Annotated in this window: 53 protein-coding genes; 29 read left to right on the forward strand and 24 right to left on the reverse strand. The window is 50.7% G+C overall.

Annotated elements, in window-relative coordinates:
• Positions 1-6: 6 nt before the first annotated feature.
• Entirely contained in the window at positions 7-633 is a 627-nt protein-coding gene (gene ycaC / locus FDX03_RS17235; protein ID WP_119922261.1) for an isochorismate family cysteine hydrolase YcaC, read from the reverse strand.
• Between the two features lie 247 nt (positions 634-880).
• Here ycaC and leuE point away from each other — a divergent pair, with 247 nt between their 5' ends.
• The 4 genes from leuE to FDX03_RS17255 all read left to right on the forward strand — a co-directional run bounded on the left by leuE (position 881) and on the right by FDX03_RS17255 (position 3,103).
• The gene (leuE, locus tag FDX03_RS17240; protein WP_048212597.1) at positions 881-1,519 is read left to right on the forward strand and encodes a leucine efflux protein LeuE; all 639 of its coding nucleotides are present in this window, start codon (positions 881-883) and stop codon (positions 1,517-1,519) included.
• 174 nt (positions 1,520-1,693) lie between these two features.
• Positions 1,694-2,056, forward strand: coding sequence for a DUF1971 domain-containing protein YeaR (gene yeaR / locus FDX03_RS17245; RefSeq protein WP_045441926.1), 363 nt, complete (start codon positions 1,694-1,696; stop codon positions 2,054-2,056).
• A gap of 3 nt (positions 2,057-2,059) precedes the next feature.
• Positions 2,060-2,242 carry a DUF1869 domain-containing protein gene (locus tag FDX03_RS17250; protein WP_048211936.1) on the forward strand — a complete coding sequence of 61 codons (183 nt, stop codon included), beginning with the start codon at positions 2,060-2,062 and terminating at the stop codon, positions 2,240-2,242.
• 216 nt (positions 2,243-2,458) lie between these two features.
• Positions 2,459-3,103, forward strand: a complete 645-nt coding sequence (locus FDX03_RS17255; protein WP_137346307.1) for a hypothetical protein — start codon at positions 2,459-2,461, stop codon at positions 3,101-3,103.
• Positions 3,104-3,155: 52 nt separating this feature from the next.
• Here the strand turns inward: FDX03_RS17255 and fdhF are convergent, their stop codons facing one another.
• Entirely contained in the window at positions 3,156-5,303 is a 2,148-nt protein-coding gene (gene fdhF / locus FDX03_RS17260) for a formate dehydrogenase subunit alpha (RefSeq protein ID WP_048212596.1), read from the reverse strand.
• 360 nt (positions 5,304-5,663) lie between these two features.
• On the opposite strand from fdhF, the gene FDX03_RS17265 reads away from it, so the two are divergent.
• Positions 5,664-5,912 carry a GlsB/YeaQ/YmgE family stress response membrane protein gene (locus FDX03_RS17265; protein WP_005120370.1) on the forward strand — a complete coding sequence of 83 codons (249 nt, stop codon included), beginning with the start codon at positions 5,664-5,666 and terminating at the stop codon, positions 5,910-5,912.
• Between the two features lie 49 nt (positions 5,913-5,961).
• Here the strand turns inward: FDX03_RS17265 and yoaJ are convergent, their stop codons facing one another.
• Genes yoaJ through FDX03_RS17280 form a run of 3 tightly spaced genes read right to left on the reverse strand, consistent with a single transcriptional unit; the run spans position 5,962 to position 7,210 of the window.
• Positions 5,962-6,036 (reverse strand): protein YoaJ, encoded by a 75-nt coding sequence (gene yoaJ, locus FDX03_RS17270; RefSeq protein WP_099530266.1) that lies wholly within the window; start codon positions 6,034-6,036, stop codon positions 5,962-5,964.
• Positions 6,037-6,038: 2 nt separating this feature from the next.
• On the reverse strand, positions 6,039-6,137 hold the full coding sequence (locus FDX03_RS17275; protein WP_086523648.1) for a YoaK family small membrane protein: 99 nt from the start codon (positions 6,135-6,137) through the stop codon (positions 6,039-6,041).
• A gap of 47 nt (positions 6,138-6,184) precedes the next feature.
• Positions 6,185-7,210, reverse strand: a complete 1,026-nt coding sequence (locus tag FDX03_RS17280) for a sensor domain-containing diguanylate cyclase (protein ID WP_121584525.1) — start codon at positions 7,208-7,210, stop codon at positions 6,185-6,187.
• Positions 7,211-7,396: 186 nt separating this feature from the next.
• Here FDX03_RS17280 and FDX03_RS17285 point away from each other — a divergent pair, with 186 nt between their 5' ends.
• Positions 7,397-7,645 (forward strand): DUF333 domain-containing protein, encoded by a 249-nt coding sequence (locus FDX03_RS17285; RefSeq protein ID WP_005120367.1) that lies wholly within the window; start codon positions 7,397-7,399, stop codon positions 7,643-7,645.
• A gap of 7 nt (positions 7,646-7,652) precedes the next feature.
• Here FDX03_RS17285 and FDX03_RS17290 read toward each other — a convergent pair whose 3' ends face one another.
• On the reverse strand, positions 7,653-8,000 hold the full coding sequence (locus tag FDX03_RS17290; protein ID WP_061067749.1) for a DUF488 domain-containing protein: 348 nt from the start codon (positions 7,998-8,000) through the stop codon (positions 7,653-7,655).
• A 185-nt stretch (positions 8,001-8,185) separates the two neighbouring features.
• On the opposite strand from FDX03_RS17290, the gene FDX03_RS17295 reads away from it, so the two are divergent.
• Complete coding sequence (locus FDX03_RS17295; protein ID WP_137346308.1) at positions 8,186-8,893, forward strand: CTP synthase; 708 nt, start codon at positions 8,186-8,188, stop codon at positions 8,891-8,893.
• Between the two features lie 36 nt (positions 8,894-8,929).
• Here the strand turns inward: FDX03_RS17295 and FDX03_RS17300 are convergent, their stop codons facing one another.
• Entirely contained in the window at positions 8,930-10,117 is a 1,188-nt protein-coding gene (locus FDX03_RS17300; protein WP_137346309.1) for a CynX/NimT family MFS transporter, read from the reverse strand.
• Positions 10,118-10,216: 99 nt separating this feature from the next.
• On the opposite strand from FDX03_RS17300, the gene FDX03_RS17305 reads away from it, so the two are divergent.
• Positions 10,217-11,035 carry a helix-turn-helix transcriptional regulator gene (locus FDX03_RS17305; RefSeq protein WP_101741749.1) on the forward strand — a complete coding sequence of 273 codons (819 nt, stop codon included), beginning with the start codon at positions 10,217-10,219 and terminating at the stop codon, positions 11,033-11,035.
• On the opposite strand, the gene FDX03_RS17310 is transcribed toward FDX03_RS17305, so the two are convergent.
• From FDX03_RS17310 to dgcJ, 3 genes are all read right to left on the reverse strand, one after another.
• A complete protein-coding gene (locus FDX03_RS17310) occupies positions 10,992-11,438 on the reverse strand; it encodes a DUF441 domain-containing protein (protein ID WP_042308914.1) in 447 nt (148 codons plus the stop codon). The genes FDX03_RS17305 and FDX03_RS17310 overlap by 44 nt on opposite strands.
• 138 nt (positions 11,439-11,576) lie before the next feature.
• Positions 11,577-12,080, reverse strand: a complete 504-nt coding sequence (locus FDX03_RS17315) for a YbaK/prolyl-tRNA synthetase associated domain-containing protein (protein ID WP_048211929.1) — start codon at positions 12,078-12,080, stop codon at positions 11,577-11,579.
• A 43-nt stretch (positions 12,081-12,123) separates the two neighbouring features.
• Positions 12,124-13,614 carry a diguanylate cyclase DgcJ gene (gene dgcJ, locus FDX03_RS17320; protein ID WP_101741748.1) on the reverse strand — a complete coding sequence of 497 codons (1,491 nt, stop codon included), beginning with the start codon at positions 13,612-13,614 and terminating at the stop codon, positions 12,124-12,126.
• A gap of 165 nt (positions 13,615-13,779) precedes the next feature.
• On the opposite strand from dgcJ, the gene FDX03_RS17325 reads away from it, so the two are divergent.
• The gene (locus FDX03_RS17325; RefSeq protein WP_048211927.1) at positions 13,780-14,550 is read left to right on the forward strand and encodes a class I SAM-dependent methyltransferase; all 771 of its coding nucleotides are present in this window, start codon (positions 13,780-13,782) and stop codon (positions 14,548-14,550) included.
• A gap of 65 nt (positions 14,551-14,615) precedes the next feature.
• Here FDX03_RS17325 and FDX03_RS17330 read toward each other — a convergent pair whose 3' ends face one another.
• Both FDX03_RS17330 and yeaG read right to left on the reverse strand, forming a co-directional pair.
• Entirely contained in the window at positions 14,616-15,899 is a 1,284-nt protein-coding gene (locus FDX03_RS17330) for a YeaH/YhbH family protein (RefSeq protein ID WP_048211926.1), read from the reverse strand.
• Between the two features lie 121 nt (positions 15,900-16,020).
• On the reverse strand, positions 16,021-17,955 hold the full coding sequence (yeaG, locus tag FDX03_RS17335; RefSeq protein WP_005120355.1) for a protein kinase YeaG: 1,935 nt from the start codon (positions 17,953-17,955) through the stop codon (positions 16,021-16,023).
• Positions 17,956-18,388: 433 nt separating this feature from the next.
• Between yeaG and FDX03_RS17340 the strand changes: the two genes are divergently transcribed.
• From FDX03_RS17340 to FDX03_RS17355, 4 genes are all read left to right on the forward strand, one after another.
• Positions 18,389-19,135, forward strand: coding sequence for a MipA/OmpV family protein (locus FDX03_RS17340; protein ID WP_048212595.1), 747 nt, complete (start codon positions 18,389-18,391; stop codon positions 19,133-19,135).
• A 580-nt stretch (positions 19,136-19,715) separates the two neighbouring features.
• Positions 19,716-19,958: a membrane lipoprotein lipid attachment site-containing protein gene (locus tag FDX03_RS17345; protein WP_137346310.1), complete on the forward strand. Its 243-nt coding sequence runs from the start codon at positions 19,716-19,718 to the stop codon at positions 19,956-19,958.
• Positions 19,959-19,968: 10 nt separating this feature from the next.
• Entirely contained in the window at positions 19,969-20,319 is a 351-nt protein-coding gene (locus FDX03_RS17350; protein WP_137346311.1) for a hypothetical protein, read from the forward strand.
• A 177-nt stretch (positions 20,320-20,496) separates the two neighbouring features.
• A complete protein-coding gene (locus FDX03_RS17355) occupies positions 20,497-21,351 on the forward strand; it encodes an aldo/keto reductase (protein WP_048211922.1) in 855 nt (284 codons plus the stop codon).
• 98 nt (positions 21,352-21,449) lie between these two features.
• On the opposite strand, the gene FDX03_RS17365 is transcribed toward FDX03_RS17355, so the two are convergent.
• Positions 21,450-22,334, reverse strand: a complete 885-nt coding sequence (locus tag FDX03_RS17365; protein WP_137346312.1) for a D-hexose-6-phosphate mutarotase — start codon at positions 22,332-22,334, stop codon at positions 21,450-21,452.
• Positions 22,335-22,417: 83 nt separating this feature from the next.
• Positions 22,418-23,413, reverse strand: a complete 996-nt coding sequence (gene gapA, locus FDX03_RS17370) for a glyceraldehyde-3-phosphate dehydrogenase (RefSeq protein WP_003030697.1) — start codon at positions 23,411-23,413, stop codon at positions 22,418-22,420.
• Positions 23,414-23,754: 341 nt separating this feature from the next.
• Between gapA and msrB the strand changes: the two genes are divergently transcribed.
• Positions 23,755-24,168: a peptide-methionine (R)-S-oxide reductase MsrB gene (gene msrB, locus FDX03_RS17375; protein ID WP_061067757.1), complete on the forward strand. Its 414-nt coding sequence runs from the start codon at positions 23,755-23,757 to the stop codon at positions 24,166-24,168.
• A 42-nt stretch (positions 24,169-24,210) separates the two neighbouring features.
• On the forward strand, positions 24,211-24,486 hold the full coding sequence (locus FDX03_RS17380) for a YeaC family protein (protein ID WP_048211919.1): 276 nt from the start codon (positions 24,211-24,213) through the stop codon (positions 24,484-24,486).
• Between the two features lie 44 nt (positions 24,487-24,530).
• Here FDX03_RS17380 and yajD read toward each other — a convergent pair whose 3' ends face one another.
• On the reverse strand, positions 24,531-24,875 hold the full coding sequence (gene yajD, locus FDX03_RS17385) for an HNH nuclease YajD (RefSeq protein WP_003030690.1): 345 nt from the start codon (positions 24,873-24,875) through the stop codon (positions 24,531-24,533).
• Positions 24,876-24,969: 94 nt separating this feature from the next.
• On the reverse strand, positions 24,970-26,223 hold the full coding sequence (locus tag FDX03_RS17390; protein ID WP_137346313.1) for a glycoside hydrolase family 18 protein: 1,254 nt from the start codon (positions 26,221-26,223) through the stop codon (positions 24,970-24,972).
• Between the two features lie 296 nt (positions 26,224-26,519).
• On the opposite strand from FDX03_RS17390, the gene FDX03_RS17395 reads away from it, so the two are divergent.
• The 8 genes from FDX03_RS17395 (at position 26,520) to FDX03_RS17430 (ending at position 35,264) form a co-directional block, all read left to right on the forward strand.
• Positions 26,520-27,596, forward strand: coding sequence for a zinc-binding dehydrogenase (locus FDX03_RS17395; RefSeq protein WP_137346314.1), 1,077 nt, complete (start codon positions 26,520-26,522; stop codon positions 27,594-27,596).
• A 27-nt stretch (positions 27,597-27,623) separates the two neighbouring features.
• Positions 27,624-29,003 (forward strand): MFS transporter, encoded by a 1,380-nt coding sequence (locus FDX03_RS17400; protein ID WP_115602160.1) that lies wholly within the window; start codon positions 27,624-27,626, stop codon positions 29,001-29,003.
• Positions 29,004-29,020: 17 nt separating this feature from the next.
• Positions 29,021-30,064, forward strand: coding sequence for an NAD(P)-dependent alcohol dehydrogenase (locus FDX03_RS17405; RefSeq protein ID WP_137346315.1), 1,044 nt, complete (start codon positions 29,021-29,023; stop codon positions 30,062-30,064).
• A 24-nt stretch (positions 30,065-30,088) separates the two neighbouring features.
• Positions 30,089-30,925 carry a ketose-bisphosphate aldolase gene (locus FDX03_RS17410; RefSeq protein WP_137346316.1) on the forward strand — a complete coding sequence of 279 codons (837 nt, stop codon included), beginning with the start codon at positions 30,089-30,091 and terminating at the stop codon, positions 30,923-30,925.
• A gap of 4 nt (positions 30,926-30,929) precedes the next feature.
• Entirely contained in the window at positions 30,930-31,877 is a 948-nt protein-coding gene (locus FDX03_RS17415) for a sugar kinase (RefSeq protein ID WP_048211913.1), read from the forward strand.
• 9 nt (positions 31,878-31,886) lie between these two features.
• The gene (locus tag FDX03_RS17420) at positions 31,887-32,870 is read left to right on the forward strand and encodes an aldo/keto reductase (RefSeq protein ID WP_137346317.1); all 984 of its coding nucleotides are present in this window, start codon (positions 31,887-31,889) and stop codon (positions 32,868-32,870) included.
• 136 nt (positions 32,871-33,006) lie between these two features.
• Positions 33,007-33,765, forward strand: coding sequence for a DeoR/GlpR family DNA-binding transcription regulator (locus FDX03_RS17425; RefSeq protein WP_048211911.1), 759 nt, complete (start codon positions 33,007-33,009; stop codon positions 33,763-33,765).
• A gap of 140 nt (positions 33,766-33,905) precedes the next feature.
• A complete protein-coding gene (locus FDX03_RS17430; protein ID WP_048211910.1) occupies positions 33,906-35,264 on the forward strand; it encodes an MFS transporter in 1,359 nt (452 codons plus the stop codon).
• A 37-nt stretch (positions 35,265-35,301) separates the two neighbouring features.
• On the opposite strand, the gene pncA is transcribed toward FDX03_RS17430, so the two are convergent.
• The 3 genes from pncA to sppA are packed head-to-tail and all read right to left on the reverse strand — an operon-like array spanning position 35,302 to position 38,883.
• Positions 35,302-35,940, reverse strand: coding sequence for a bifunctional nicotinamidase/pyrazinamidase (pncA, locus tag FDX03_RS17435; protein ID WP_137346318.1), 639 nt, complete (start codon positions 35,938-35,940; stop codon positions 35,302-35,304).
• A 14-nt stretch (positions 35,941-35,954) separates the two neighbouring features.
• Positions 35,955-36,971, reverse strand: coding sequence for an asparaginase (gene ansA / locus FDX03_RS17440; RefSeq protein ID WP_105242168.1), 1,017 nt, complete (start codon positions 36,969-36,971; stop codon positions 35,955-35,957).
• Between the two features lie 55 nt (positions 36,972-37,026).
• Positions 37,027-38,883, reverse strand: coding sequence for a signal peptide peptidase SppA (sppA, locus tag FDX03_RS17445; protein ID WP_137346319.1), 1,857 nt, complete (start codon positions 38,881-38,883; stop codon positions 37,027-37,029).
• 174 nt (positions 38,884-39,057) lie between these two features.
• On the opposite strand from sppA, the gene FDX03_RS17450 reads away from it, so the two are divergent.
• The 3 genes from FDX03_RS17450 to topB all read left to right on the forward strand — a co-directional run bounded on the left by FDX03_RS17450 (position 39,058) and on the right by topB (position 42,720).
• Positions 39,058-39,609, forward strand: a complete 552-nt coding sequence (locus FDX03_RS17450) for an NAD(P)H nitroreductase (protein WP_061067766.1) — start codon at positions 39,058-39,060, stop codon at positions 39,607-39,609.
• 116 nt (positions 39,610-39,725) lie between these two features.
• On the forward strand, positions 39,726-40,769 hold the full coding sequence (gene selD, locus FDX03_RS17455) for a selenide, water dikinase SelD (RefSeq protein ID WP_137346320.1): 1,044 nt from the start codon (positions 39,726-39,728) through the stop codon (positions 40,767-40,769).
• A 4-nt stretch (positions 40,770-40,773) separates the two neighbouring features.
• Entirely contained in the window at positions 40,774-42,720 is a 1,947-nt protein-coding gene (gene topB / locus FDX03_RS17460) for a DNA topoisomerase III (protein ID WP_137346387.1), read from the forward strand.
• Between the two features lie 89 nt (positions 42,721-42,809).
• On the opposite strand, the gene gdhA is transcribed toward topB, so the two are convergent.
• Positions 42,810-44,153, reverse strand: a complete 1,344-nt coding sequence (gene gdhA / locus FDX03_RS17465) for an NADP-specific glutamate dehydrogenase (RefSeq protein WP_040233659.1) — start codon at positions 44,151-44,153, stop codon at positions 42,810-42,812.
• Positions 44,154-44,390: 237 nt separating this feature from the next.
• Between gdhA and FDX03_RS17470 the strand changes: the two genes are divergently transcribed.
• Positions 44,391-44,666, forward strand: a complete 276-nt coding sequence (locus FDX03_RS17470; protein WP_115602152.1) for a YnjH family protein — start codon at positions 44,391-44,393, stop codon at positions 44,664-44,666.
• On the opposite strand, the gene FDX03_RS17475 is transcribed toward FDX03_RS17470, so the two are convergent.
• Entirely contained in the window at positions 44,626-45,039 is a 414-nt protein-coding gene (locus FDX03_RS17475) for a pyrimidine (deoxy)nucleoside triphosphate diphosphatase (RefSeq protein WP_115602151.1), read from the reverse strand. The two genes, FDX03_RS17470 and FDX03_RS17475, sit on opposite strands and share 41 nt — an antisense overlap.
• 79 nt (positions 45,040-45,118) lie before the next feature.
• Here FDX03_RS17475 and FDX03_RS17480 point away from each other — a divergent pair, with 79 nt between their 5' ends.
• Positions 45,119-45,688: a carboxymuconolactone decarboxylase family protein gene (locus tag FDX03_RS17480; protein WP_137346321.1), complete on the forward strand. Its 570-nt coding sequence runs from the start codon at positions 45,119-45,121 to the stop codon at positions 45,686-45,688.
• Entirely contained in the window at positions 45,681-46,304 is a 624-nt protein-coding gene (locus FDX03_RS17485; protein WP_137346322.1) for a CDP-alcohol phosphatidyltransferase family protein, read from the forward strand. Before FDX03_RS17480 ends, FDX03_RS17485 begins: the two co-directional genes overlap by 8 nt.
• A gap of 7 nt (positions 46,305-46,311) precedes the next feature.
• Here FDX03_RS17485 and FDX03_RS17490 read toward each other — a convergent pair whose 3' ends face one another.
• The 3 genes from FDX03_RS17490 to FDX03_RS17500 all read right to left on the reverse strand — a co-directional run.
• Complete coding sequence (locus FDX03_RS17490; RefSeq protein WP_137346323.1) at positions 46,312-47,619, reverse strand: sulfurtransferase; 1,308 nt, start codon at positions 47,617-47,619, stop codon at positions 46,312-46,314.
• An 88-nt stretch (positions 47,620-47,707) separates the two neighbouring features.
• Entirely contained in the window at positions 47,708-48,340 is a 633-nt protein-coding gene (locus tag FDX03_RS17495; protein WP_137346324.1) for an ATP-binding cassette domain-containing protein, read from the reverse strand.
• Positions 48,340-49,825: thiamine ABC transporter permease (locus FDX03_RS17500; protein ID WP_137346388.1), on the reverse strand; the 1,486-nt coding region annotated here is incomplete at its 5' end. The genes FDX03_RS17495 and FDX03_RS17500, both read right to left, overlap by 1 nt.

Here is a 49,825-nt window from a genome sequence, read left to right on the forward strand (position 1 = left end):
GGAACATTATTTCCCGGATGTCAGCGTGTTGTAGCTGGTCATCAGGTTGCGATAGTCAGGAATATGGTTGGAGAACAACGTTCCCAGCCCTTCAATATCGTTGCGCCAGTCACGGTGTAATTCGCAGGCCAGACCGAACCACGTCATTAATTGTACGCCGGCAGACGACATACGATTCCATGCGGAATCACGGGTCAGCGGATTAAACGTACCGGATGCATCAGTGACCACAAACACGTCGAAACCGGCTTCAATGGCAGAAAGCGCAGGGAATGCGACGCAGACTTCGGTCACCACCCCGGCAATAATTAGCTGCTTTTTGCCTGTCGCTTTGATCGCGTTAACAAAATCTTCGTTATCCCAGGCATTAATCTGGCCAGGACGTGCGATGTAAGGGGCATCCGGGAACAGTTCTTTCAGCTCAGGAACCAATGGACCGTTAGGACCCGTTTCAAAGCTGGTGGTCAGAATCGTCGGGAGTTTGAAATATTTCGCCAGATCGCCTAATGCCAGAACGTTGTTTTTAAACTTGTCTGGATCGATGTCACGGACCAGCGAAAGTAAACCCGCTTGGTGATCGACCAGAAGTACGGCAGCCTGATCTTTATCAAGACGTTTATAAGCAATAGTCATTTTTCTTTCTCCATGTGATGAGAGGGGGCCTTGCGGGCTGAATCTACTGATAAACATTAGTGGCTAAACGGGGCATTGGGTAGGCGCAAAAGTGGGTTTCATCGTTGCAAATCTGGAACGAATAATGATGTTGCAATCGGACTGAAACAGAATGCTATATTCTAAAGCTTCTCTTTCCATCCCCTGGCGCATTCGTTAGCATATTGTCTCGCAGCAAGTGCATGTGTTTTTTCAGGAAGAGGTTAACGTGTTCGCAGAGTATGGAGTTCTGAATTACTGGACGTATCTGGTGGGTGCTATTTTTATCGTGCTGGTACCGGGGCCAAATACGATATTTGTGCTGAAGAACAGCGTCGGTCGTGGAGTGAAGGGTGGTTATTTGGCAGCAAGCGGTGTGTTTATCGGTGATGCCGTATTGATGTTTCTGGCCTATGCTGGCGTAGCTGCGCTAATCAAAACAACACCCGTATTGTTCAATATTGTTCGTTATCTCGGCGCGTTTTATCTGCTGTATCTCGGTGCGAAGATCCTGTATGCCACACTGAAATCGAAAGCCAGCGACGCTGCGCCAGAAGAAGTTCCGTTTGGTGCGATTTTCAAACGTGCATTAATTTTGAGTCTGACGAATCCTAAAGCCATTCTGTTTTATGTATCGTTCTTCGTACAGTTTATTGATGTCAACGCGACTCACTCAGGGTTGTCGTTCTTTATTTTGGCGATGACGCTTGAAATAGTGAGCTTTTTCTATCTGAGCTTCCTTATTTTCTCCGGTGCGTTTGTGACACAGTATATTCGTACGAAGAAAAAACTGGCTAAAGTTGGGAATTCCCTCATTGGCTTGATCTTTGTCGGTTTTGCCGCACGTCTGGCGACGCTTCAGTCGTAATGCTATTGGCCCGCTGTTGACGGCGGGCTTTCAGTATTAAGCTGTTCCCTTCATTGAAAAATGGGATTGTTATAACCAATAAATGGTATTTTAAATATATATTTTGAAGCGTACCCTGTTCACAGCAGCGATTCAATAAGACTCGCTGGTTGTCGACTGGAAAAGGGAAGAAAAATGCTTCAAATTCCACAGAATCATATTCATACACGCTCAACGCCGTTCTGGAACAAAGAAACTGCACCTGCCGGAATTTTCGAACGCCACCTTGATAAGGGTACCCGTGCCGGGGTTTATCCTCGACTTTCTGTGATGCAGGGGGCGGTCAAATATCTCGGATTTGCAGATGAACACAGCCCGGAGCCAGAAGAGGTGATGATTATTGAAGCCGGTCAGTTCGGCGTTTTTCCACCGGAGAAATGGCATAACATCGAAGTAATGACCGACGATACCTACTTTAATATCGACTTTTTCGTGGCGCCCGAAGTGTTGATGGAGAGCGCAAATCAACGAAAAGTTGTGCGTACCGGCAAGGAGTAAATCATGGGTAAAGCAACCTACACCGTTACAGTCACCAATAACAGCAATGGCGTGTCTGTCGATTATGAAACTGAAACGCCGATGTCGCTGTTGATTCCGGATGTCGCCGCTGAAGTGGTTAAAGACCTGGTCAATACGGTTCGTTCATACGATACCGAGAATGAGCACGAAGTCTGCGGCTGGTAGATGTTAGCCTCTGCCTCTGATTGAATATTTTCGTTTTTGATTTATAAACCGCACTGCGTTTTGATGGCGCAGTGCGGTTTTTTTGTCCGTGTTAAACCTGGAAATATCCGGAAAAAGATTTCTTAAGAATACCTTAAGAAATCCGCATTGATTGCTAATGTTGGATCATTCACAGGGGTTATGATCGTGAAACAGTCACAATACAGAACCTCGCTTATGAAACTGAATACCCGACTAACATTACCCATTTTCATTCTTGGGCTGGTCATCGTAGCGATCCCGTTCACTGCGAACTGGAATCTACCTTTGCTCAACGGTACTGTCGTCAGATGGATTGAGAATGGCCAGGCGTTATGGCTGCTGTTTGGTGCGCTTTTTACTCTCAGCTACATCCGGCCTTTATCACGTCCGGAAGGCGAGAAACAATTTTGGCTTTGGGCGGCTGTGTGGTGGTTGGTGTTGCTGGGTCGCAGTACCAGTTGGGGCCGTGATTATTTTCCGGAGCACCCTAAACTCCTGTTCAGAGCTATCTCAGTGGTATTGATTGCGATGATTATTTTGCCTGTCCTGATATCAAAACACTTACGCCAGGATATTGTCCGTCGCTTACGCAATGAACCGCTGCCGCTATGGCTGTTAGCGATCACCACCTGTGCATTTTTGATCTCCGATACGGTAGAGCATCATCGTCTGCTGGCCCCTATCTTTTTGCACAATGCGCAGTACGGCGATCTCATTGAAGAGCTGTATGAACTCCCGTTTATGGCGGGATTGTTTCTGATGAACCTCGGTTTTATGCAGCGGGATAAGCAGGTGGAATCAGCTGCCATTCGCTTTAGTGAACCACAGCTGGCGAAATAACGAGAAAAAGCCTGAGTCTGGGAAGTCAGACTCAGGCGGCCTGGGCGGTGACTTACTCAATGGCCTCGCACAGGCGTGATTTCATGTCGCTATACGTTTGTGCGGCATACTTCTCAGCCCATCCCTGATCGCTAATGTGCTCAATATTGACGGCACAATATTTGGTTTCCGGGGTTTTCGAGATGGGGTCCAGATTATCCTGGGTCAACTCATTACACGCGCCAATCCACCATTGATAGGTCATATACACCGTTCCGGTATTGATGCGCTCGGAGACATCAGCCCGACTGATAACTTTGCCACGACGCGAACTGACCCATACCAGGTCACGATGACGAATACCTAATTTTTCTGCATCATGGGTATTGATTTGCACATACCCAGGCTCATCGGCCAGGGCCTGCAATGCTGCGCAGTTGCCGGTCATCGAGCGGCACGAATAGTGGCCGACTTCGCGCACAGTGCATAATACCATTGGGTACTTTTCATCAGGTACTTCTGCAGGAGCACGCCACTGTGCGGCAAACAATTTACCTTTGCCATTGGCGGTATCAAACTGGCTGTGTGCATACAGATACGGCGTACCTGGGTGATCGAGTTCCGGGCATGGCCACTGTACATGACCCATATCACCCATTTTTTCGTAAGTCACGCCGTAGAAGAGCGGGCATAGCTCGCGCATCTCATCCCAGATTTGCTGGTTACTTTGATACTGCATCGGATAGCCCATTGCGGTGGCCAGCAGACTGATGATTTCCCAGTCGCGTTTGACATCCCCCGTAGGTTCAATCGCCTGTTCAAACCGCTGGAATCCGCGGTCGGCGCAGGTAAAGACTCCGCCATGTTCGCCCCAGGAGGTGGCCGGCAGGAGGACGTCGGCCATTTCCGCTGTCTTGGTCATGAAGATATCCTGCACGACAATAAAATCGAGCGCGTTAAACCCTTCGCGGACCAGACCTAAATCGGCCTCGGTTTGCAACGGATCTTCCCCCATGATGTAGTAGGCTTTAATTTTGCCTTCGATAGCCAGATGCGGAACTTCGGTGATGCGCGTCCCAACCTTGTCATCCATCTGATTAACGTCAATCCCCCAGGCGTTGGCGAATTTCTCCCTGACGGTGAAATCGGTCACGTCCTGATACCCTGGGAACTGGTTAGGCAGCACCCCCATATCGCACGCGCCCTGCACGTTATTTTGCCCACGCACCGGCCCAACGCCGACGTTAGGGCGTCCCAGGTTGCCGGTCAGCAACGCCAGGCTCGACAAGCCACGAACCACGTCAACGGCCTGACCAAATTGGGTGACGCCCATTCCCCACATCACAGTTGCCGAGGGCGCTGCGGCAAAAGTACGCATCGCCTGACGAACCTGCTGTGCGGGAACACCCGTTAAATGTTCAACGGCTTCAGGCGCATAGTCCTTGACGGTTTCCCAGTATGTTTCCAGGCCTTCGGCATGCTTTTGCACATACTCGCGATCGTAAAGTTGCTCTTCGATAAGCACATGGCCAAACGCGTTGACCAGCGCCATATTACAACCGTTTTTCAACTGCAAATGTTGGTCAGCGATACGAGCAGTTTCAATACGACGTGGGTCGCAGACAATGATTTTTGCGCCGTTCTGGCGAGCTTTAATGACCCGGCGAGCCACAATCGGGTGCGAGTCGGCACAGTTGTAACCAAAGATCAGCAGGCATTTTGAGTTTTCAATGTCGCTGATGGAATTGCTCATGGCGCCATTGCCTAACGTTTCCTGTAACCCGGCAACGGAAGGGCCATGGCAGACACGGGCGCAGCAATCGACATTATTGGTATGGAGAACACCACGCGCGAATTTTTGCATCACGTAGTTGGTCTCATTCCCTGTTCCACGTGAAGATCCGGTGGTCATGATGGCGCGAGGACCATAGGTATTTTTGATATCGGATAAGCGTTTTGCGGTGTAACGAATGGCTTCATCCCAGCTAACGGGAGTGAATTTCCCACCTTTTTCATAACGGATCATCGGACGAGTCAGACGGGGAGTAAGAAGGCGAGTGTCGTTAAGAAAGTCCCAGCCATAGTAGCCTTTCAGGCATAACTGGTTTTGGTTCGTTACACCCTCTGCGGCTTCGGCGCGGATGATTTTGTTATTTTCAACAACAAGCTTGAGCTTGCACCCGGCCCCACAGTAAGGGCATACACTGGTGATTTTTTTCATCAATAACAGACCTGTTAAATGCTGAAATAGCGCGAATTGTAAACGGAGCCACGCGATACGCATCGCGGACTACTATTTGTCATAGTGACAGGCTGTTTATGCATAAAGTGTGCCAGAAGTGGAAACCCAGCAATGGCAGGGGCTGAGGGCGAGTAAGTAGACCTGAATGACTGACGATTCGACATTAATGACGAGCTACGTCAGGGCAAATGCCGCCATCGAATGGTTTAACCTTATGAAAGATCAGAAAAAGATGAAAATAACAGGTGATATTGGTCACAAATTTTAATTTTTCAGCGCTATGCTATGCTTTTATACAACGAGTGAATCGTTAACTTAAAAACATAAGCGAGGGATATTATGGGCATTATTTCATGGGTGATTTTCGGTCTTATTGCGGGGATTTTGGCAAAATGGATTATGCCGGGTAAAGATGGCGGTGGATTCTTTATGACCATTATCTTAGGGGTGGTTGGTGCGGTAGTGGGCGGTTGGATAAGTACCTTCTTTGGTTTTGGTAAAGTCGATGGTTTCAACTTTGGCAGTTTCGTCGTAGCCGTTATTGGTGCGATTGTGGTGTTGTTTATCTACAGAAAAATCAAAAGCTAAGCAAACATACTGACAATAAAGGCCACTGATAAGTGGCCTTTTTCTCAGATTACCACCAGCCCAGTTCCGTTCCCAGCACGACAATAATGGCCACGCCAATCATAATAAGCGTTGTTTTTTTCATCGTTATGCTCCTGGTGAGGCGTAGCCGCCAATAAAGAACCAGGACAGGAAAACGACAGCGGAAATGAAAATAATAACGGGGAAAATAATACCGAGTCGCATACGCTTATCTGCCAGAATAATTTAAAGACGATTAAGCATAACAGGGCTTAATGTACGACAAAAGCGGTTTTATCCTGGCGTTTCTTATCCTGATACATCGCACTGTCTGCAAGATGAAGTGCACAGTTGACGTCTGTCTCCAGCGGGTCAATTTCTACAACTCCCAGACTGGCTCCCGGATAATACAGACAGATATCACCAAGGTCATAGTCACCGCAAATTAGCTGCTGTAAGTGGTTTTTCACGCTTTGCAAACGAACACACGGCGACATTTCGATTCCCAATGACAGGCTGGCGACTAAAAATTCGTCACCGCCCAGACGACCAAGAATATCATTCTCACTGCATCCACGGCGTAAACGCTGGCCAATTTGGATCAAAAACTGGTCACCGACTTCGTGCCCAAAACGATCGTTGATCAGTTTGAAATCATCTAAATCAATATAGGCGACAATAATTTTGTGCCTCAGGTGGCGTGCCAGCGAGAAGAGGGTTTCGATATTTTCAAATATTGCCCGACGGTTAGGTAGCCCGGTCAGAACGTCAGTGTAGGAGTGGGCGATCAGCGCAGCATTCGCTTCACGTAATTGAGCAACCAGCGATTCTTTCTGAATAGACTGCGCTATCAGGCCCGCGAACAGATGCAGTACCTGTTCACCTCGTTCACTAAGCGGTTGTTGCTGACGACTGGTGGCGCAGAGGGTGCCATAGAACGTGCCATCGGGCAGGTGGACAGGAGTACTCAGAAAGGTTGTGATCTCCAGCGCGCGTGCGGCGGTACATTCTGGCCAGCGCGCGGGAACGTTATCGCTATACAGACAGTTTGCGTCTATTGCGCGCTTGCAGAGTGTCTCATCCCACGGCACCGACAGCCCTTCGGGGATCTGCATTTGCTTACTATTACGCGCATACAGAATATGCTGCAGACGCGCATCTAAATCGACCTTAGTAAGATAGGTCGACTCCATCTCAGTCACTACCTCCAGCATCTCCAGAAGTTGCCGAACCAGACTCTCAACAGACTGCTCTGTGGCTAATGATTGTGAGACTCGGGCAAGGATCATGTCTGACATGAGAGGCAAATACTCCAGAATGCTGATAAGTCCTGTATTGCCCGCATAATAGAACATCGGAGGGAAAGATGAAACACGCTATCCGGGTCAAAATGTAGACATGGGATTGATACTCGTCAGTAAAACATGGAGATAGGTGGGGAGTCGGGGTACTCTTCCAGTGTAACGTTTTTAACAGGAGTGAATATGAAACTTGCCTCTATTGTTGTGCCCGGCATTTTGGTGCTGGCGGGGTGTTCCACATCACCTGAAGCACCAGTACCACCGAAAATTGGCATGGCGAACCCGGCATCCGTATATTGTGAGCAAAAGGGCGGTGTGCTGGTTGCGGTGCAGACACCGCAAGGCGTAAGGTCGGATTGCAAACTACCCGGTGGCGAAGTTATTGATGAATGGGCGCTTTGGCGCAGAGATCATCCGGCAACGGGCAAATAACCCGCTGTCACAATTGACGTAACCACTCAGCCAGAACCAGCGCATGGTTTTGCTGTGTATCCTTCGCTGCATACAGCAGCGTTAACGGCTGTTGCCGGGCAATGTCCGCGAGTCGCTTGCCTTCCTGCTGTTGCTGGGCAAGTTCTGCGCGGTATTGCTCGGAGAAATGAGCAAAATCGATGATATCTGCGTGGAATGCCTTACGTAAATCAGATGAGGGCGTCAGCGCTTTATCCCATTCATTGAAAACAAGATCGGTTTTTTTCACCCCGCGCGGCCACAGCCTGTCGACCAGAACACGATAGCCATCACTTTTTTCTGCCGGGTCATACACGCGTTTACACTGAATATTCATCTCTTAATCCGCTCCGTTAAGCCACTGAACTCGTCTTCACTACGGCTAAATAAGATCGTAAAACGTGACCATTATAGCATTTTGGCCACATAGACTCTCAATTTAAGGGATTGTGGTAACAACAAAAAATCGGTAGGCTGAGGCTCCTTATGTTGTCCCTCATTGTCTGGACATAAGGAAAGTTAATGGAAATTTCCCCTGTTAAAGATACGCTTCGCATTGCGCTGGTGGGCGATTACAGCCCCGATATTGTGGCGCACCAGGCTATTCCCCTTGCCATCGATGATGCTGCTGCCGTTCTGGAATTAGTGGCTGATTATGACTGGCTCACCACATCTGATATTAGTAGTGGCGAAGATTTAGTCGGCTATGATGCCATCTGGGTGGTCCCTGGCAGTCCTTACCAGCACCCGGAAGGCGCGCTGACGGCAATACGTTACGCCCGCGAAAACAGCATTCCATTTTTGGGCACTTGTGGCGGTTTTCAGCATGCCATTCTCGAGTATGCTCGCAATGTACTGGGCTGGCGTGATGCTGCGCATGCGGAAGCAGAGACCTCGGGCCGTATGGTGATTGCACCGCTGACCTGCTCGTTGGTCGAAAAGACGGATGATATTGAACTGCGCGCGAATACGCTGATCGCCAGAGCCTACGGACGGGATGTCATTACAGAGGGGTATCACTGTAACTATGGCGTGTCGGAAACTTTTGCCGCTGAGCTTGAAAGCGGCGATCTGCGAGTGACGGGCTGGGATGAGGCTGGTGATATTCGTGCCATTGAGCTGGTGACACATCCATTTTATGTCGGCACGCTCTTTCAGCATGAACGCGGAGCGCTGGCGGGAAAACCCGTACCTCTGGTTCAGGCGATGCTGCGCGCCGCGCGCGGATAAAAATTGGGCAGGTTGTCCACGAACCTGCCCTTTGCATTATGCGCTCGCGATCTCCCGATTGCGCCCCGCGCACAAACCAAACACCGCCATCAGCATCGCTAACACGGCGACACCCGTTAATGGAATCAGCCAACTACCGTTGAGGTCGTGAATTTTCCCCATCAGCGGTGGCCCGCAGGCGGCCAGTAAATATCCGACAGACTGTGCCATGCCGGAGAGAGCAGCAGCCTGATGCGCTGAGCTTGCGCGCAGGCCAATAAAGGTTAAGCCGAGGATCATCGTCGCGCCTGAGCCAAAGCCAAACAGGATGGTCCATAGCAATGCCTGGTCGGGCATTATGGCGAATCCCGCCGCGCCGACAGCGCACATTAACGAAACCAGAGCGGCGATGGCGCGCTGATCCTTAAATCTGTTCAGGACGAGAGGGATCAATAATCCCGGCGCGGCAGTTGCCAGCTGCAGTAAACCATGCAACGAACCGGCCTGAGATTCACTGTAGCCATGGCTAATTAAAATGGCGGGTAGCCAGCCGATGATGACGTAATAGACAAGGGAGTTGATCCCCAGAAACAGCGTCACTTGCCAGGCGAGACTGGAGCGCCAGATCGCGCGGGAGTGCAACGCTCGCGAATTACTGAGGCTGGCATTGGCCGTCTGGCGCCATTGAGGTAACCAGATCAATAACGCCAGCAGCGGAAAGATCATTAACATCATCAGTGCGCCGCGCCAGCCAAATCCATTTAACGCCAGCGGCACGACCATTGCCGACCCCAGCGCTGCTGCAGCGCCCATCGTTAACGAATACGCCCCGGTAAGCTTTGCCACATGCTGTGAAAAATCACGCTTAATGAGTCCCGGCAAAAGGACATTTCCCAGTGCGATGCCACAGCCAATGACTGCCGTCCCACCAAACAAGGCTCCGAATGAAGGGAGCGAACGTATAGCAATACCCACACAGATCAGCAGCATGGCTGCTAACAGGCTGCGCTCAATGCCCCAACGGCGCGCAACGGCGGCAGCGAGGGGGGATACCAGCGCGAAGGCCAGCAGCGGCAGGGTAGTCAGAAGTCCCGTCTGGGCGGTACTCAGGCCGTAGTCGGCGCGAATGGCATCCAGCAATGGGGCTGCACCGGTAAAGGTGACGCGTAGTGTGGTGGCAATCATCAGGATCCCCGCGATCAGCAGCACTGCGCTTTTGCCGCGGGAGGAAGGTGTAATAATCATTTTTTTCTCATATCGTCAGGCGAGGCGATACTTTAGCGTTTTTACACTATGGATGAATCAAGCTAAAATGACAGTTTATCGCTAAAATAGGACATTCTTATGTTGGGGCTGAGACTGGATGGGTATCAACCCGATCTTTACCACGATGCCGCCGTGGCTTTTTGTATTCAGGCTCAGGAAGATGAACTTTTCAGCCCACTGCATCAACACCGCAAAGGTCAGTTAATCCTGGCGTTGCATGGTGCAATTACCTGCGAAGTGGAGAACGCCATGTGGATGGTGCCGCCGCAATATGCGGTGTGGATCCCTGGCGAAATTCCACACAGCAACCACGTTACCGTGGGCGCGCAATTGTGTTTTCTGTTTATTGAGCCGCAGGCTGTCGTGATGCCTGAACGTTGCTGTACGCTGAAAATCGCTCCGTTATGTCGGGAACTTATTCTTGCGCTGGCGAACAAAACGGATGCCCAGCTCTGTGAACCAGCTACCCAGCGGTTAACGCAGGTGTTGTTTGACGAACTCCCGCAGCAGCCACAGGAGCAAATGCAGTTACCAGTATCCGATCACCCGAAAATTCGCAAGATGGTGGCGACGATGGCGCAGGAACCTGCACAATGGCAAACACTGGGGCAGTGGGCCAACGTGTTTGCCATGAGTGAGCGTAACCTTGCTCGTCTGGTTGTCAAAGAAACAGGATTAAGCTTTCGCCGCTGGCGTCACCAGCTACAGCTGATCCTGGCGCTGCAAGCTCTAATCGACGGGCACAATGTACAGCAGGTTGCTCAAATGCTCGGTTACGATTCAACGACCGCGTTTATCACCATGTTCAAAAAAGGCCTGGGACAAACGCCAGGCCGTTATCTGGCAGGATTGACTACTGCTTCCCAACAATCAACGAGACCAGACCTGCCGCAATGAGCGGTCCCACTGGCACCCCGCGAAACAGCGCCACGCCCAGAACCGTGCCCACCAGTAAACCGGCGACGAGTTGAGGTTGGCTACCCATCAGCGTGACGCCGCGCCCGCCAAGCCAGGAGACAACAACGCCGACGGCGATAGCGACCAGCGACTTCCAGTTTACAAAGGAGTGAATAAGCGTAGAGGGGGGCAGCGTTCCGCTGGCGATCGGCGCCATGACGCCAATGGTCAGAATAATAATCCCAACGGTAAGCCCCTGCTTTTCAATCCACGGGAAGAATGTATTCAGCGGAGTAACACGGACGATTATCAGCACCAGAATTGAAACGGCGACAGTGGTGTTGTGGCTGACAAAGCCCAGAGCTGCCAGTCCAAGCAGGATCAGCAGAGTGACATCAAACATCGTAGTTTCCTTGCCAAAAGAAAAAATAAGCCTGCTTACTGTACGCGTAAACGCGTGACGGAACAGGCTTTTTTTAATGATTATGATTTTTTTTGGGCTAATGCACGATGCGACGTTTTTTACTGCTAACGCAGACCGTTATTGTTCACGGCGGAAAGGGATTAATTCAGGTTGCGCGATACGCAGGTAATCTGCGGTATCCATGATCACAGATTTTTCCAGCAACCCGGCATTAAATGCAATTTCATGAAAACGCTCAAACAATAGCGGATCGGCGACCAGCTTGAGATTCGGGTGGAAGCTAAACGGCGGGATCGCGCCAAATACACAGCCGGTAAGTTCATCGACTTCCGCCGGGCTGGCAAGCGATGCTCTTAACCCACCAATATGACCCGCTAACAAACTGAGATCGGCCTGCTGGTCAGCGGGCAAAATTGCCAACACATGCTGATTAACGCCGTTGCCTTTGACCTTACAGACCAGGGCTTTTGCTCCCTGGCCGAGCGCGGTACCACGAATTTCAGAAACTGCCTCACATTTGCCGACGGCTTCATGGCTTACCACGCGGTACGTTGCGCCTTGCTCTGACAACAGCGAAATTAAACGCTGATGCGTTGCGTTACCTTTGTTCACTTCCGTCATGACTTACTCCTGGTACAACAATGAAAATCCTGCAGAAAAATAATCACGCACCGGCGCGTTTTTTCTGTTTGTTCATATAGAGCTGTGCATCAGATGCTTTGTAAGCATCATCAATAGTGTCGTTCGGCTGCATATTATAAACCCCGGCTGAGAAGCTGATGGATATATCATGCGCAATAATTTGTAAGTTATAGCGAATTCTCTCCAGCAGGCGGGGCGTTAAATCACTGGGATGGTCGATGAGGATGATACAAAACTCATCGCCGCCGAGGCGGATGGCGTAGTCGCTTTTGCGAATGGAACTTTGAATGGCTTTGGCCAGATGAGTGATAATCCGATCACCTTCTTTATGCCCTAACGTATCATTGATGACTTTCAGCTTATCGCAGTCGATGGCGATAAAGGTGACGAGAGTGCCCGTATTGACCAACTGCTGCAAACGTTGTTCGAGCGTCGGGGTTAAAACTTTCCGATTGTAGAGTCCGGTCATGGCGTCACTGATATTTTCGCGCGTGACGTTGTGATACAAACGAAAATGCGTTCTGACCAGATTCAACAGCAAAATTGTTGCCAGCAGATAGAAAGCGAAGATTTTCCAGGATGAGACAATAAAGTACATTAAATCAAGCGTTAAGGTGATGCGTATGCCGCCTGGAATGTCCTTCTCGTAGTGAACATAGTGAAACAGGTTAGTCTCACTTTGGTGAACGAGAATCTCTTTACCGGAGCTGGTATCCGAGAGCGTAACGTTAAGATAGCGCCATACCAGAGGCCGGTCGCTGGTATAAAAGATATTCTTTAAATTCTCTTTGTTGATATCCACCATTACTACACCTTTTAACTTACCGGTAGAGTAGACCGGCGTTAAAAAGCTCATCACCTTTTTCCCGGTCAGGTTATCCAGATAAATACTGGAGATCACCGTACGCCCCGTGAAAATACCGTCAATATCATTCTGGTCGATGCCCAGGGTGCCTTTTTGCAAAAACGTCCAGTTATGTATCGCAAATTGGCGCGAGTCGATTCGATCATAGAAATAGACGTAGTTGTTTTTGAGGTCGACGTAATATCGGAATTTATACTCCAGCGTACCTAATCCCTGACCGTAATCTTTCTGCTCACGATTAGCGTTTACCGCCTTATCAAAAGAGGGCAGCAGGAATATGTCTTCAAGTTGTTCGCTACATTTCGTTGAGGTGGTTTGCAGCGTCCCGTGCAATGGCGGGTAGTTATGCTCTGTGAGATTGAGTCCATGAGTGCCGTTAACGCTGTCGAAAGCGTTGCAAAGTGCTTTTTGTTGTTCGACAGACGCGGGTTCCTGAGGGGATGAAAATGTGCGCATCAGATGGGCGGCAATACTTTGATTAGTATACTTATCATAAAGAAACGATGAGTCGGCTTTCTCATTGATATAGCGCATGTACGCATTCATCGCTTTATCGCTGGCAATGAGCTCATAAACCAAAAAAGAAGACGTCAAAACAATTACGCTAACGGAGATAAAGAGCCTGAGCGCTTTATGATGCAATTTCATAATGATTTACAGCCCTGTAAGTCTGATACTTCAGTCTATCACACGGTATAGCTCCTCTCTAACGCTACGCGGAAGGACATTTTGTAATAAAAAACATTCGTACTCTTCACCTTTAACTCTTAATGTTGTATTTATAATGCAACTTATAGAAAAGGAGACAGGCAGATGAGCACGACTGAAAAAGCGGGCCATACGTTCTTAGCCAGCCTGGGCAAAACCCGTCTGCGTCCGGGGGGCATTGAAGCAACAGAGTGGTTGTTCAGCCAGTCACAGCTGGCGCCCGACAGCCAGGTGCTGGAAGTGGCCTGTAATATGGCCACCACGGCGATAGAGATAGCGCAACGCTTTGGTTGTACGGTCTACGCTATCGATATGGATAAAACCGCGCTATCAAATGCCAGAAATAATGTGGCAGCAAATGGGCTGGAAAATCACATTCATGTGATGGCTGCGAATGCCAGTACCCTTCCTTTTGCGGATAACAGCTTCGATGTGGTGATTAACGAGGCCATGCTGACAATGTATGCCGATAAAGCGAAGGCGAAATTAATTGCCGAATATTATCGCGTGTTGAAACCCGGCGGTCGTCTGTTAACCCACGACATTATGTTCACCACTCAAAGACTGGACGCGAGCGAGCAGGGCAAGCTTGTGGAGGTGGTGAAATCAAACGTGAGTCCGATGACCAGACAAGGCTGGCGTGAGTTATTTCTCAACTGCGGTTTTGAACAGGTCATGCAGCAGAATGGCGCTATGTCGCTGATGTCGCCAGGAGGATTAATTCGTGATGAGGGAGTTACTGGGGCGATTAAAATTATGTTTAACGGTTTACGCACTTACGAAAATCGCCGTCGGTTCCTGAAAATGTTTCGCTTCTTCCGTTCGCAACGTCATCAGCTAAACTACATTGCCTGCTGCTCTGTTAAGGGAAAATAAAAACAGGATGGGGCACTATTTATAAAATCAGTCAGCACATATACGCGCTGACTGATTTGTTTAGGCTAATTATTGCTGGTCGTACTTTGCTTATGGAACAGTTCGCGGAATACCGGGTAAATATCATCCTGATCGCGAATATGCTGCATCGCAAAGTTATCAAAGGTTGATTGCAGATGTTCGTATTCACGCCACAAGGTCTGGTGCGCACGGCGAGTGATTTCGATATAGCTGTAATATCTCACCACCGGCAGCAGTTTTTTCGCCAGGATTTCATGACACAGTGGTGAATCATCTGCCCAGTTATCGCCATCCGATGCCTGAGCGGCATAGATATTCCACTGGGCAGGGTTGTAGCGATCTTTTACCACTTCATCCATTAACTTCAGGGCGCTGGAAACTATGGTTCCCCCCGTTTCCTGAGAGTAGAAGAACTCGTGTTCATCAACCTCTTTCGCCTGAGTATGATGGCGAATATAGACAACCTCCACGTTTTTGTAAGTGCGGCTCAGGAACAGATACAGCAGGATATAAAAACGTTTTGCCATATCTTTAGTCGACTGATCCATTGAGCCGGAGACGTCCATCAGACAGAACATCACCGCCTGGCTGGAAGGATCGGGTCGTTTCTCATAATTCTTGTAGCGCAAATCAAAAGTATCTATAAACGGCACGCGTTCGATTTTTGCCCGTAGTTCGGCAATCTCTTTGCGTAACCTTTCCTCTTCCAGCAACTGCGCGGGTTCACTTTTGGCGATGGTTTCCAGATCGGCCTCAAGCGCATGCAGTTCACGACGTTTACCCGCCGTCATTGCTGTGCGACGCGCCAGTGAGTTTTGCAAGGAGCGCACCACGCTGATATTGGCGGGCACACCGTTGGAGGTAAATCCTGCACGGTGCGTTTTAAACTCCGTTAACTGACGTTGCTGATTCTGCTTCAGATTAGGAAGCGCTAAATCTTCGAACAGCAGATCAAGATATTCATCTTTAGATATCTGAAAGACGAACTCATCCTGACCCTCGCCATCCTGACTGGCCTGGCCTTGTCCGCTACCTGAACCGCCGCCGCCTCCCTGCGGACGTTCGATACGGTCATTCTGTACAAAATGATCATTACCTGGATGCACGCGATGACGCAGGCCACCGCGCCCCTGATGAAACATCGGTTCGCTAATATCATCGGTCGGAATAGAGACAGATTCGCCGCTATCTACATCGGTCACCGAACGCTTGTTAATGGCCTCGGAGATCGACTGTTTAATTTGCGATTTATAACGGCGCAAGAAGCGTTGGCGATTTACCGTGCTCTTGTTCTTGCCGTTAAGACGCCGGTCAATAAACCAGGTCATATGCCCCCCGTACTGCCAACTGTTCGCCATGTCTGTAAGTGCCGGATGGCGCTGGCGCTATCCGGCCTACGGAACATTATTTTGCAAGCCCGGTAAGCGCATGCACCACCGGGCACTTATGTTAAGACGATTTACGTACGCGCAAATACCATTCGCACAGTAAACGTACCTGTTTACGCGTATAGCCTTTTTCCATCATACGGTCGACAAAATCGTCGTGCTTTTTCTGCTCGTCAGTCGAGGTTTTAGCGTTAAACGAAATGACCGGCAGCAACTCTTCGGTATTCGAGAACATTTTCTTCTCAATAACCGTGCGCAGTTTTTCGTAACTGGTCCAGTTTGGATTGCGACCGCTGTTATTCGCTCTGGCACGCAGAACAAAGTTGACGATCTCGTTACGGAAATCTTTCGGGTTGCTGATACCCGCCGGCTTTTCAATTTTCTCCAGTTCTGAGTTCAGTGACTCGCGATCGAACAGCTGACCGGTATCTGGATCGCGATACTCCTGATCCTGAATCCAGAAATCCGCATAGGTCACATAACGGTCAAAAATGTTCTGTCCGTATTCGGAATAAGATTCGAGATAAGCCGTCTGGATCTCTTTGCCGATGAATTCAGCATATTTCGGGATCAGATAGCCTTTCAGGAACTCAAGATAACGCTCAGCCTGCTCCTGCGGGAATTGCTCGCGTTCGATTTGCTGCTCCAGTACGTAGAACAGATGAACCGGGTTAGCTGCCACTTCGGCATGGTCAAAGTTAAAGACGCGAGAGAGGATCTTAAACGCGAAACGCGTGGACAGACCGTTCATTCCCTCATCAACCCCGGCGTAATCCCGATACTCCTGATAGGATTTCGCTTTTGGATCGGTATCTTTCAGGCTTTCGCCATCGTAAACGCGCATCTTCGAGTAAATGCTCGAGTTCTCAGGTTCTTTCAGGCGAGAAAGAATGGTAAAGCGAGAGAGGGTTTCCAACGTGCCCGGTGCGCAAGGCGCATGGGTCAGCTCACTATGGTTAAGCAGTTTTTCGTAAATTTTGATCTCTTCAGAGATCCGCAGGCAATAAGGCACTTTGACGATGTAAACACGGTCAAGGAACGCCTCATTGTTTTTGTTATTACGGAACGTTACCCATTCAGATTCGTTCGAGTGGGCAAGAATAATCCCGTTAAACGGCAGGGCGGAGATACCTTCTGTCCCGTTGTAGTTTCCTTCCTGGGTGGCAGTCAGCAGAGGATGCAGCACTTTAATCGGTGCTTTAAACATCTCTACGAATTCCATAATCCCCTGGTTGGAGCGGCACAGCGCACCTGAGTAGCCATAGGCGTCAGGATCGTTCTGGGCGTGGTGTTCGAGTTTACGAATATCCACTTTCCCGACCAGAGCGGAAATGTCCTGGTTGTTTTCATCACCAGGCTCCGTTTTAGCGATGGCGATTTGCTCGAGAATAGACGGCCAGACTTTGACGACGCGGAATTTAGTGATGTCCCCGCCGAAATCATGCAAACGCTTCGCAGCCCACGGCGACATGATTGTACCGAGATAGCGACGCGGAACCCCATACTCTTTTTCCAGGATCTGCGCGTCTTCCTGCGGATTAAACAGGCATAACGGATGATCGTTAACCGGGCTACGTTCACCATTGGCGCTGAGGACATAAATGGGCACTCTTTGCATCAGCGATTTCAGTCGCTCTGCAAGCGATGATTTTCCGCCTCCCACCGGCCCCAGCAGATAGAGGATCTGCTTCTTCTCTTCCAGCCCCTGAGCCGCATGTTTCAGATAAGAAACAATCTGTTCAATGGCGTCTTCCATGCCGTAAAACTCTTCAAAAGCGGGATAACGTGCAATCACCCGATTCGAAAAGAGTCGAGAAAGTCGAGGTTCGTGGGCAGTGTCAACCATGACAGGCTCACCAATAGCCATTAATAGCCGCTCTGCCGCGTTGGCATAAGCACTGCGATCTTGCCGACAAGTGGTAAGAAACTCCTGCAGCGTGAACTCTTCGTCCTTGGCAGCTTCATAACGCTGGCGATAGTGATCGAATATATTCATGGTATGCCGTCCTTTCGTTTTTTAGCACATGTTAAGAGCCGTTCATATGAATAGTAGAGGCCCCTGAAGAGGTAAACTGAACGACGTCGCTGCTGAAGAAATAAGCAACTCTCATGCCATTTCGATGGTCAGGAGATCAACGTATTCGGTGATACACCTTCTAAATTTAAGCGTAGATGGCATTTGCAAAACTTGCCTGTACGCGCAAATGAATTTCAATGGCATATCAATAACTCATCAGCAAAAAAAGCACATGTTATGTAAAGAAATGGGGCTGAATTCATGTGGTGTTCACCGTACTGCAAGCAAAATGTCATCACTCGTTGAGAAATTAGGGGGTTACATTGGGCAGGTAATACGTAAAATAGTTGGGCTGAAGCGTATTGGCGGTTACACTTTCGTCGCTAAACATTTGAATAAGGAATTATGGATTGTGACCAAACTCAAACTTCTGGCACTTGGCGTGCTTATTGCCACGTCCGCGAGCGTCGCGCAAGCAGAAAGCAACCTGACGCTGGGCGCAGGCGTTGGTGTGGTTGAACACCCTTACAAAAACTACGATAGTGACGTTTACCCGGTCCCTGTTGTGACCTATGAAAGCGACAACTTCTGGTTCCGTGGTCTGGGCGGCGGTTACTACCTGTGGAATGACAATACAGACAAATTATCTGTGATGGCGTACTGGTCGCCACTGTACTTCAAGCCGGGCGACAGCGACGATAGTCGTCTGCGCAATCTCGATAAGCGCAAGAGCACCATGATGGCCGGGCTTTCTTACGTGCATAACACACAATATGGTTTCCTGCGTACCAGCCTCGCGGGAGACGCACTGGATAACAGTAATGGTATCGTATGGGATCTGGCATGGCTGTACCGTTATACCAACGGGGGCCTGACGCTGACACCGGGGATTGGTGTTGAGTGGAACAGTGAAAACCAGAACCAGTACTACTACGGTGTATCGCGCCACGAATCGTCCCGCAGTGGTTTACGCAGCTACGATCCTGAAAGCAGCTGGAATCCGTACCTTGAACTTAGCGCCAACTATAATTTCTTAGGCGACTGGAGCGTGTACGGTACTGCGCGTTACACCCGTTTGTCTGATGAAGTGACAGACAGCCCGATGGTAGACAAATCCTGGACGGGTCTGATCTCAACGGGTATCACCTATAAGTTCTGATGCATTTCCAATGCTGAACATGAGCCCGCGTTATGCGGGCTTTTTTATGCCTGACGGGAATGAATGTTGATCTCAAGCATGAGAATTCACGATTTCTGCTGATTCTGCCTTATGCGATGCTGCAACGAATAATTAACGTGTTTTACCTGGTGTAGTTACCAAAAAGGAACGTATTATTTAATTAGTCTGATATCGATTTTCTTACAGCGTAAGAAATACAGGTGTCGCAGAACCAATCATCGTTAGCGACTAACAAAATCTACTACGGCAATATACTGAAAATGCACTGTTTTGTTATTACTCCTGGATCTCAATTGACCTTGCAAAACGTGTTGAAAGTATCTGATAACTATTTTTATCGTTTAATTTAACCATGAAAGTCATCTTTCATGTGAAAACTAAAAAACAAAACGTTTAATTTTTATTTTACATTCTTTAGGTAATTATCTAAAAAAATTTAAATTGACATTAAATATTCTATTGCAGATATTACTCAAACTTTGAAAGTAGTGAGCGTAATTCTTTCTTGCAGAAATATAATCTGCGATGAAGGTTTTTGAGAATAAACCTGGTATAGATAATGAAAAAATTAATCATGGTAGCTGTGATGGTTGGGGTTCTGGCGGGTTGTTCTACCGAGGCCTCTCGCATGAATGACTGTGAGAACAAGGGCGTCAGTCGGGATGCATGCTATGTTGCTGAGCAGAATCGTCAGGCTACAATCAATGCTGCAGCGGAAAAACAGGCTATGGAAAATGCACAGAACCTGTACATCACAAATGACGGTAATTCCAGCCATCATCATAATCACAATAAATATTAAGGTTTTACTCATGAATAAATTAATTATTACCGCTGCGCTGGTGGCATCAACTGTTGCCCCTGCTCATGCTATTAGCGAGGCTTACCGTCGTCAGTTGCAACATGATCATAAAACCATGGTTAGTGAAGCGAATGTTCCGGTTAACGCCAGTATGGTAAAATCTATACATGTGAATAAATTAGGGGTTGATTTTAAACGTGGCACCGATGGCATTGCCTACATTAATGGTAGCCCGGCAGCCAATGATGAAAATAATGCAGATGCGCAAACTTACAGTGCAGGCCTGATTTCGGTTATTGTGTATAAGAGCGGAAAAATAAACGCCATGAAAGAAGGTAAATATTTAGGCCGTTTAAAATAATCTCTGTACAGCTAACAAGTTATCTGTCTGAGCCCGGAAATAAATACTGTTCCCGGGTTTTTTATTGTGTCTGATTAACGACGAGCCCTCCAAACGAGGATGGTGCAATTTGTGCACCATCACAGGACACATCACCCATGTTTTGCTTTACTGTGGTGCATGTGCTCAGGGGGAACTATGACAGTAAAACAAGTGATGTTTACAAAACAGGTATCACTTCCTGCTATTGGGCAGGGAACATGGAACATGGGGGAGAACCCCTGCCGTCGTCGTGATGAAGTCTCGGCGTTGCAGGCTGGCCTGGATCTGGGGCTGCGTCTGATTGATACGGCAGAAATGTATGCTGATGGTGCAGCAGAAGAGATTGTTGGCGAAGCCTTAGCGGGACGGCGCGATGGTGCATTTTTGGTTTCAAAAGTTTATCCGTGGAATGCCGGAGGCCAGAAAGCGATTGCTGCCTGTGAAGGCAGTCTGCGCCGGCTGAAAACCGACTATCTGGATCTCTATTTGCTGCACTGGACGGGGGACTTTACTTATGAAGAAACCGTCAGCGCCATGGAAAAACTCATCGCTCAGGGGAAAATTCGTCGGTGGGGTGTTTCGAATCTCGATTATGACGAGATGCAGGCGCTATGGCAGGTTGCAGGTGGACGACAATGCGCCACTAACCAGGTGCTATATCATTTAGCGTCGCGCGGCATTGAATATGACTTGCTGCCATGGTGTCAGCAACAGCAGATGCCGGTCATGGCTTACAGTCCGCTGGCCCAGGCGGGACGGTTGCGCCGTGGTCTGCTCACTCATTCGGTGATTAGCGACATTGCACGTGCACACGATGCCAGTACCGCCCAGATCTTACTGGCGTGGGTTATTCGTCAACCGGGCGTGATCGCGATTCCAAAAGCGGCAAGCGTAGCGCATGTCGAACAAAATGCCGCCGCGCTGAATATCACGCTCTCGGTTGATGAACTGAAGTTGTTAGATGAGGCATATCCGGCGCCAAAAGGTAAAACGGCGCTGGATATGGCCTGATTTGCCTGATGGCGCTGCGCTTATCAGGCCTACGGCTACGAGCGGTTTGTAGGCCGGATAAGGCGTCAGCCGCATCCGGCATGATGCGCAGAGTTGTCTTAGCGTTTAGCCACACGAATAGTCTGCGCGAGGCGAGATGGTTTTTCTTCGGTGGTTTTCTGCGGAGCGGTCGCGTAAGCCGTTTCGACGCAAACAAACGTTTTGTAACCGTCATCCGGCATGTCGCCCATGCTAATGGACAGCGCCGGGCCCGGGTTCCAGCCGACAACGTTCAGATGGTGGTGGTGCACGACATCGATATTGCGCTTGAGCGAATCATCATGGATGACGCTACATGCTTCCGGGTTCAGATAAACACGGTCAGTGCGGTCCGGGAAGGTCTGAATGCCGTCAGCCAGCACATCTTCTTTCGCATCGTTCACTTTATCGATCAGGCGATCGCCAAGACCACTGACTTTCACTGCGGCAATATCACCCACGTTGAAGTAGGTATGCAGTGCCGAGGTGGTTTCAAACTCACCGTGGGCTTCCAGTTCGATTTCACAGGTAGCACCGACCTTAAAGCGGGCAAGCAGGGTAAAGTCGTGTGGCCATAGCTGACGCGTTTCAGCGTTGCTCTGCAGTTCAAACGTCAACACCACGCCATTGTCGTCTTCGTTATGCGCTTTCAGCGTCCATGGCAGGTTACGGGCAAAACCATGCGAAGGCAAACCCTGTTGAGCCGCTGGGCCAAACCACGGCCAGCAAATGGGGACGCCGCCACGCAGCGCTACGCCTGTTTTGAACGGGGTATTGTTACTGAGCCACAGGACTTCCTCTTCGCCGTTTGGTTTCCAGGAAAGAAGATGTGCGCCCTGCAGCGCGAAAGAAGCTTTAACCTGTGGGTGATCGACAACAAGAACCTCAAGTTCATCAAGCTGACGGCGGGAGAGGACAGGGGTAAGCTGTTCAATGACCGGGAGAGCGAAAATTTTGTTAATCATGATGCAATCCTTGGTATGTAAATATTTTGGTCATAAAAAAAGGCGACCGAAGTCGCCTTTTTGGATCAGATACTCATCTCAACTTATTTGGAGATGTGAGCAATCAGGTCCAGAACTTTGTTGGAGTAGCCGGTTTCGTTGTCGTACCAGGATACCAGTTTCACGAAGTTGTCGTTCAGTGCGATACCAGCTTTAGCATCGAACACGGAAGTGCAAACCTCACCGTTGAAATCGGTAGATACGACGTCGTCTTCGGTGTAACCCAGAACGCCTTTCATCGGGCCTTCGGAAGCAGCTTTGATTGCTTTCTTAATTTCTTCATAAGAAGCAGCTTTTTCCAGACGAACGGTCAGGTCAACAACGGATACGTTCGGGGTAGGAACGCGGAACGCCATACCGGTCAGTTTGCCGTTCAGTTCTGGCAGTACTTTACCTACAGCTTTAGCAGCACCGGTAGAGGACGGGATGATGTTCTGGGATGCGCCGCGGCCGCCGCGCCAGTCTTTGTGAGACGGGCCATCAACGGTTTTCTGAGTAGCGGTGGTCGCGTGAACAGTGGTCATCAGACCTTCGATGATGCCGAAGTTGTCGTTGATAACTTTAGCCAGCGGAGCCAGGCAGTTAGTGGTGCAGGAAGCGTTAGAAACGATGTCCTGACCTTCATATTTGTCAAAGTTTGCGCCTTTAACAAACATCGGAGTGTTATCTTTGGACGGACCAGTCAGAACCACTTTTTTCGCGCCAGCAGTGATGTGCTTACGAGCAGTTTCGTCTGTCAGGAACAGGCCAGTAGCTTCAGCAACTACGTCAACACCAACTTCGTCCCATTTCAGGTTAGCCGGATCACGTTCAGCGGTAACACGGATTTTTTTACCGTTTACGATCAGATGACCGTCTTTCACTTCAACGGTACCGTTGAAACGGCCGTGAGTGGAGTCATATTTCAGCATGTAAGCCATGTAGTCAGCGTCTAACAGGTCGTTGATTGCAACGATCTCGATGTCAGAGCGTTCTTGAGCAGCACGGAAAACAATGCGACCGATACGGCCAAAACCGTTGATACCTACTTTGATAGTCATATATTCCACCAGCTATTTGTTAGTGAATAAAAGGTTGCCTGTAAAATTACAAAAACCTTACGCAGCGTCAAGCGGAATCGTGTCAATCATTGCGACAAATCAATCTGCTGCCTAAGCTTTGCGCAACTGACTCGCCTCACTCTTCCTTTGGGCTTGAAACCACATGGGGTCGGCGGCCCGAATTTTAAAGGGCAATTAAGATAAAAACGTGATTCTTATCACGAATTGCAGGCTGCCATTTCGCAAGGATCAAGTTTAGAACAAAAGTTCGCACTCCGGTGTTAATGTTTTGTTAGAATCTGTCTCGCAATGTGAGTTTAGATAAAGTGAGATGTGAGCAAATGGCTAATCAACCTTCTCCAGAAGAACTGAAAAAAAATTTAACCGAAATGCAGTTCTACGTGACGCAGAATCACGGGACAGAACCGCCATTTACCGGGCGTTTGCTGCATAACAAGCGTGACGGCATCTACCACTGTCTGATCTGCGACAAACCGCTATTTCGTTCCGAGACAAAATATGACTCTGGCTGCGGCTGGCCCAGCTTTTACGAGCCCGTCAGTGAAGAGGCTATCCGTTACATAAAAGATACTTCACATGGCATGCAGCGCATTGAAATTCGCTGTGGTAACTGTGATGCGCACCTCGGACACGTTTTTCCGGATGGTCCGAAACCTACCGGTGAACGTTACTGCGTTAACTCAGCGTCTTTGAACTTCACCGATGGTGAAAACGGCGAGCAAACCAAGGGCTAAAGAAACGATTCAGCAAATTATTCTACGGAGAGTGGATTTAACATGAATCTTGATGAGATGATCAACAGCATGACGCCGGAAGTTTATCAGCGCTTATCGACTGCCGTTGAACTCGGAAAATGGCCGGATGGCGTGGCGCTAACGGCAGAACAAAAAGAGAACAGCTTACAGCTGGTGATGTTATGGCAAGCGCGAAACAATATTGATGCACAGCATATGACGATCGATACCAACGGTGAGATGGTGATGAAGAGTAAGCAGCAGCTTAAAATGGAATTTGGGATTACGCCCGAACCGATTGCGACGTTTAAATCCTGATTAACCTGGCCCGGCAAACATCGGTGTCGGGCCCGCAGTTGATGTTATTTCTTGTTCATCATCGCCTTCAGATCGGCAAACGGATTGTATTTCGCCTCGCCGACGTCTTTCTGCGCATCTTCCCCCGCCACTACAGTGGAACCATACTGATCCACCTCAGTGTATTTCGAATGCTCATGATCGTGACAGTACAGGCATAACATCTCCCAGTTGCTACCGTCTTCCGGGTTATTGGAGTGATCGTGATCGATGTGATGTACCGTCAGCTCGCGCAAATTTGAATACACGAACTCACGGGAACAACGTCCACAAACCCAGGGGAAGAGCTTTAACGCCTTTTCCCGGTATCCGACTTCCAGACGGGCGTAATTTTTAGGGATAAAAGCCATAAAAGCGCATGCCTCCAGTAGAAAATGAAGAGCTGCGCCAAAGGCTGGCGCAGCAGAATGGGCTAATCATAACCTATTGTGTCAGGCGTTGGGATCAGTGTTTGATGCCTAGCGAATCGGCTAACTGCTTCGCCAACTGGTTTTGGTCATCTGCACCGTATTCCCAGAACATGGCGCCTCCCAGTCCCTTGCTCTTGATGTAGTCAGCCTTGATCGCTACCGAGCGCGGGTTTTCATAAGAGAGGGCAAAAAGTGCTTTTCCATCTGCAGACTGCACCGATAGCCACGGCACTTTTGCTTCATCATCCCAATGCTGGCTAAAGCGCTTCTGCGGATCGTTGATCAACTTCGCCACAATATCGTTGTACTTCACATAGGTATCTTTACTCAGATCGACGCCCAGTGATTTGAACAACTCAATTTGCGCAGGCTCGAAATAGGGCTGGGTAACAGGATTTTTCTGCGCGTCAGGTTTGCTCCAGTCAATACCTGGCTCAACGGCGCGTTTTGGTACGCGTCCATAAAAACCGATGCCCAGGTTCATTTGACTCGCTTTTAGACCGGCAGCAAGGTAGTTGTCGACGACAAAATTGGCGCTGTACCTATCCGCTGCGGCGACCGTTGGCCATTGTGTCGAATCGTACAGATTCGAGTTGAAATACTGAGTACCGTAGGCCATGTCATAGGTCATCAGGTTGATGTAATCGAGCGATGGCGCAATGGCTTTCACATCCACCCAGCTTTTCGGACTTTCCGCATTCGCACCCACGGCGATGGTTAGCAGTTTTTTATGACCCAACGCGGCACGCAGCTCTGTTAACAGCGCGGTAAAGTTCGCGCGGTCGGCTGGCTGGCTTTCAACCAGTCCCCAGGCGCCGTTGACCGGATATTCCCAGTCAAGGTCGATGCCATCCAGTCCATATTTCGCAATTATCTCCTGCGCAGACTGAATAAACACCGCGCGCGATTCTTTCGTTGCTGCAGCCCCAGAGAATCCGCGTGCGCCCCAGCCGCCGACGGAAAGCAGAACTTTCAGGTTCGGATTCTGTTTACGCAGCTGTGGAATTATCAGCAAATCATCCTGCACTTTCTGTGAAAGCCAAATTTGATGGAGCTTGCTGGCATCTTTTAAGGCGTCATTGGTCTCGTCTTTTTCATTGTTATAGACAAGGCCAAATGAATAGTTGAGATGGGTTATCTGGCGAACATCCAGTTTATTGATATCGCCACCAGGACCCGCGGTGACATCACCACCGCCATTGAAGTAGCCAACAGACATCAGCGAACTGGCGGAAACAACGCTCGCGCAGAGCAGGGGTAATGCTGCCAACAAAGGCAAAAGTTTCATCGGTGTTCCTCTTTGACATTTAAACAAGCAAACACGCCACGGAAATGGCGTGGCGAAAAAAACAGCACTTGCAGGTTAACAGTTTCATAACAGAAAAAATGCGAAGGGGTTCACGGCATTTTAGCCAAGCGGCTGCGATGTGCCGTTGGCTTTCGATTCAATCTGGCACTTATTTGTGATCTAAGTTGTGAAATGCAGATCATAATCTGTGTTTTAAAGATTTTTTGTTGACCTCAAAAATTATATGGATAAGTATGATGCCAGGTGATGCAAAACTAAACACAAAGGAAAATTCAATGAAAGCACTGGCAAGATTTGGCAAGGCCTTTGGCGGCTACAAAATGATTGATGTCCCGGAACCGGTATGCGGCCCGGATGACGTAGTGATTGAAATCAAAGCGGCGGCTATCTGCGGCGCGGACATGAAACACTACAATGTCGACAGTGGATCCGACCAGTTCAATTCGATTCGTGGTCACGAATTTGCCGGCCAAATTGTGCAGGTTGGCGACAAAGTTAAGGACTGGAAAGTCGGCCAGCGGGTGGTTTCTGACAATAGTGGACATGTCTGTGGCGTTTGTCCGGCTTGCGAACAAGGTGATTTTCTTTGTTGTACAGAAAAAGTGAATTTAGGTCTGGATAACAATACCTGGGGAGGTGGGTTTTCGAAATATTGTCTGGTTCCTGGGGAGATCCTCAAAATTCACCGTCATGCGCTGTGGGAAATCCCAACAGGCGTTGATTATGAAGAGGCGGCTGTACTCGACCCCATCTGCAATGCCTACAAATCTATCGCTCAGCAATCCAAATTTCTTCCGGGTCAGGATGTGGTGGTTTTTGGTACCGGCCCGCTGGGACTTTTTTCGGTACAAATGGCGCGCATTATGGGGGCCGTTAATATCGTGATGGTCGGGCTGGAAGACGATGTCGCAGTGCGTTTCCCGATAGCCAAAGAAATGGGGGCCACGGCTGTCGTCAACGGTTCGACCGAAGATGTGGTTGCACGTTGTCAGGAGATCTGCGGGAAAGATAATCTGGGACTGGTCATCGAATGTTCCGGTGCCAATATTGCCCTGAAACAATCTATCGAAATGCTGCGTCCTAACGGTGAAGTTGTCCGCGTGGGGATGGGCTTCAAACCTCTCGATTTTTCTATTAACGACATCACTGCGTGGAATAAAAGCATCATTGGTCATATGGCCTACGATTCCACTTCCTGGCGCAATGCTATTCGCCTGCTCGCTAGCGGTGCGATAAAAGTCAAACCGATGATCACTCACCGTATCGGCTTATCGCAATGGCGAGAAGGTTTTGACGCGATGGTCGATAAGACTGCGATTAAGGTCATCATGACCTACGACTTTGATGAATAACTCCATTTATTAAAGGAAGGTTCCCGGATGGAACAAATAGCAAAACCGCACTGCGGCGCGAGGTTGGACAGGCTGCCTGACTGTCGCTGGCATACGTCAATGTTTGCCATGGTTGCCTTCGGATTACTGGTTTGCTGGAGTAATGCCGTCGGCGGATTAATTCTCGCGCAGTTAAAAGAACTTGGCTGGACTGATAATTCCACCACCGCCACGTTCTCTGCCATTACGACGGCTGGAATGTTTCTCGGTGCGCTCGGCGGGGGAATTATTGGCGATAAAATCGGGCGTAAAAACGCATTTATTCTGTACGAAGCGATTCATATTATTTCTATGATCGTGGGTGCGTTTTCACCCAATATGACCTTTCTGATCGCCTGCCGTTTTGTAATGGGAGTTGGATTAGGCGCGCTGCTGGTCACCTTATTTGCCGGGTTTACCGAATATATGCCTGGCAGAAATCGTGGTACATGGTCGAGTCGGGTCTCGTTTATCGGCAACTGGTCTTACCCGCTCTGTTCACTGATCGCGATGGGGCTGACGCCACTTATCAGCGCGGAATGGAACTGGCGCGTACAGTTGTTGATTCCTGCGGTGCTGTCGCTCATAGCTACTGTTATTGCCTGGCGCAGTTTCCCTGAGTCGCCTCGCTGGCTGGAGTCTCGCGGGCGCTACCAGGAAGCCGAAAAGGTGATGCGGGCAATTGAAGAAGGTGTCATTCGACAGACCGGTAAGCCACTGCCGCCAGTCGTGATAAAGGATGATGGCAAACAACCGCGTTCTGTACCGTACTCCGCCTTATTAACAGGTGTATTGCTGAAGCGGGTTATTTTGGGTTCTTTTGTTCTGATTGCCATGAACGTCGTTCAGTACACCTTAATTAACTGGCTACCGACAATATTTATGACTCAGGGTATTAATCTGAAAGACTCCATTGTCTTAAATACCATGAGCATGTTCGGTGCGCCGTTTGGGATTTTTATCGCCATGCTGGTCATGGATAAAATTCCGAGAAAAACAATGGGAGTGGGGTTATTAGTGTTAATTGCTGTACTGGGTTATATCTATTCGCTGCAAACCAGTATGCTGTTAATTACATTAATCGGTTTTTTCCTGATTACCTTTGTTTATATGTATGTTTGTTATGCCTCCGCTGTCTATGTTCCGGAAATATGGCCAACCGAAGCGAAACTTCGCGGTTCGGGACTGGCCAACGCGGTCGGGCGTGTCAGTGGTATCGCCGCACCTTATGCAGTCGCAGTATTACTTAATAGTTACGGCGTGACAGGGGTGTTTGTACTGCTAGGTGCGGTCTCCATTATTGTCGCCATTGCTATTGCTACCATCGGAATTGAAACCAAAGGCATCTCTGTCGAAAGTCTCGGGATTGATGCAGTTACCAGCAAATAATATTGACGGGAAATAAAATGAAAAACTCGAAAGCGATATTAAAAACGCCGGGCACGATGAAAATCATCGCCGCCGATATTCCGGTGCCCAATGAGCATGAAGTGCTGATCAAAGTGGAATACGTTGGCATTTGCGGTTCAGATGTTCATGGATTTGAATCAGGTCCTTTTATTCCGCCGAAAGATCCTCATCAGGAAATTGGTCTGGGGCATGAATGCGCCGGTACGGTGGTGGCGGTAGGGAACCGTGTAACCAAATTTAAACCGGGTGATCGGGTGAATATTGAACCCGGTGTACCGTGTGGTCACTGCCGCTACTGCCTGGAAGGGAAATACAACATCTGCCCGGACGTCGATTTTATGGCTACGCAGCCCAACTACCGCGGTGCGCTAACCCACTATCTGTGCCATCCGGAGAGCTTCACTTACAAGTTACCCAATAATATGGACACCATGGAAGGCGCGCTGGTAGAGCCCGCGGCGGTAGGGATGCATGCCGCAATGCTGGCGGACGTTAAACCGGGCAAAAAAATCGTCATTCTCGGGGCGGGGTGTATTGGTTTAATGACTCTGCAAGCGTGTAAATGTTTGGGAGCAACCGAGATCGCGGTGGTTGATGTGCTGGACAAACGTCTGGCTATGGCCGAGCAGCTTGGCGCGACGACCGTGATCAACGGGGCGAAAGAGGACACCGTTGCCCGCTGCCAGCAGTTCTCCGGAGATATGGGGGCCGATATTGTTTTTGAAACCGCCGGTTCAACCATCACCGTTAAGCAGGCGCCGTATCTGGTGATGCGTGGCGGGAAAATAATGATCGTCGGTACAGTACCTGGTGATTCCGCAATTAATTTCCTCAAAATTAACCGTGAAGTGTCTATTCAGACCGTTTTCCGTTACGCCAACCGCTATCCGGTTACTATTGAAGCCATATCCTCCGGTCGGTTCGATGTGAAATCGATGGTGACGCATATTTACGATTATGCAGATGTTCAGCGCGCGTTTGATGAATCCGTTAATAACAAAAGCGAAATTATTAAAGGCGTAATTAAAGTAAATCATTAATTTATCGCAAAGGGAGAAATAACTATGCTGGCAGATATTAAATATTGGGAAAATGATGCCCAAAATAAACATTATGCGATTGCTCACTTTAACGTGTGGAATGCAGAAATGCTAATGGGGGTGATTGATGCGGCGGAAGAGTCGAAATCGCCGGTGATTATCTCCTTCGGTACTGGTTTTGTGGGGAATACCTCGTTCGAAGATTTTTCGCACATGATGGTTTCAATGGCTAAAAAGGCCTCGGTTCCAGTTATTACCCACTGGGATCACGGCCGCAGCATGGAGATTATCCATAACGCCTGGACTCATGGCATGAATTCGCTGATGCGTGATGCCTCTGCCTTTGATTTCGAAGAGAATATTCGTCTGACAAAAGAGGCCGTGGATTTTTTCCATCCACTGGGTGTACCGGTCGAAGCGGAACTGGGCCATGTGGGCAATGAAACGGTGTACGAAGAGGCACTGGCGGGTTATCACTATACCGATCCGAACCAGGCGGCGGAATTTGTCGAGCGTACCGGCTGCGATTCGCTGGCGGTGGCGATTGGTAACCAGCACGGCGTCTATACCTCAGAGCCTAAACTGAATTTCGACGTGGTTAAACGCGTGCGCGAAGCCGTATCCGTTCCACTGGTGCTGCACGGCGCGTCCGGCATTAGCGATGCGGATATCAAAAAAGCCATTTCATTAGGTATCTCTAAAATCAACATTCACACCGAACTGTGCCAGGCTGCGATGGTGGCAGTGCAGGAGAACCAGAATCAGCCCTTCCTGCACGTTGAACGTGAAGTTCGCAAAGCGGTAAAAGCGCGCGCACTGGAGAAAATTAAATTGTTTGGTTCTGACGGTAAAGCGGAATGACAACATGGATAATATCGAGGTTATTTGTATAGGGGCTGCTATTGTTGATATTCCTTTACAGCCTGTGAGTAAAAATATCTTTGATGTTGACTCTTATCCGTTAGAACGAATAGCGATGACAACCGGCGGTGACGCAATTAACGAAGCGACAATTATTTCTCGTCTCGGTCATCGTACAGCGTTAATGAGCCGGGTTGGGGCTGATGCAGCAGGTCATTTTATTCTCGACCACTGTCGTCGGGAGAATATAGATATTCAGAGCCTGAAGCAGGATGCCGCAATTGATACATCTATTAACGTGGGATTAGTCACCGCCGATGGCGAGCGTACTTTTGTGACTAACCGTAACGGCAGCCTGTGGAAGCTGAATATCAGCGATGTTGATTTTGACCGTTTCTCTCAAGCAAAGCTGCTGTCGCTGGCGAGTATTTTTAATAGCCCGTTACTGGACGGCGATGCACTGACGGCCATTTTCACTCAGGCAAAAGCGCATCGGTTAATTATCTGCGCGGATATGATTAAACCACGACTGAATGAAACGCTGGACGATATCCGTGAAGCGCTGAGCTACGTGGATTATCTGTTTCCCAATTTTGAAGAGGCAAAACTGCTCACCGGGAAAGAGACGCTTGATGACATTGCCGACAGTTTCCTGAACTGTGGAGTGAAAACCGTCGTGATTAAGACCGGCAAGAGAGGCTGCTTTATCAAGCGTGTCGATATGAAAATCGAAGTTCCAGCCGTTTCGGGAATTACCGCCATCGACACTATCGGCGCGGGAGACAATTTCGCCTCGGGATTTATTTCAGCGCTGCTTGAAGGCAAAACCCTGCGTGAGTGCGCGCTGTTTGCTAATGCAACGGCAGCCATATCGGTTTTGAGCGTAGGGGCCACGACGGGTGTGAAGAACAGAAAGCTGGTTGAACAACTTCTCGATGAATATGAAGGATAATAGCGGCAGATGAAAATGATTCCTTTAGGCAGTACGGATATTACGCTTTCCCGCATGGGATTAGGCACCTGGGCGATTGGCGGCGGTCCGGCGTGGAACGGCGATCTCGATCTGCAGGTATGTATTGATACCATTGTTGAGGCGCATCGCTGCGGTATTAATCTGATTGATACCGCGCCAGGCTACAACTTTGGCAACAGTGAAGTGATTGTCGGACAGGCACTGAAAAAGCTACCGCGTAACGATATCGTTGTTGAAACCAAATGCGGCATCGTCTGGGAACGAACAGGAAGTTTGTTTAACAAAGTGGGCGACCGGCAGTTGTATAAAAATCTCACGCCCGAGTCGATTCGCGAAGAGGTGGATGCCAGCCTGCAAAGACTGGGTATTGAAAGCATTGATATCTACATGACCCACTGGCAGTCGGTGGAACCCTGTTTTACGCCGATTGCAGAAACCGTCGATGCACTAAACGCACTCAAGAAAGAGGGGAAAATTCGTTCTATCGGTGCGGCGAACGTCGATGCGGAACATATCAGGGAGTATCTCAAACACGGTGAGCTGGATATCATCCAGGCCAAGTACAGCATCCTTGACCGGGCACTGGAAGCTGAACTACTGCCGTTATGCCAGCAGCATGGCATCGTGGTGCAGGTCTATTCACCGCTCGAGCAGGGTCTGCTGACCGGTACTATCGCCAGAGATTATGTCCCGGGCGGCGCGCGGGCCAACAAAGTCTGGTTCCAACGGGACAATATGCTACGGGTGATTGACATGCTTGAGCAATGGGGGCCGTTGTGCGAAAAATACCGCTGCACAATCCCCGCGTTGGCACTGGCGTGGATTTTGAAGCAAAGCAATTTAATCACCTTGCTGAGCGGCGCAACCGCGCCTGAACAGGTTCGTGATAATGTTCAGGCGTTAACGATTTCCCTAACCGATGATGATTCTTCATTGATGAGGCGAATGGCTGAGGCGTTGGATACAAAATAAGCCAAATGGGAGTTACCTCTGTTTCTGTGTAAAATAGTATTAAAATCTGTGATTCAGATATGTTCTTTTGAAAATAAACATAGCCTGTGAGATACTTGGGTCTTATTATTACTTTGCAGGAAACAGAGGTGTCATCGTGGCGGCAAAAGACAGGATTCAGGCCATTAAGCAAATGGTGGCGAATGATAAGAAAGTAGCGGTATCTAATTTAAGTTCGATCTTTCAGGTGACTGAAGAAACGATTCGCCGCGATCTGGAAAAACTGGAAGATGAAGGTTTTTTGACCCGAACATATGGCGGTGCAGTGCTCAATACCACCGCGTTGTCCGACAATATCCATTTTTATAAGCGTGCAAAATCTTTTTTTGAAGAAAAGCAGATCATTGCCCGTAATGCATTACCGTTTATTAAAAATAAGACCACCATGGCTGCCGACTCCAGCAGTACCGCGATGGAATTATTAAAACTGTTGAAGGAAAGAAACGATCTGACGCTCCTGACCAACTCGGCCGAAGCTTTTCATGAGCTGGCACAGTCAGAGATTAACGTTGTTTCTACTGGCGGTGAATTAAATAAAAATACGCTGTCGCTTCAGGGAAGGATCACCAAGGAGATTATCAGCCGCTATCATGTTGATATCCTGGTGATGAGCTGCAAAGGTCTGGATATGCAGAGCGGGGCGCTTGATTCTAACGAAGCGGAAGCTGAAATCAAAAAGACGATGATCCGCCAGGCGACCGAAGTAGCTCTGTTAGTTGATCATTCGAAGTTCGATCGTAAAGCGTTCGTCCAGCTCGTGGACTTTAGCCATATTAATTACCTTATAACCAATAAGGCACCGGGTGCAGAGTGGATTGCATTTTGCAAAGAGAATAATATTCAACTCGTATATTAATTTTAACGTAGGGCGTGTCGATATTATTTTAGTTTGCACCTGGGCAATGCCATAAGAACCTAATGATGATGGATGGCGCGGCGAATTTTATTCTGCCGCGATCGCCATACTTTCTATTTAGCTTAATTTGAGGCATCCAGATGGAACAATGTGACCCTATCGGTGCAAGATTAGATCGCTTACCTTTATCTCGATTTCATTTTCGTATTTTCGGCATTATCAGTTTTAGTCTATTAGTCACCGGTTTTCTCAGCTATTCCGGGAATGTGGTATTGGCAAAATTAGTCAGTACCGGTTGGTCAAATAATTACCTCAACGCCGTGTTTACCTCGGCTCTGATGTTTGGCTATTTTATTGGCTCACTAACCGGTGGCTTTATTGGTGATTATCTTGGCCGACGCAAGGCGTTTCGCTTCAATTTGCTGATCGTCGGGGTCTCTGCCTGTGCGGCAACGTTTGTGCCTAACATGTACTGGCTTATCTTTTTCCGCTTCCTGATGGGGAGCGGAATGGGAGCGCTAATTATGGTGGGCTATGCCTCATTTACTGAATTTATTCCGCCCGGGGTGCGTGGGAAGTGGTCTGCTCGCCTGTCGTTTGTCGGCAACTGGTCGCCGATGCTGTCGGCGGCAATTGGCGTTGTGATTATCGCCTTTCTAAGCTGGCGGATGATGTTTTTACTCGGTGGCATGGCAATGCTCTTAGCATGGTATCTGTCGGGAAAGTACTATATTGAATCTCCTCGTTGGTTGGCTGGCAAAGGACAGAGAAACGAAGCTGAAAAACATCTTCTACAGGTGGAACTGCAAATTGAGAAAGAAAAAAACATTACTTTACCTTCCTGTCATAGCGATTGCCTGACGGCGGATATAAGCACGGAAAGTGATTCATTTTGGCTCTTGTTCAAAGGACCGATGCTGCGTTGTACGCTGGTGGCAATCACTGTGCTTATTGCGATGAATATTTCGCTCTATACCATTACGGTATGGATCCCGACGATTTTTGTTAATTCGGGAATCGATGTGACGAAATCTATTTTTATGACCGCGATAATTATGATTGGCGCACCCGTTGGGATATTTATTGCCACACTGATTATCGACCGTTTTCCACGACGATTGTTTGGTTCATTCTTGTTGATTATTATCGCGCTGCTCGGCTATTTCTATTCGATTCAAACCGAAGAGTGGGCTATTTTGAGCTACGGGTTGGTGATGATCTTTTTTTTGTATATGTATGTGTGCTTTGCCTCTGCGGTATATGTCCCCGAACTGTGGCCCACACACCTTAGATTGCGGGGATCGGGCTTTGTGAATGCCGTGGGAAGAATTGTCGCAGTATTTACGCCCTATGGCGTCGCTATCTTGTTGACCCGCTACGGCTCGATTACGGTCTTTATCGTGCTAGGCATAATGCTGGTGCTGTGCGCCCTGATTCTTTTTTGCTTTGGCATCGAAACACGCAAAGTTTCGCTGGAAGAGATTTCAACGCTGGCCTGAGATAACGTGCCGACAGGGGAGATCCTGTCGGCATCAATTAGCGCTGGGTTTCCAGCCAGTCGTCCAACGTATACAGCGTTGCGCCCGCCGCCGCCATGTCCATAAAGGCGTTTGCACTGTCCTGGGGGTGAATATTGACGCCACGGCAGCCATCGGTAATAACGCTGACGGTATAACCCAAATCGAGCGCATCCAGAACGGTAAATTTGACGCAATAATCAGTTGCCAGTCCCATAATGATGAGGTCGGTAACATGATGTTGCTGAAGCCACGCATTCAGTGCAGTAGCCTGGCGACGACCGTTATCAAAAAACGCACTGTAACTGTCGACCAGCGGGTTCTCGCCCTTGGTAAAGGTTTGAGATATCGCCCGCTGTTTCAGCAGTGGATGTAGGCTTGCTCCTTCACTGTGCTGTACGCAATGATCGGGCCAGAAGGTTTGCGCCAGGCCATCGAGTTGTCCCTGGCTGTAGGGGGCAACCTGATGCTGGCTGGCAAAGCTGCCGTGATTAGCCGGGTGCCAGTCCAGGCTGGCAACGACCATGTCACCGCGTACGGCACACCAGTCAATCAGACGGTTGGCAATATCGATTGTGCTGTCACCTTGTGGGACCGCGAGGGCACCACCGGCACAAAAGTCATTTTGTAAATCGACCAACAGTAAGGCTCGGGCCATGGGCATAGACTCCTTTAATCGTCAGGCGTGAGCTCACCACGCAGATTTTGCGTCATCGCTTCACGGATCGTCTGCGTATCCAGTCCCTGACTCAGCAAATAGTGCAATTTGGTGAGTGTGGCTTCGACGGTCATATCCGCGCCGCCAATCACGCCAGCATGCGCCAGCGCATTGCCTGTCGCGTAGCCCCCCATATTTACCTTGCCGGACATGCACTGGGTCAGGTTCACCACCACAATGCCACGCGAACTCGCATCTTCAAGTTCTTGCAGAAACTCTTTATTCTGCGGTGCATTCCCCACGCCGTAGGAGCGCAAAATTAATGCTTTTACAGGTTGGCGCAGGAAGTTGCGTACTACATCAGCGGAGATCCCAGGATAAATGGTGACCACGCCAATCGGTTGCGGAGTGATAGGATGCACAATCAACTCACCTGTGCCGTGAGGTGCGGGCGGTGTTCCCAGCCGACGAATGTGGATCCCCGCTTCCAGCAGCGGTGCAAGGTTGGGTGAGGCAAACGCGTCAAAACCATCAGCATGCGCTTTAGTGGTCCGGTTGCCGCGAAACAATCGATTGTTGAAAAACAGGGTAACTTCATTGATCGGGTAATTTGCTGCAACGTACAACGCATTCAGCAAATTGATTTGTCCGTCAGAACGTAGCTCTGCTAATGGGATTTGTGACCCTGTCACAATGACCGGCTTGCCCAGATTCTCCAGCATAAAAGAGAGCGCCGAAGCCGTAAACGCCATGGTATCGGTGCCGTGCAGAATGACAAAACCATCGTAATCGTCGTAGTGCGCTTTAATGTCTTCCGCAATATGCTGCCAGTCTTCCGGCGTCATATCGGAGGAATCCATCAGCGGGGCATATTCGTGGATGGTGAAGTCTGGCATCTCCGGACGGTGGAATTCTGGCATCAATGCCAGCTGGCGCTGCAGGTGACCGGAAACGGGAATATAACCCTGTTCTGAGCGCTGCATACCAATGGTACCGCCGGTATAGGCAACGTAAATTGATTTTTTCTGCATGACTTTTCTTCTGTCTCAAAGAAAACCCCTCTTCATCCCGAAGAGGGGTCAATAGTTAGCGAACGTTGGCGCAGGTCAGGCAAAACGCATAGCGGTTTTGCGGATCGTTGAATGCGGCCAGCTTATCGCTTTCGGCTTTTACTGCACTGGCCGCAGAGGCCAGCGGTGGCGGGAGCATAGCCTGAATGGCGTCAGGCAGCATGGCACGAACGGAGCCAGACATGCTGTCCATCACCATATCAACGAATGTTGGTTCGTCCTGATAATACTCAATGTGCCACTGTTTCAGTTTGCCAAGCTCAGCCGCTTTCGCGACGGCGTCGTCAAAATCACCGAGGCTGTCTACCAGACCGTTGGCTTTCGCATCCTGACCGGTCCAGACGTGGCCCTGCGCGATTTTGTCAATCTGCTCAGGCGTTGTCTTACGCGCATCCGCAACCAGCGTGATAAAGCGTTTGTAGCCGTTCTCAATGCTCAGTTGCATCATCTGCTGCACTTCCGGCGGTAACGCTTTGGTGATGGAGATATCCGCCAGTGGGGACGTTGCAACACCGTCAGTATGCACGCCAATTGAATCCAGGCTGTTTTCTACCGTGTTGATAACACCAAAGATGCCGATGGAGCCGGTCAGGGTGCTGGGGTTTGCCACGATGTAGCTGGCAGGCGTAGAGATCCAGTACCCACCAGAGGCCGCCATGCCACCCATGGAAACGACAACCGGTTTGCCCGCCGCTTTTGCCGCTGCCAGCTCAGAACGGATTACTTCCGAGGCGCTGACGCTGCCGCCAGGGCTGTTAACGCGCAGAACAATGGCTTTCACTTTCGGATCAAGACGCGCTTCGCGGATCTGTGCGGCAGTGGTGTCGCCGCCCACATTCCCAGGGGTTTCTTCACCGTCCATAATCGCGCCATTGGCGAAGATAACGCCAATGCTGTCGCCGGTATCTGCCGGGGTTTTCAGCGTGTAATCGTAGTAGCTGACAGAGCGGTAGTTTTTATCCGCTTTACTCCAGCCAAACTGTTTGGTCAGCATTTTTTCGACTTCGGCGCTGGAGGCCAGTGCATCCACCAGTTTGTTGTCGAGCGCATATTTCGCGGTATCACCATCGACTTTCGTCAAACCGTCCAGCATGGCCTGTGCGCCCGGGAACACCTGCTGCGCAGGGATTTGGCGGTTGGCGGCGACCGTGTCGAGATAGTTCTGCCACAGCTCGCCTATCCAGCGGCTGTCGGCTTCACGCGCGGCAGGAGACATATCATCGCGGATAAACGGTTCTACGGCAGACTTATAGGTACCGACGCGGAACACGTGCGTGGAAACTTTCAGCTTGTCGAGCAGGGATTTGTAGTACAGACCGTTAGTGGCAAAGCCGTGCAGATCAACGGAACCCTGTGGAGAAAGATAAATTTTATTGGCGAAACTGGCGAGGTAGTACTGCCCCTGGCTGAAGTTATCGCCTACGGCAAAGACCGGTTTGCCGCTGTCGCGGAATTCCCGCAGCGCTTTACCGATATACTGCATGGAAGGCTGGTCGGCCCCGGCAAAATTTTTCAGATCCATCACGATGCCGGTGATGTTGCGATCATCTTTTGCCTGGCGAATAGTATTCACGATATCGAACAGGGAGTTTTCCTGCAGGCGATCGGAACTGGCGCCAAACAGTTGACGACCAATAACGCTTAAGCGACTGGTGCTCGATGGCTTATCGACAATCACCCCCGAGATATCCAGCAACAGTGCGCCTCGCTCAGCATGTTCGCTGGTACTGCTGCTACTGACCTGCATCCAGATACCCACGCCAACCAGCACCAAAAAGATGAAGAACAGGTTAAGCACAAATTCACGGACGAAATTGAGTAATCGCCATGTCCATTTAAAAAATCCGGCAATAAATCGCCACAGGGTTCGCATGTATTCTCCCTACCGATTAACAACACGCCACCCGAAATTCCGGAGAAAGGCGTTAAGATGAGGCTATCGTAATGACCCGGCAGGCACTTGTCAGCAGGAATCGCCGCCTGTGCTGTAACAAAATCCGCCCACGTGTTAATTTTGTGAACAAATATCATTGTTGGAGTTAAGCAAATGGATGCACTCGAATTACTTATCACCCGTCGTAGCGCTTCTCGTCTTGTCGAACCGGCCCCGGCCGGAGAGCAACTGCAAAACATTCTGCGGGCGGGAATGCGCGCACCGGACCACAAGTCGCTACAACCGTGGCAATTTTTTGTGATTGAAGGTGAAGGACGCGAACGCTTTAGTGCCGTGCTTGAAAAAGGCGCAATCGCCGCAGGTAGCGATGAGAAAGCTCAGGAAAAAGCGCGCAGCGCACCGTTTCGCGCGCCGCTGATTATTACCGTGGTGGCGAAATGTGAAGAAAGCGACAAGGTTCCGCTGTGGGAACAAGAAATGTCTGCCGGTTGTGCAGTAATGGCGATGCAGATGGCCGCAATTGCCCAGGGCTTTGGCGGTATCTGGCGCAGTGGTGCATTAACCGAAAGTGCGGTCGTTCGTGAAGCATTCGACTGTCGCCCGCAAGATAAAATCGTCGGTTTCCTCTATTTGGGCACACCGCAGCTAAAAGCATCCACGACGATCAACCTTGCCGATCCGAGCGCATTCGTCCGTTATTTCTGATATCAACGGCAAAACTGTCTGGATTCTGAGCAAAGACACCCGAATTCAGACAGTCACTCTTACCACATCATGGAATGAGCGCTACCATATCCGGATTGCAATGACAGGAGATGTCCATGAGCGAGCACGCTATTCGTTTAACGCAATACAGCCACGGAGCCGGTTGCGGTTGTAAGATTTCCCCCAAAGTACTGGAAACCATCCTGCACAGTGAGCAGGCGAAGTTTGTTGATCCGAACTTACTGGTGGGTAATGAAACTCGCGACGACGCGGCGGTATACGATCTGGGGAACGGCACCAGCGTTATCAGCACCACCGATTTCTTTATGCCGATTGTCGATAATCCGTTTGATTTTGGGCGTATTGCCGCGACTAACGCCATCAGCGATATTTTCGCTATGGGCGGCAAACCGATTATGGCAATTGCTATTCTGGGCTGGCCGCTGGATAAGCTGGCGCCGGAAATCGCCCGCGAAGTCACCGAAGGTGGACGTTTTGCCTGCCGTCAGGCGGGTATCGCGCTGGCGGGTGGTCACTCTATTGATGCCCCTGAGCCTATCTTTGGCCTTGCGGTAACCGGCGTTGTGCCGACCGAACGCGTGAAGAAAAACAGCACCGCAGAGGCAGGGTGTAAGTTATTCCTGACCAAGCCTCTGGGGATTGGCGTTCTGACGACAGCAGAGAAAAAATCGCTGCTGAAGGACGAACACAAAGGACTGGCGACAGAAGTGATGTGTCGGATGAACATTGCCGGTGCGGCATTCGCCGATATCGACGGCGTGAAAGCCATGACCGACGTTACCGGTTTTGGTCTGCTGGGGCATCTGAGTGAAATGTGTCAGGGCGCAGGCGTTCAGGCGCAAATTATCTACCAGGATATTCCTAAGCTGCCTGGCGTTGAAGAATACATCGCGCAGGGTGCAGTACCCGGCGGTACCCAACGTAACTTTGCCAGCTACGGACACCTGATGGGTGAAATGCCGCAGTCGGTACGCGATCTGCTCTGCGATCCGCAAACCTCCGGCGGTCTGCTGCTGGCGGTAACGCCGGAAGCTGAAGCCGAAGTGAAAGCCGCAGCGGCGCAGTTTGGCATCGACCTCACCGCGATTGGTGAGTTAGTGGAAGCTCGTGGCGGTCGCGCCATGGTTGAGATCCGTTAACCCGATGCGGTTGTTTATTGCCGAAAAACCGAGTCTGGCGCGCGCCATCGCCGATGTGCTACCCAAGCCGCATCGCAAAGGTGACGGCTTTATTGAATGCGGAAATGGACAAGTGGTGACCTGGTGTATTGGTCACTTGCTTGAGCAGGCGCAACCAGACGCCTACGACAGTCGTTATGCTCGCTGGAGTCTGGTCGATCTGCCGATTGTCCCGGAAAAGTGGCAACTGCAACCGCGCCCCTCGGTGACCAAACAACTTAACGTCATTAAGCGCTTTTTGCATGAGGCCAGCGAAGTTATTCACGCCGGTGACCCCGATCGTGAAGGGCAACTGCTGGTGGATGAAGTGCTGGATTACCTGCAACTGGCGCCTGAAAAGCGCCAACAGGTGCAACGTTGCCTGATTAACGACCTCAACCCGCAGGCCGTGGAGCGGGCTATTGAGCGTCTGCGCGCCAACAGTGAGTTTATCCCGCTGTGCGTCTCGGCGCTGGCGCGAGCGCGTGCGGACTGGTTGTACGGTATCAATATGACGCGCGCTTACACCATTCTTGGACGTAACGCGGGCTATCAGGGCGTACTTTCGGTCGGGCGCGTACAAACGCCGGTGCTTGGGCTGGTTGTGCGTCGCGATGAAGAGATTGAGAACTTCGTCGCCAAAGACTTCTTCGAAGTGAAAGCGCATATCGTAACGCCCGCCGATGAGCGGTTTACCGCTATCTGGCAGCCGAGCGAAGCGTGTGAGCCGTATCAGGATGAAGAAGGGCGCTTGCTGAATCGCACGCTGGCTGAACACGTGGTAAACCGCATTAACGGTCAGCCGGCGATAGTCACCAGCTATAACGATAAACGGGAATCAGAATCCGCGCCGCTGCCTTTTTCGCTGTCGGCGTTGCAGATTGAAGCGGCGAAGCGCTTCGGTTTAAGTGCGCAAAACGTTCTGGATATCTGCCAGAAGTTGTATGAAACCCATAAGTTGATTACCTATCCGCGTTCGGATAGCCGTTATCTGCCGGAAGAGCACTTTGCCGGACGTCATGCGGTGTTGAACGCGATTAGCGTCCATGCACCGGATCTGCTCCCGCAACCGGCGGTCAATCCCGATACGCGAAATCGCTGTTGGGACGACAAAAAAGTGGATGCGCACCACGCCATCATTCCTACCGCCCGCAGTTCGTCCATCAATCTGAATGACAACGAAGCGAAAATTTACAACCTGATTGCCCGTCAGTATCTGATGCAATTTTGCGCAGATGCGGTATTCAGGAAGTGCGTTATTGAGCTGGATATTGCCAAAGGCAAGTTTGTCGCTAAAGCGCGTTTTCTGGCGGAAGCCGGATGGCGCACGCTGCTCGGCAATAAAGAGCGCGACGAAGATAATGACGGGACGCCGCTGCCGGTGGTGGCAAAAGATGACGAACTGCTGTGCGAAAAAGGCGAAGTGGTTGAACGTCAGACTCAACCACCACGTCACTTTACCGATGCCACGCTGCTGTCAGCGATGACCGGGATTGCGCGATTCGTGCAGGATAAAGATCTGAAAAAGATCCTGCGCGCAACAGATGGTTTAGGTACGGAAGCGACGCGCGCCGGAATTATCGAACTGCTGTTTAAGCGCGGGTTCCTGGTGAAAAAAGGGCGTTATATCCATTCCACCGATGCCGGAAAAGCGCTATTTCACTCACTGCCTGAAATGGCGACGCGTCCGGATATGACCGCGCACTGGGAATCTGTCCTGACCCAAATCAGTGAAAAGCAGTGTCGTTATCAGGATTTCATGCAACCGCTGGTGGGAACGCTGTATCAGCTTATCGATCAGGCGCGCAGCACACCGGTACGACGCTTTCGTGGAATTGCTGCACCTGGCGGTAGTGGTGGCGATAAGAAAAAGAGTGCGCCGCGTAAACGTCCGGCGAAAAAAAGCCCGCCATCCGAAGATGCGGGCCTGTAAGTCTGTAGGCCTGGTAAGCGTAGCGCCATCAGGCTTAGCCGGATGCGGCACCCGTGCTTTATCCGGCCTACGGGTCTATAGAGACGATATTAAATCACACCCTGGCCCAGCATCGCGTCGGCAACCTTTACGAAGCCTGCGATGTTGGCGCCACGTACGTAGTTGGTCTGCTTGCTTTCGCCGCCGTATTCAACGCAGGCATGGTGAATATCCAGCATGATGTGGTGCAGGCGCGCATCCACTTTCTCCGCTTTCCAGCCCAGACGTGCGGCGTTCTGCGCCATTTCCAGACCGGATGTGGCGACGCCACCGGCGTTGGCGGCTTTACCTGGCGCAAACAGTACGCCAGCTTCGAGGAACAGGTCGGTGGCTTCGATGGTGGTCGGCATGTTCGCGCCTTCAGCCACGGCCTTGACGCCGTTGGCGATCAGCATTTGCGCGGCTTCCACATCGAGTTCGTTCTGCGTGGCACACGGCAGGGCGATATCGACCGGAACTGACCACGGTTGTTTGCCTTCCAGGTAGGTCAGGCCAAACTCACGGGCATAATCTGCTACACGACCGTCACGGCTGTCTTTGATTGCGCACAGACGCGCCAGTTTTTCTTTGGTAAATCCACTTTCGTCAACTACGGTACCGCTGGAATCGGAGGCGGTAACCACCCGCGCGCCAAACTCCATGGCTTTCTCAATGGCGAATTGCGCCACGTTACCGGAGCCAGAAACCGCTACGCGCATGCCTTCAAAGCCCAGACCATGGCGTTTGAGCATCGCTTCGGTGAAATACACCAGACCGTAGCCGGTGGCTTCCGGGCGAATCAGGCTGCCGCCGAAAGAGAGACCTTTACCAGTAAAGACGCAGGCGCTGTTGTTGGAGAGTTTTTTCATCATCCCGGCCATAAAGCCGACTTCACGGCCGCCCACGCCGATATCGCCCGCCGGAACGTCGGTATCGGGACCTAAATGGCGGAACAGTTCGGTCATCAGCGCCTGGCAGAAACGCATGATTTCGCCTTCGCTTTTCCCTTTCGGATCGAAATCGCTCCCGCCTTTACCCCCGCCCATTGGTAGCGTGGTGAGGGCATTTTTAAACGTCTGCTCGAAGCCGAGGAATTTCAGGATCGACAGGTTCACGGACGGATGGAAACGCATACCGCCTTTGTATGGGCCAATGGCAGAGCTAAACTGCACGCGCCATGCGCGGTTGACCTGCACCTGATTGCGGTCGTCAAGCCAGACTACGCGGAACTGGATCACGCGCTCCGGTTCAACCAGACGTTCCAGCAATGACATCTGGCGATAACGCGGGTTTTGCTCGAGGAAGGGCCACAGCGTGGTCATTACCTCACGAACGGCTTGCGCGAACTCGGTCTGATTCGGGTCGCGCTTTTGCACATGGTTAAGAAATGACTCCAGAGAACATGTCTGATCCATAGATATAAGAACCTCTTATGTATTGATATGGTTATATTTTTGATATTTGTGTTAAGTGTTTTGCAGTTTTTGACTATACCACCAGCACTGTGACGAGACGCAAGAAAAAATTAATCCCGCTAAGTAAATTAATATTGCGTCGTGGGTCATAACCAAAAACGATGATCGAAGAGGCTAAAGTTTCTGCCGGTTTATACCGTTATACTGAGCATAGATGTCAGTTAAAAAGGAAAGAATATGCGCCGTTTAATCATGGCAGGTGCGTTGGTGATGTTATCCAACGGGGTACTGGCAAATCAGCTTTATCGTCCGGATGTGCAAGTGAATGTGCCGCCGGAAGTGTTTAGTTCCAGCGGCCAGCGCGCACAGCCATGTAATCAGTGCTGCATTTATCAGGATCAAAACTATTCAGAAGGGGCGGTGATTAAAGCCGATGGCGTTCTGTTGCAGTGCCAGCGTGATGATAAAACGATCAGCACAAATCCGCTGGTCTGGCGGCGCGTGAAAGGATAAACGCTTCTAACAACGGGATATCGGCAGGTGCCAGCGGATAACGCAGCGCCTCTTCGGGTGAACACCAGACGATATCCTGATGCTCATACGCCTTCAGTTCTCCCTGATATGACGGTACATGCCAGGCATGTAAGTGAATCAGTCGGCCCGAAACCTCGCGTTGATGGCTGGCAATGTAGCGCCCCACGACTGCCTCAATGCCCAACTCTTCACGCAGTTCTCGGGCCAGCGCATCTGGCTGACTTTCGCCCAGCTCAACCTTACCGCCGGCAAACTCCCACATGCCTGACTGATCCGCATGCTGCGGACGCTGAGCCAGTAAAATTTTGCCATCACGTTCAATAATAGCGGCGACCACGTCGAGGGTTTTCATTATATTCATCAAGATCTAACGACAGAAAATGACATACTATCGTTATCTTTGTTTTATCTAAAGTATTCAGGAGCAACCGTTGAACGATCCTCAGTCGTGGGTAAAACCGTTAACGCGCATCCCTTCAAGTTTAAAACCGCTCGTTGCTACGCAGAAAAAACATTATGGCGATGTATTGCATCCTACGCGCTGGTGGGGGCGGATGCCGTTTCTGTTTTGGCTGGTAGCGCTGTTTGTCGGATTTCTGGAGCGTAAAAAGGCGCGTTTAACGCCGGTGATGCGCGCGCTGTTGATGACCCGCGTATCTCAGGTGTGCCACTGCGCTTTTTGCGTTGATGCCAACAGTTTACGCCTGGCTGAACGCTGTGGCGCGCTGGATAAAGTCTTACAGGTTGCCAACTGGCAAGAATCGGCGCTATTTAGCGCAGAAGAGCGCGTAGCGCTGGCCTATGCCGATGCGGTGACCGCCACGCCGCCACAGGTTGACGCTGCGCTGAAAGCGCAGATGAAGCAGCAGTTTACCGATGACGCCATTACTGAAATGACCGCGCTGATTGCGTTTCAAAATCTCTCGGCGCGTTTTAATGCCGCTCTCGATATTCCTTCGCAGGGACTGTGCGACACCTTCAAAGGACGCCCGCATGCTTGATCGTCATATTCATCCGCGATTAAAACCGCTTTTGCATCGCTGCGTGGGCATTATTGATAAGCCTGCGATTACCCCGGACGGGCTTACGCTGGTCGGTTTTGCCATTGGCGTGTTGGCCTTGCCATTTCTGGCGTTAGGCTGGTATCTGGCGGCGCTGGCGGCCATTGTGCTCAATCGGCTTTTTGATGGGCTGGATGGGGCGCTGGCGCGGCGCAGAGGGCTAACCGATGCAGGCGGATTTCTTGATATCTCGCTCGATTTTCTGTTTTACGCCTTAGTGCCATTCGGTTTTATGCTCGCCGATCCGGCGGTCAACGCGCTGGCTGGTGGTTGGTTGCTGTTCGCCTTTATGGGGACCGGTAGCAGTTTTCTGGCCTTTGCCGCGTTGGCGGCGAAACATCAAATTGATAACCCGGGCTACGCGCATAAATCGTTTTATTATCTGGGGGGACTGACCGAAGGTACTGAGACGATTTTGCTGTTTGTGTTTGGGTGTCTGTTCCCGGAATATTTTGCCGTGATGGCGTGGGTTTTTGGCGCGCTGTGCTGGATGACGACGTTTACCCGGATCTGGAGCGGATACCTGACGCTAAAAGCGGTTCAGCGTCAGGCATAATCAGAGATTACTTGCTGCTGTCCGGACCCCGTTCACCGCTGGAGACCGGGTTTTTTGGATTGCTGCTCCACTCATACCAGCCGCCGTCGTAAACGGAGACGTTTTTCCAGCCCATCGCGCGGGCATACATAAACGTTTCTGAAGCGCGCCAGCCGGTACCGCAATAGAAAGAGACCTGTTGATTCGGCAGGATATTCCATTGCTTCCACATGGCGGCGATGTCATCCGCGCTGCGCATGGTGCCATCCGGATTATGGAAATCTTCCATGTGGGTGGAATCACTGCCCGCGTGGCCCCAACGTGCGCCTGCAATCTCACCTTTTGGCTTAATGTAGCTATAGCCGCTGGTGGTACCGACAAATTCTGGCCATGAACGAATGCTCACCAAAGACGCATCCTGGCGATGCAGCAGACCGCGAGCCTGTTCCATATCGAGCATCAACTGCGGCTGGGCAGGAATGGTCACGCCGAAATCTGGTTCTGGTTTCACCGATGGCGGAGTGCCGCGTTCGACCGGTAAGCCCGCGTCGGACCAGGTTTGCCAACCGCCGTCGAGCAGACGAACATCTTTCACGCCGGCGTACAGCATAATTTGCGCCACGCGCGCAGCGGCATAGACATCGCGGCCGTATAAAATCACCGTGGTGTCATGGCGGATACCGTGCTTCGCCAGCATCGTTTTGAGCTGTTCGTCGGACACTTTGTTCCACAGCGGTTCGCTTTCGACTTCGTTGGTATCAATGTAGCCCGCACCAGGGATGTGGCTCAGCAGATACAACTTCGGCGCGCCCCAGGCGGCCTCAATCACTTTCCAGTCGCCCGCCGGTTTAGCAGTTACGTTTTTACCCTGCTGCAGGTCGTGCAGCCACTGCGGGTACACCAGCTGTTCGAAGTGCGGCAGACGTTGCAGGCGGGCAGGGTCCGTAAGCGCATCGCTGAGGGTGGAGATATGGTTAAAGCCCACTTTTTGCAGGCGGGCTTTGACAGCCTGTATGTCGTTATCGCTACCATACAGCGCTACTGGCGCATCAGTTTTCAACTGATGTGACTGAACCCAGGCGTTGAGTTGTTCATCATTCATCTTGTCGAGCCAGGCGGCAGACAGGTTCAGTGCGGAAGGTTCGTGTCCTGAAGGACCATTAAGCGACTGCGGCCAGCCGTTGTAAAAAGCGCTCTGACGGGTATCGATCGCCGCGCCTTGCTTTTGCTGTAACTGGTCGAGGGTGAGCGTCTGTGCTGTTTCAGCAGCCCAGGAAGAAGCGCAAGCGAGCCCTAAAGCCAGTGCCAGCGCGGTCATTTGAGAAACACGTTTCATCGAATAGCCCGACGTTGAAAAAAAGAGGACGACATTCTGTGCCGCCGGTTAAGTAAAAACCTTGCGTTAACGCAGCATATCGCCACATTCACGCCCAGTTTTCCATCTGAAGTACGCGGCCTGCAGGCGGTACGTCCTGCGCGTCATGGGTCACCTGTACCACCGGGATCCCTAGCTTACGCACCTCGGTGAAGACCCATTGGCGAAAGGTGTCGCGTAGCGACGCATCCAGCCGACTAAAGGGTTCATCAAGTAACAGTGCCTGGGGCTGCGCCAGTAGCGCGCGGAGCAGGGCGACACGCGAGCGTTGTCCGCCGGAGAGCGACGCCGGATCGCGCGAATAAAAACCGGCCAGGTCAGCGCGTGCGAGAGCACTTTCCACCGCATGGCTTCTGGCGGGACCTTGTAGGCTGGCAGGTAGGGCCAGCAGTAAATTCTGCCCAACGCTGAAATGGTCAAACAACAACGCATCCTGGAACAGAATGCCAATCTGGCGCTGCGCCGTAGGCAGCGCGTCAACGCGTCGTTCGTTGAGCCACAGCTCGCCTGATGCCTGAAACTGAGGCGACAACGCCCCGATCATCCACGAAAACAACGAAGACTTTCCGCTGCCGGAAGAACCCATAATCGTGACAATGTCACTTTTATCAACCTGAAAGGTAACGTTCTTCAGCAGCGCAGTCGCACCCTGGTACAACGAAACGTTTTGCACAATGAGCATTAGCGGAGTCCTTGTCGAAAGCGGCCAATCCACGCGGCGAGAAAGGCTGCGAGTGCGAAAACGAGCAGTGGTAGAAGAAGCTGCCACAACGCTTGTGTTGCCAGAATCTCGCTGCTACCGCCGCTGCTTAATGCCACCGCTTCGGTGGTCAGCGTGGGATAGCGTCCGGCACCTAGCCACAGCGTCGGCATATACTGGGCGATACTGACCGAGAAGCCAACCGCGAAGGCAATCAATGCCGGGCGCACCTGCTGCGGGCATTTCACCAGCCAGAATATCCGCCCCCGCGACCAGCCCAGCGTTTGTGCAATCAAAATTAATCGCGGGTCAATGCGCTGCCAGGCCGGTTTAAGCACAAATAGCATCCAGGGCATCACCCACAGCAGGTGGCCCCAGATAATGGTCGTCATCAGTCCATCCTGTCCGGCATATAACGCCAGCAGATATTGTCCGGTTACCAGCGGTAGCGCAGGCAAAATAAGCGGTAGCCAGACCCAGCGGTGCCCGGTTTTTGGACCCCATTCCAGCCAGGCAAAAAGTATCAATAGCGCCAGCAGGCTGGAGACGAGTCCCAGTTGCAGACTATTGCCAAGCGCCTCGCTATTTAGCGATGAATAGTTGGCGAGCAGCGCCAGAACCAGTGCGCATAGCACACCGTTAAGGGGCAAAAGTTGTACTAATGAACGTTCGATTGTACAGGATGGAAAACGCAGGCGTTCACCGGTTGCCGCAGGAATGGTGTGGCGCCAGGCGCGCCATAACAGATACCCTGCCAGCGCGATGATGAAGAGCAACAGCACCAGCAACAGGCTGGCGAGCGCGCCTTTAGCCTGCTGCCCGGCATCGCCCTGACTGAGCCATTGCCAGCTCAACACGGCAAGCGTTGGCGGATTTCCGGGGCCAAGAACGATTGCCACATCCACAACGGAGAGTGACCAGGCAACAATCGCCAGCATAGCTTTGCCTAATGCCGGGCCGATAGCGGGCAGTACCAGCCAGTTCAGGCATTGCAGTCGGCTGTAACCCAGCGAATCCAGCACGATAACCTGCTGCGAAAGGTGTTTTTCACTCAGTAGAGCCGAGAGGATCCATAACAAAAAAGCGCTCTCTTTCACCGCCAGCGTCACGCCAAGCCCAATGCCGTAACGGTCTGGCTGTGGGCTGAGGAACGGAAGCCATTGCCAGATTTTACCGCCTTCGGCAAAAATCAACAGCGCGCTGGTGGCGAAGGCAACATGCGGGATCGCCAGCAGCCACGGAAGACGGGTGCTTAGTCGCGCCCAGCCTGCACCGGGCCATAAAGCGAGGATCGCCAGCAGCGCGATGATTAGTGCGCCGCTGGCAGCCAGCCCTGTGGAAACCAGCGTCGCCAGTAACGCCTGCGGAAGTTGAGGGTCGGCAAAGAGAGCCAGCCAATGGGTTAGGCTAAGGGCTGGCGCTATCAGAGAGAAAGCCGCTGGCGCCAGCGGCAGATAAACTGCCGCC

The sequence above is a fragment of the Citrobacter sp. wls827 genome (genome assembly GCF_005280875.1).
GTDB lineage: Bacteria > Pseudomonadota > Gammaproteobacteria > Enterobacterales > Enterobacteriaceae > Citrobacter > Citrobacter youngae.

Bases quoted from the DNA above. Each gene is read 5' to 3' on its own strand.
- ycaC (WP_119922261.1), bottom strand. From the start codon at position 633: ATGACTATTGCTTATAAACGTCTTGATAAAGATCAGGCTGCCGTACTT.
- yeaR (WP_045441926.1), top strand. From the start codon at position 1,694: ATGCTTCAAATTCCACAGAATCATATTCATACACGCTCAACGCCGTTC.
- FDX03_RS17250 (WP_048211936.1), top strand. From the start codon at position 2,060: ATGGGTAAAGCAACCTACACCGTTACAGTCACCAATAACAGCAATGGC.
- FDX03_RS17255 (WP_137346307.1), top strand. From the start codon at position 2,459: ATGAAACTGAATACCCGACTAACATTACCCATTTTCATTCTTGGGCTG.
- fdhF (WP_048212596.1), bottom strand. From the start codon at position 5,303: ATGAAAAAAATCACCAGTGTATGCCCTTACTGTGGGGCCGGGTGCAAG.
- FDX03_RS17265 (WP_005120370.1), top strand. From the start codon at position 5,664: ATGGGCATTATTTCATGGGTGATTTTCGGTCTTATTGCGGGGATTTTG.
- FDX03_RS17275 (WP_086523648.1), bottom strand. From the start codon at position 6,137: ATGCGACTCGGTATTATTTTCCCCGTTATTATTTTCATTTCCGCTGTC.
- FDX03_RS17280 (WP_121584525.1), bottom strand. From the start codon at position 7,210: ATGTCAGACATGATCCTTGCCCGAGTCTCACAATCATTAGCCACAGAG.
- FDX03_RS17285 (WP_005120367.1), top strand. From the start codon at position 7,397: ATGAAACTTGCCTCTATTGTTGTGCCCGGCATTTTGGTGCTGGCGGGG.
- FDX03_RS17290 (WP_061067749.1), bottom strand. From the start codon at position 8,000: ATGAATATTCAGTGTAAACGCGTGTATGACCCGGCAGAAAAAAGTGAT.
- FDX03_RS17295 (WP_137346308.1), top strand. From the start codon at position 8,186: ATGGAAATTTCCCCTGTTAAAGATACGCTTCGCATTGCGCTGGTGGGC.
- FDX03_RS17300 (WP_137346309.1), bottom strand. From the start codon at position 10,117: ATGATTATTACACCTTCCTCCCGCGGCAAAAGCGCAGTGCTGCTGATC.
- FDX03_RS17305 (WP_101741749.1), top strand. From the start codon at position 10,217: ATGTTGGGGCTGAGACTGGATGGGTATCAACCCGATCTTTACCACGAT.
- FDX03_RS17310 (WP_042308914.1), bottom strand. From the start codon at position 11,438: ATGTTTGATGTCACTCTGCTGATCCTGCTTGGACTGGCAGCTCTGGGC.
- FDX03_RS17315 (WP_048211929.1), bottom strand. From the start codon at position 12,080: ATGACGGAAGTGAACAAAGGTAACGCAACGCATCAGCGTTTAATTTCG.
- dgcJ (WP_101741748.1), bottom strand. From the start codon at position 13,614: ATGAAATTGCATCATAAAGCGCTCAGGCTCTTTATCTCCGTTAGCGTA.
- FDX03_RS17325 (WP_048211927.1), top strand. From the start codon at position 13,780: ATGAGCACGACTGAAAAAGCGGGCCATACGTTCTTAGCCAGCCTGGGC.
- FDX03_RS17330 (WP_048211926.1), bottom strand. From the start codon at position 15,899: ATGACCTGGTTTATTGACCGGCGTCTTAACGGCAAGAACAAGAGCACG.
- yeaG (WP_005120355.1), bottom strand. From the start codon at position 17,955: ATGAATATATTCGATCACTATCGCCAGCGTTATGAAGCTGCCAAGGAC.
- FDX03_RS17345 (WP_137346310.1), top strand. From the start codon at position 19,716: ATGAAAAAATTAATCATGGTAGCTGTGATGGTTGGGGTTCTGGCGGGT.
- FDX03_RS17350 (WP_137346311.1), top strand. From the start codon at position 19,969: ATGAATAAATTAATTATTACCGCTGCGCTGGTGGCATCAACTGTTGCC.
- FDX03_RS17355 (WP_048211922.1), top strand. From the start codon at position 20,497: ATGACAGTAAAACAAGTGATGTTTACAAAACAGGTATCACTTCCTGCT.
- FDX03_RS17365 (WP_137346312.1), bottom strand. From the start codon at position 22,334: ATGATTAACAAAATTTTCGCTCTCCCGGTCATTGAACAGCTTACCCCT.
- gapA (WP_003030697.1), bottom strand. From the start codon at position 23,413: ATGACTATCAAAGTAGGTATCAACGGTTTTGGCCGTATCGGTCGCATT.
- msrB (WP_061067757.1), top strand. From the start codon at position 23,755: ATGGCTAATCAACCTTCTCCAGAAGAACTGAAAAAAAATTTAACCGAA.
- FDX03_RS17380 (WP_048211919.1), top strand. From the start codon at position 24,211: ATGAATCTTGATGAGATGATCAACAGCATGACGCCGGAAGTTTATCAG.
- yajD (WP_003030690.1), bottom strand. From the start codon at position 24,875: ATGGCTTTTATCCCTAAAAATTACGCCCGTCTGGAAGTCGGATACCGG.
- FDX03_RS17390 (WP_137346313.1), bottom strand. From the start codon at position 26,223: ATGAAACTTTTGCCTTTGTTGGCAGCATTACCCCTGCTCTGCGCGAGC.
- FDX03_RS17395 (WP_137346314.1), top strand. From the start codon at position 26,520: ATGAAAGCACTGGCAAGATTTGGCAAGGCCTTTGGCGGCTACAAAATG.
- FDX03_RS17400 (WP_115602160.1), top strand. From the start codon at position 27,624: ATGGAACAAATAGCAAAACCGCACTGCGGCGCGAGGTTGGACAGGCTG.
- FDX03_RS17405 (WP_137346315.1), top strand. From the start codon at position 29,021: ATGAAAAACTCGAAAGCGATATTAAAAACGCCGGGCACGATGAAAATC.
- FDX03_RS17410 (WP_137346316.1), top strand. From the start codon at position 30,089: ATGCTGGCAGATATTAAATATTGGGAAAATGATGCCCAAAATAAACAT.
- FDX03_RS17415 (WP_048211913.1), top strand. From the start codon at position 30,930: ATGGATAATATCGAGGTTATTTGTATAGGGGCTGCTATTGTTGATATT.
- FDX03_RS17420 (WP_137346317.1), top strand. From the start codon at position 31,887: ATGAAAATGATTCCTTTAGGCAGTACGGATATTACGCTTTCCCGCATG.
- FDX03_RS17430 (WP_048211910.1), top strand. From the start codon at position 33,906: ATGGAACAATGTGACCCTATCGGTGCAAGATTAGATCGCTTACCTTTA.
- pncA (WP_137346318.1), bottom strand. From the start codon at position 35,940: ATGGCCCGAGCCTTACTGTTGGTCGATTTACAAAATGACTTTTGTGCC.
- ansA (WP_105242168.1), bottom strand. From the start codon at position 36,971: ATGCAGAAAAAATCAATTTACGTTGCCTATACCGGCGGTACCATTGGT.
- sppA (WP_137346319.1), bottom strand. From the start codon at position 38,883: ATGCGAACCCTGTGGCGATTTATTGCCGGATTTTTTAAATGGACATGG.
- FDX03_RS17450 (WP_061067766.1), top strand. From the start codon at position 39,058: ATGGATGCACTCGAATTACTTATCACCCGTCGTAGCGCTTCTCGTCTT.
- selD (WP_137346320.1), top strand. From the start codon at position 39,726: ATGAGCGAGCACGCTATTCGTTTAACGCAATACAGCCACGGAGCCGGT.
- topB (WP_137346387.1), top strand. From the start codon at position 40,774: ATGCGGTTGTTTATTGCCGAAAAACCGAGTCTGGCGCGCGCCATCGCC.
- gdhA (WP_040233659.1), bottom strand. From the start codon at position 44,153: ATGGATCAGACATGTTCTCTGGAGTCATTTCTTAACCATGTGCAAAAG.
- FDX03_RS17470 (WP_115602152.1), top strand. From the start codon at position 44,391: ATGCGCCGTTTAATCATGGCAGGTGCGTTGGTGATGTTATCCAACGGG.
- FDX03_RS17475 (WP_115602151.1), bottom strand. From the start codon at position 45,039: ATGAAAACCCTCGACGTGGTCGCCGCTATTATTGAACGTGATGGCAAA.
- FDX03_RS17485 (WP_137346322.1), top strand. From the start codon at position 45,681: ATGCTTGATCGTCATATTCATCCGCGATTAAAACCGCTTTTGCATCGC.
- FDX03_RS17490 (WP_137346323.1), bottom strand. From the start codon at position 47,619: ATGAAACGTGTTTCTCAAATGACCGCGCTGGCACTGGCTTTAGGGCTC.
- FDX03_RS17495 (WP_137346324.1), bottom strand. From the start codon at position 48,340: ATGCTCATTGTGCAAAACGTTTCGTTGTACCAGGGTGCGACTGCGCTG.